Genomic DNA, 57,671 nt, shown 5'->3' on the forward strand with positions numbered 1-57,671 from the left:
TCACCTGTCTTGGAATCAAAAGTTAAATTTTTTACATATTTGGCAGCACCGACCGATGTTGCCCTATTATATTTCGTAGGTTCTTTAATGAGATCTTTCGCCTTTTCCAGTGCAGGTGCGCGGTCTGCTCTTGCTTTTGCAGCGTACTTCTCACTATAAAAGACGACTTGCTTTTCATCCACTCTTTTTTTAATCTTTTTGCCATTTTTAGCGGTAACGGTAATTTCTCTCGGATAAAGCCTCGACTTAATCTTGAAATCCTTGTTTATGGAAATGTAATCATCCTGGTCAAGTACATATTTTTTGAATTTATCAGTAGCCCCACGAATTGAATAACTAAGGACATATCCGTTTTTGGCGGAAAGGGTATACCAGATGTTGTCACCTGTGGTCATTCCTTTATCCGCAACGATTATAACTTTACCAAGTGAAAATTTTCGTTGCACCTTACTGAGCATTGGGATGAGGGTTTGCTTATCGGGCATATTTCCTGGATAAAGTCCGTAAGTAATTGGAATGCCATCCGTATCCATAAATAGTCCCATCTGTACGATTGGATCGGGTCTGTGTTCTTTGGAGACCCCTTTTCTTCTTAATTCATCCTGTTTATCAATTTCAAAATAATAATTCGTCACATCATAGTAGACTAGACTTGTATTCCGGCCATTCTGTTCCTTTATCCGCTCATGAATCCATAGTTGAAGGGCGTCCTTATGCTTATTAAGGAACGGAAGACAGCGATAGATATCGTCTAATGAGAAATCTGTTTTCTCAAAAAATATCTCCTTGTTATCATAGGCTTTCTTTTTAGATGACGGATAAAGCAAACGTGCAAACACAAGCAGTTTCATGATGCTGTTGGCATCGTATTCATTTTTTGAATGGCGCTGCCTGTTTATCAGGAAGGTATGTATGCCAAGTTCGTGATAGATCTTGCTCAGTGCTGCATAACCCAAATTTTTACGGTTGATCGAATCTGTCAGAATGCGTTCTCCTTTGGGAATGCTGAAAGTCATCGGAGTTTGGTCGGTCTCCTGTTGTTCGTTCATTCTTTGGATCTTTTCTGTAAAAAAGGCAATGGGATCGTCATATTGTTTTTCTAGTTCATCTAGGTAGCCAAGGGATTCGATGGTCCGTGATTTGGGATATTTGCTGTTTTTATCCCGATAGCTTTGTACGATGGACAAATAGATCCGGCCTGTCTTCTTGTTTTTAACTTTTCTGAGATACATGAAGCATCCCTCACATGATCAAAATTATATATACATCTTTATTTTACCATATAAAGCTACATAAATCTACCAATATATGACAATAAAATATTTTAAAAATTCCCGGAATCATTAATGTTATCAAGGACTCCGGGAATTGAGTTGTGTGGTTGTACTGCAAAAGTAGCGAGAGGAAATAGAAGAGTTGAAAAAGAAGCTATAATTATTATATGGATCCCTAGACAAATGGCTGTCTTGGGATCTTTTACCGTAAGCGATTTAATATATACGATAGAGAAATAGTTGATGAAAGGAATCAAATAATGAAAAAATGAGGCGGAAAAATGAATTGACCACACTCTTTTGCCTGCGATCCCTATTTCTCTACTGCGCCCTGATTCTCATTCACGGATTGCCGCTCCAATAAACGAACCGAAATAAGCTGGGGTTGCGTCTTATTTCCGTCCAATAATTGGAGTAATTGCTTTGCCGCAACAGAACCCCACTCTTGTTTAGAATAGTTAATCGTTGTTAAAGGGGGTTGAAGGTATTTAGAAACCTCAATATTATCAAAACCAATGATGTGAATGTCTTTCCCTATTTTATAAGGAGTTTTTTTGAATCCTTGGTATAGGCCTACTGCCATATCATCATTAAAAGAGAATATCGCTATTGGTGTAGATTTTTGCTTGAATTCCTTTGCAACCTCTTCACCGAATGATTGCCCGAAGTTTCCTGAGTATATGGTATAGTCGATATGAGGATGTTCTTTTAATATTTCTAAAGCTGTTTGTAATCTTTGCTTTGAGTCAAAATTATTTTCAGGACCTGTTAAAAAGACGATGTCTTGATGTTTTTTTTCAATTAAATAGTTCAGGGCTAACTGTGTGCCTGTTCGATTATCAAGTAGGACATGTTCGATATTGGGATGATAAAGCTTTCGATCAAGTACAACGATTTTACTGCCAAGATCTGCATACCGAAGAATTTCCTTATCCGGAAAATTCCAGTCTAAGATAATCGCTCCATCAATGATCCCTTCTGGCAGAAAACGGTGGGATTCCTTTCCCGTACAAGCAATCAGGTCATAGCCTTTTTGATTAAATGTTTTTCTCATACCACGTAATAGGTCGCCAAAAAAAGGACCGCCATAATCAGGCATAAATGCGCCAATGATTTTTGAGGCTCGCTTTTTTAAAGTACGGGCGGCAGCATTGGGAACATAATTTAAGTCTTTGGCAATCTCAAGTATTTTTTTACTCGTTTTTTCTGTCACCTTTGGACTGCCATTTAGGGCATAGGAGACAGTTGAAATGGATACGCCTGCTTTTTTGGCAATATCTTTGATGCTTACCATGCCAGATCCCTCCAAGTCAGATCAATTCCTTAATCATACTGTATAATTTGTTGAAACATTTTACAAGGTGAATTTTCGAAACGTTTCTATTCCGAAATGGAAATATGTGTGGTAAAATGAACATGAAAGAGAATGGCATGAATTGAAAAGACTCACTCTGTAAATGATAGGGTTTTCGCGAATTGGAGGTGAAGAGACAGAGTGTTAAGTGAGCATTTATTCCAAAAGAAGATTACGGTTACAAAAGAGGTAAACTTGGCGTATATCCTCTCCCTCCCAGCGAGTTATAACGAAGAGGATCAAAAGGAATTTCCACTTGTTTTATTTTTACATGGGATGGGTGAAAGAGGAAATGATTTAGAGTTGGTCAAACGACATGGCCCACTTAAGTCGACTGAAAAGCAATCATTCCCATTTATTCTTCTTGCCCCACAATGTCCATTAGAACTAAGGTATTCGACATGGGAATTGTATTTGGATGATTTGATCGCCTTAATCGATCATATTTCTACTGTTTACCGGGTAGATGCACAAAGAATCTATGTCACTGGTTTGAGTATGGGAGGATATGGAACATGGGAATTAGCCAAAAAATATCCTGATCGTTTTGCTGCCGCCGTGCCGATATGCGGAGGCGGTTCTGTAGAAGGGATTGAACGTTTGAAGGATGTCCCCGTTTGGGCTTTTCATGGTGCAAAAGATGACGTAGTCCCATTAGAAGAAAGTGAAAAGATGGTCCATGCTCTTCAGGATGTTGGGGGAAATGCAAAACTAACTGTTTATCCGGATGCGACACATGATTCTTGGACAGAGACATATAATCATCCACATTTATATTCTTGGCTGTTAAAACAGCATAAATGATGAGTTACATCAAATACATACATAGAAAAGGGGAGTAGCTATGACCAAATTAAAGGTTGGGGTCGTTGGTTGTGGAAGTATTGCGAGATTTAGGCATCTACCTGAATATGCGATGAATGAGCATGTAGAGATTGTGGCAGTTTGCGACATTGTGAAAGAAAGAGCTAATGAGATGGCGGATAAATTTGGTGGTCAAGCTTTCACAAGTTATGAAGAGATGCTTCGTGAAGCTGAGTTAGATATTGTGTCTGTTTGCACGCCTAATTATCTACATGCGCCCATTAGTATTGCTGCATTAAAAGCAGGGAACCATGTTTTATGTGAAAAGCCGATGGCAACATCTGAGAAAGAAGCATTGGCGATGATTCAAGCTGCCGAAGCAGGCGGTAAAAAATTGATGATTGCTCATAATCAGCGATTCGTCGCTTCTCATGAAAAAGCAAGAGAACTCATTGCGAATGGAGAAGTGGGAAGAATCCATAGCTTCCGTACAGCTTTTGGACATCCCGGACCAGAAGGTTGGAGCATTGACGGGAAAGATAGCTGGTTTTTTAGAAAAGAAGAGGCCTTTATTGGTGCAATGGGAGATCTCGGTGTTCACAAGACAGATCTTATGCGCTTTTTACTAGGTGAAGAGTTTGTAGAAGTAGGCTCCTTTGTGGAATCGGGTGCAAAAGAAAATAGCACAGTCGATGATAATGCCGTCTGTATTTTAAAATCAGAAAGCGGGATTATCGGGACACTTGCTGCAAGCTGGGCTTATGGTAAAGAAGATAATGCTACGATTATTTATGGAGAAAAAGCGGTATTACGATTAGAGGATGATCCCGATCATTCCCTTATTGTTCATCATCGTGATGGGAAAACGGAAAACTTTGACCTTGGAAAAATTCAATCAAATGAAGATGGTGGACAAACAAGTACAAAGGTCATTGACCATTTTGTCGACAGTATTGTCCAGGATACAGAACCGCCGGTTACTGGTGTGGAAGGGATGAGGTCTTTAAAAGTAGTGATTGCAGCATTGGAATCCAGTATTCATAAGAAAATTGTAAAAATTACACAATAAAGGTTAAAATAGAGCTGTGTATGCAGTATTTAAATATAAGAAGGGATAGGTGAAGCAGGTATGAAACTTGGAGTGTTTACAGTACTATTTGCGGAAAAATCTTTTGAGGAAATGCTAGATCATGTGAAAGCATCCGGTCTAGACGCGGTGGAAATTGGAACAGGTGGATATCCTGGTAATGCCCATTGTGATTTAGATGCCTTGCTTGAAAGTGAGGAAAAAAGAAAAGATTACTTACATCAAGTGGAATCACGCGGACTGACCATTAGTGCATTTAGTTGCCATGGAAATCCAATTTCACCTGATCAAGATTTTGCCAAGGAATGTCACGAAACATTGGTGAAAACGATTAAGCTTGCCTCTCTTTTGAATGTTCCTGTTGTGAACACATTCTCTGGAACACCAGGTGATCAAGAAGGAGCCAAATATCCAAACTGGCCTGTGACACCTTGGCCAAATGAATATGGGGATGTTCTTAAATGGCAGTGGGAAGAAAAACTTGTTCCTTATTGGAAAGAAGTGGGGAAACTAGCCCAAGATCATAATGTAAAAATCGGTCTGGAGCTACACGGTGGCTTTTTAGTTCATACCCCTCATACGATTCTAAAATTAAGAGAACTAACCTGTGATGCCATTGGTGCAAACCTTGATCCAAGTCATATGTGGTGGCAAGGGATTGATCCTGTGGCAGCCATTAAAAATCTTGGCAAAGAAAATGCCATCCATCATTTCCATGCAAAGGATACATACATTGATCCCGACAATGTGAATATGTATGGATTAACAGATATGCAACCATATGGAGAATTGAAAACGAGAGCTTGGATGTTCCGTTCTGTCGGCTGTGGTCATGATGTGAAAGAATGGTCCGATATGATGAGTGCCCTTCGTATTTATGGCTATGATTATGTTGTCAGCATTGAACATGAAGACCCAATCATGTCTGTAGAAGAAGGCTTCCAGCGCGCAGTAAGCAATTTGCAATCTGTCTTGATCAAAGAACAACCTGCTGAGATGTGGTGGGTGTAATAGAATAGATCTGAGAGGGGTATGCCTTTTGGCAGACATCCCTCATGAACAAAGGGCATCCTACAAAGCGAAAAACGGGCTTTCAGATGCCCTTTCTTTTTTGTAGTCTATAAGGAGTGTTTTTTCATGACAAAATATATCATCATTGGTGCCGGGATTCTTGGGGCCTCCACAGCTTATCACTTAGCGAAGTCAGGTGCCGACGTGACAGTGATTGACCGAAGAGATCAAGGACAGGCGACACAGGCAGCGGCAGGGATCGTTTGTCCATGGCTATCCCAGCGTCGTAATCAAGCCTGGTATAAACTGGCAAAAGCAGGTGCAGCTTACTATCCTCCATTAATTGCAGAACTTGAAAAAGAAGGTGAAACCAATACTGGTTACGCTCGTGTTGGAGCCATCAGTGTACATACAGATCAAAAGAAGTTACACGCGATGGAAAAAAGAGCGATCGAGCGGCGAGTAGATGCGCCAGAAATTGGTGATATTGAGCGATTAACACCAGAAGAGGCGAAAAACGCTTTTCCCCCACTGGCTGATGGATATGGTGCTGTGTATGTAAGCGGTGCGGCACGAGTGGACGGGGAAGCCATTCGGGATGCTTTATTACGAGCAGCCGTGCGAAATGGGGCTGTGATCGTACATGGGAATGCCCGGCTACAAATGAACGGTTCACAAGTAATAGGGGTCAGGACAGATGAAAATGAATATTCTGCTGATGTCGTTCTTATAACAAATGGAGCTTGGGCAAAAGGTTTATTTAAGCCACTTGGCATCGATCTGAACGTGGATTTTCAAAAGGGTCAAATTATCCATATGCAATTGAAAAATCACAATACGAATGATTGGCCTGTGATCATGCCGCCCGGAGTCCACTATATTGTTCCATTTGCCGATGGAAGAGTAGCTGTGGGTGTAACGCATGAAAATGACACAGGATTTGATGTAACTCCCACTGTATGGGGGATGCAGGAAATTTTCCAAAAGGCTTTAGACATTGCTCCAGGTCTTTCAGAAAGTTATTTTCTTGAGGTAAAGGTCGGATTTCGTCCCTTTACCCCGGGCTTTTTACCGATTATTGGACCGTTACCCGATTATAAAGGAATTTATCTGGCCAACGGGCTTGGCTCAAGCGGCTTGACAGTTGGTCCCTATCTTGGGGCTGAATTAGCGAAACTAGCTCAACATAAAAAAACAGATATTCCATTAGAACCATATTCTGTGTCAGGTGCTTTGGAATAAAGGCTTTAGGGGTTTACTCCTTTGGCCTTTTTTTCGTGAAAAAAAGGGCCGTGCCAAGAGATTCAAAGTAGTTTTCGTCTCTATATGATTTTTAGGAAAATTAGGCTTATTTTTTGTAGAAAAATTTTAAAAACAATAGGAAATTTTTACAAAAAATATGTTATAATAAAAATAGGAAGCGCTTACAAAAAAGGAGATAGGAGGAAAATCGTTGAGGATGACATCTAGAGCTTTAAAGGCATATTTGCTTGCGATAATAGGAATTGCAAGCCTCACCCTCCTAATCGGTTTTAAGGAGAAACCCACTCCCAGTTTTGAATTGCAAGGAACGATTAGTGTTGCCCATCGTGGTGCTTCAGGATATGCTCCTGAAAATACGATGGCTGCTTTTCAAAAGGCTGTTGACCATGGTATGGACTATATCGAATTAGATATACATTTATCAAAAGATAATCAACTTGTCATTATTCATGATGATAAAGTAAATCGGACAACAAATGGTTCAGGGTATGTTCGTGACCTTACCTTAGAGGAATTAAAGAAATTGGACGCAGGAAGTAAATTTAACCCTTCATTTAAAGGGGAGCAAATCATTACTTTAGAAGAATTATTAGACACCATGTTGCACCAAATTGGCATTATTATTGAAATTAAGGAGCCCGAGGCCAATACAGGGATAGAAGAGATTCTTGCCGACCTCATTAAACAATACAATAATACGAATAATGTAATCATTCAATCTGTAAATTTTGAGTCCATGAAAAAAATGCATGAACTGCTTCCGAAAATTCCAGTGGCAGTGCTGGTTTCAAGAGCAGAGCATCCCCTATCTAGTCACCAATTAAATGAAATTGCTACCTATGCGACTTATGTAAATTATAATATCCGCTATTTGCGCCCGAGGGATGTAGAGGAAATCCATAAAAGGGATAAGAAGGTAATGACTTGGACGATTCGTGAGCCGAGAAAAATGAGGAAGGCCCTTAACCTAGGAGTGGATGGCGTTATAACCGATTATACAAAATGGATTGTGGAAAATGATCATATGGGTAGGAAATAGAAGTTGTGCGATCATAGCTTCTTTCTAATTTCTGCAAAACCACTTGGATAATATTTTGCTAATGCATCTCAAATAAGGGATGCATTCTTCTTTTTGAATCACATTCATTTCTGCAACAAGCTAGGCATATACTCATGTTGAAGAATAAAATAAAGTAATTTAAAATAATTATAATGAAATATTGATTTTTAATTAAAATCTGTTACTCTATTTTATAGAGTATAAACAATAATAAAAAAGGCGGGATAAAAGTGAGTAACGAACGTAAAAAGCTAACAACTAGTTGGGGTACCCCAGTTGGAGATAATCAAAACTCAGTAACTGCCGGAGCTCGTGGTCCTGTATTAATTCAGGATGTTCATTTGCTTGAGAAACTAGCTCATTTTAATCGGGAAAGAATTCCGGAACGGGTCGTTCATGCAAAAGGAGCAGGAGCACATGGTTATTTTCAAGTAACCCATGATGTTTCTCAATACACAAAGGCTGATTTTCTTTCTGAGGTGGGAAAACGGACACCCATGTTTATCAGATTCTCAACGGTTGCTGGTGAATTAGGATCTGCTGATACCGTTCGTGACCCCCGTGGTTTCGCGGTTAAATTTTATACGGAAGAAGGCAATTATGATCTAGTTGGGAATAATACCCCTGTCTTTTTCATAAGGGATGCGATTAAATTCCCTGACTTTATTCATACACAAAAAAGAGATCCACAAACACACTTGAAAAATCCAACGGCGGTTTGGGATTTCTGGTCATTATCTCCGGAATCCTTGCATCAAGTGACGATTCTCATGTCTGACCGTGGGATCCCTGCAACATTCCGTCATATGAACGGATATGGCAGCCATACCTTTAAATGGGTGAATGCAGAAGGAGAAGCGGTTTGGGTGAAATATCACTTTAAGACAGAGCAAGGGATTCAAAACCTAGATGTGAAATTAGCTGAAAAACTAGCGGGGGAAAATCCAGATTATCATACTGAAGATTTATTCAATGCCATTGAAAAAGGGGATTTTCCAAAATGGAAGCTTTACGTACAAATTATGCCATTAGAGGATGCTGATACGTATCGCTTTGATCCATTTGATGTGACAAAGGTTTGGTCGCAAAAGGATTATCCTCTTATGGAAGTGGGCGAAATGGTATTAAATCGCAATCCAGATAATTATTTTGCGGAAGTGGAGCAAGCAACCTTCTCTCCAGGAACGCTTGTCCCAGGGATTGAACCATCACCAGATAAAATGTTGCAAGGACGCCTATTTGCTTATCATGATGCGCATCGTTATCGTGTTGGTACAAACCACCAAATGTTACCCATTAATAGAGCCAAGAATGAAGTGAATCATTATCAACGTGATGGTGCGATGAGGTTCGATGACAATGGTGGAAATTCCGTCTATTATGAGCCTAATAGTCTTTCAGGTCCTGCGGAAACAGCAGAAAATAAACAATCCGGATTTGCGGTTTCAGGTGTAGCGGAGAGCGTTTCCTATGATCATCATGACCATTATACCCAAGCTGGGGATTTATACCGTTTACTAAGCGAGGAAGAGCGTACTAGATTAGTGGAAAATATTGTAAATGCAATGAAACCAGTCGAAAGAGAAGACATCAAGCTCCGCCAGATCGGTCATTTTTATAAAGCTGACCCTGAATACGGCACACGCGTTGCAGCAGGACTCGGATTAGAGGTACCGAAAGAAGAGACACGTTCTTAAAACATTAAAAACAGAGGAATTTTCTTAAAAGAAAATTCCTCTTTAAAATGTAATTGCCCTATTGGATCTGATTTTAACATGCTTACTTTAATTAGGATAGCCGAATTATTTCGGGTTTTACCGGAATATATGATAAAATCATTTTAAAGACATGCACACTACATAGGACTTAGGAGGAAGAACATTGTCAAAACAGCAAATTGGCGTCATTGGTTTGGCCGTTATGGGCAAAAATTTAGCTCTCAATATTGAAAGCCGCGGTTATTCTGTGGCCGTTTTTAACCGTAGCCCTGAAAAAACAGAAGACTTTCTGAAGAAAGAAGCCGAAGGAAAAAATGTCGTTGGAGCTTTTTCAATCGAGGAGTTTGTAAACTCTTTAGAAAAGCCGCGAAAAATTTTATTAATGGTCAAAGCAGGACCTGCTACAGATGCAACAATTGAATCCCTAAAGCCTCATTTGGAAAAGGGCGATATTTTAATTGATGGCGGGAATACGTATTTCAAAGATACGATTCGCCGTAATAAAGAACTGAGCGAAGCGGGACTTCATTTCATTGGCACGGGTGTTTCAGGAGGAGAAGAAGGGGCATTGACGGGACCTTCGATTATGCCTGGCGGACAAAAAGAAGCCTATGAGCTTGTTGCACCGATCCTAAAAGCAATTGCCGCTAAAGTCGATGGAGACCCTTGTACAACGTATATTGGTGCTGACGGAGCCGGCCATTATGTGAAAATGGTTCATAATGGGATTGAATATGGCGATATGCAATTAATTTGTGAAGCTTATTTTATGATGAAACATGTCCTTGGTTTAACAGCGGAAGAGCTTCATGAAGTCTTCTCTGAATGGAATAAAGGTGAACTTGATAGTTATCTAATTGAGATCACAGCCGATATTTTCACGAAGAAAGATGAAGAAACAGGAAAACCACTTGTGGATGTGATCTTGGATACAGCAGGACAAAAAGGAACAGGGAAATGGACAAGCCAAGATGCGCTTGATTTAGGAGTTCCGCTCCCATTAATTACTGAATCTGTCTTTGCTCGTTGTATTTCTGCGATGAAAGAAGAGCGTGTGGCAGCAAGTAAGGTATTATCCGGGCCTGAGGCTGCTCGCTATGATGGCGATAAAGGTGAACTGATTGAAGCGATTCGTAAAGCTCTTTATATGAGTAAAATTTGCTCCTATGCTCAAGGATTTGCGCAAATGAGAGCAGCAGCGGAAGAATATGGCTGGGATTTGAAATATGGAGATATCGCAATGATCTTTAGAGGCGGCTGCATTATCCGGGCCCAATTCTTGCAAAAAATCAAAGATGCCTATGATCGTGACCCAGAGCTTGCGAACCTTATGTTGGATCCATATTTTAAAGAGATCGTGGAGAACTATCAAGGCGCATTAAGAAAAGTAATTGCCGTTGCGGTTGAACGAGGCATTGCCGTACCGACATTCTCAAGTGCGATTGCTTACTATGATAGCTATCGCACAGAGTCACTACCAGCCAATCTACTACAAGCCCAGCGTGACTATTTCGGTGCCCATACGTACCAACGTGTCGATAAAGAAGGAATTTTCCATACAGAATGGATGAGTGAAAAGGAATAGAAGACGAATAAATGAAACAAGAGCCTACCTATTTGGCTAGGCTCTCGTTTTCATAATTGTTGGTTTTGTCGAGTACTATACAGACAGTCGAATAAGTGTTTTTGCAAAAGAGGTTCGCAATTCCATCCCTCTATAAAAAACTAAGGAGACGAGACAACACGTTTCTTAGTGTTGTTTTTTTGATGGCAATATCCCGAATCTCTTTCGCTAAAAAAGGAAGGAGAATGAAAATGGATGATCGTAAAGCGGTTGTTGTATTCAGTGGTGGTCAGGATAGTACCACCTGTTTATTTTGGGCGTTAAAAAATTTTGAACATGTCGAGGCTGTTACCTTTCAATATGGACAGCGGCATATTGCTGAATTGGACTGCGCAAGGACCATTTGTGAGAAACTTGATGTGCGCCAACATGAACTGGATATGTCTTTATTAAACCAATTGGCCCCAAACGCCTTGACAAGAGATGATATAGAAATTGAGGAGGAAGAGGAAGGCCTTCCTTCAACCTTCGTGCCAGGCAGAAATTTGCTTTTTCTTTCGTTTGCAGCGGTTTTGGGAAAACAAATTGGTGCAAAGCATATTATTACAGGAGTAAGTGAGACCGACTTCAGCGGGTACCCAGATTGTCGCGATGGATTTATAAAATCATTAAACGTCACACTGAATTTGTCGATGGATGATCAGTTTGTCATTCATACACCACTCATGTGGCGAGACAAATCAGAAGTATGGGAGCTAAGTGATCAATTAGGAGCCTTTGATTTTGTAAAAGAGCATACGCTCACTTGTTACAATGGTATAAAGGCAAGTGGGTGTGGGGAATGCCCAGCATGTAAGCTGCGTAATCGAGGGCTGGAGCAATATGAAAAACGGCGGGAAGGGGGAGTGACCAAATGATGCAGCAAATTTATCCGGTTGTTCCCCATTCTTATGCCTATGAATTAAATAAAGATTTCCATTTCGCGGCAGCTCACTATATTCCCCATCAAGATGCGGGCAAATGCCAACAAGTACATGGACATACGTATTTTGCCAATATTACCATTGCAGGGGATGAATTGGATCATACAGGATTTTTAGTGAATTTTAAAAGGATCAAGGATCTTATCCATAAACGTTTTGATCATGAAACCTTGAATAATGATCGTGCCTTTTCTGATAAGGATGCTCTTCATTTCCCAACAACAGAAGTAGTGGCTCGCACGATCTATGAAATTGTGCAACAGTATTTAGATTCACTTCCTAATCGCCCTTCCTGTTTGCAGGTATTTTTGCGTGAGACTCCTACCAGCTACTGTATTTATCGTCCGAAAAGGGGCGAAAGGTCATGAAGATTCCTGTTTTGGAAATCTTTGGGCCCACCATTCAAGGGGAAGGGATGGTGATTGGACAAAAAACGATGTTTGTGCGTACGGCAGGATGCGATTATGCCTGTTCTTGGTGTGATTCTGCATTCACATGGGACGGTTCTGAAAAAGGGAACATTCAGATGATGGAACCAGAAGAGATTTGGCATGCTTTAAAGGAGCAGGGGGGCAATACATTTAGCCATGTCACCATTTCAGGTGGGAATCCTGCATTGCTTCGGCAAATAGATGAACTTGTCGACTTACTACATGTGCACCAAATCAAGATTGCGCTTGAAACACAAGGGAGTAGATGGCAGTCATGGTTTACAAAAATAGATGAGTTAACCCTGTCGCCAAAACCTCCAAGTTCAGGGATGCAAACCAATTTTACAGTCCTTGATCAAATCATCGAATCCCTTCAGAATGAGCAAAAGGGTGACTTTAGTTTAAAGATTGTTATCTTCGATGAACAAGATCTTCATTATGCCATCGATTTACATCAGCGTTATTCAGATGTAAACTTGTTTCTGCAGGTCGGGAATGACGATCTTGCCAATCTTGATGACAGACACTTGCTTTCCCATTTACTAGAACGATATGAATGGCTAATCGGAAAAGTAATGAAAAGCGAAGAATTAAAAGATGTCCACGTTCTACCCCAACTACACACATATTTATGGGGAAACAAACGCGGCGTTTAGGGTGCCTGTCAAGCCCCGAAATTTGTTACGCGGATAACAGTGAAATCTCTCGGATAACGTTGAAATACTCTCGTCTAGGAGAAAATACTCTCGGATAGCGCTGAAATACTCTCGGATTAAAAAAATACTTCCGCTTGGCACGGCGTTTTAGCATTTGGACTTTAAGTAGAATTTTCGCTATTGATAAATGTAAAACGCCCACCTGTCTGAGTACAGTTGGGCGCTTTACTCGGTATTAATCATTCGAGAGCTTTAGTATCTCCAATATTTTAAAGAAGAGGCTAAGGATGACGGCAACGATCGTGGCGAGGCCCATTCCCGCTAACTGAACGGTGCCGATTTTAATGGCCGCCCCGCTAATGCCAATCGCTAGCACAACACATGTTAAGATGAGGTTTTGTGAAATATTATAATCGACTTTTGATTCAACCAGCATTCTTAATCCGCTAACCGCAATGATTCCGAAAAGTAATAAAGAAATTCCACCCATAACTGGGGTCGGGATGGACATAATCAGGGCGGCTAATTTTCCACAAAAGGAAAGGATGACGGCCAATACCGCAGCCCCGCCGATAATCCAGGTTGAATAGACCTTCGTGATCGCTAAGACACCAATATTTTCCCCATAGGTTGTATTCGGTGTGGCACCAAAAAAGCTAGAGATGATCGTGGAAATTCCATTTCCGAGAAAAGAGCGGTCAAGCCCTGGATCCTTGATTAAATCTTTTTTGACAATATTTCCCGTTACTAGTAAATGGCCAATATGTTCCGGCAGTAATACCAAGGCAGCAGGGAGAATAATCAGCATATCGGCCCAATTGATTTTCATTGAATAGACAGTCGGTAACGCAAACCACTTGGCTTCCTTAACAAGGGAGAAATCAACAATTCCTGAGAAGGCTGCAATGATGTATCCTGATACAATCCCCAACAGGATCGGAATAATTTTCAAAAATCCTCTTAACGTCACCCAATAGATGATGGTTAATCCGAGTGTTAATAATGAAACAGTAATAATCTTTGGATCCGGAGCCCAAGCATCTCCAGCACCTGCCGGCTTCAAGAGCCCCGCCATATCCGCGGCTGTGGGCACAAGTTCTAATCCGATAACAGCGACGATCGCTCCCATCGCTGCGGGTGGGAAGATCACGTCAATCCATGATGTACCAATGAATTTCACAATGATACCCACAAGTACTAGCACAATTCCGACAAGGAGAAAGCCGCCAAGCGCATGGGCATAGCCATCAAGGCCACTATATTTTCCAAGCACAAACGTGACTGGTGAAATAAAGGCAAAGCTTGAGCCAAGATAAGCGGGAATTTTCCCTTTGGTGATAAAAATATAGAGTAGTGTTCCAATTCCGTTCATTAGTAAGATGATGGCAGGGTTCACTTCAAATAATAATGGAACAAGGACGGTTGAGCCAAACATGGCAAATAAGTGTTGGAAGCTTAAAGGTAAGCTTTGTAAAATCGGCAACCGTTCATCCACTTGTATTTCTCTTTGTTTCATCCGACATTCTCTCCTTTTGTTCGTCTAGCTTCAGCGCCAGCGACTAGCAAACTTAAAACGGGCGCTTCCGCTTTTGTTGAACGCAGACTAGATCATTGGGGGTTAGGAGTTTGCTGAAATATATAAATTTTATTCATACAGCAAAAAGCACCTTGTCCAATGACTGGCAAGGTGCATATAGTCGGATCGTTCATCCATGCAGATATGCAAAAATCTACACTTATAGCAAGTGCATTCTCCTTGTCAGCCTCACGGGACTGTTTTAAAGGCGTAGTCTGATTCATTTGTCATAAGTATTATTACAGGAGGTCTCCAAAAAGTCAATCTTTTTTTGAAACAAGCATTTTTCCTCACTGAATGATATTCCACTTATTTCGCTCTTTGCTCATAAAGCTTGGCCATTTCGATGATAACCTGAACAGCCTTTTCCATATTATCGACAGAAATAAATTCATACGGACCATGGAAGTTCTCGCCGCCGGTGAAAATATTGGGTGTCGGTAATCCCATATAGGATAATTGAGATCCGTCTGTCCCCCCGCGAATGGGTTCAATAATCGGCTTGATATTTAAATTTTCCATAGCGTCAGAGGCTATCTCGACAATCTCTTTAACTGGTTCAATTTTGTCTCTCATATTATAGTATTGATCTTTTATCTCATATTGAATTCGTTCTTTCCCATATTTTTCTGCCAGCATGTTCACAATCTTTTCTACTCTTGTTTTTTTTGCATCGAACTGTTTTTTATCAAAGTCACGAATAATATAATCCAAGTTCGCTGCTTCCACATCCCCATGGAAAGAAAGCAAGTGATAAAATCCTTCATATCCCTCTGTAAATTCAGGTGCCTGTCCAGCAGGCAAGGCTTGATGGAATTCCATAGCCAACTTCGCTGCATTGACCATTATCCCTTTTGCTGTCCCAGGATGAATATTGGTCCCTTTAAAAGTGATTTTCAAGGCTGCTGCATTAAAACTTTCAAATTGCAGTTCTCCAAGTGGACCCCCATCCATCGTATAGGCATAATCTGCACCAAATGCCTTCACATTAAATTTATGGGGTCCACGACCAATTTCTTCATCTGGTGTGAAGGCAACGCGAATTTTTCCGTGTTTGATCTCAGGATGTCGGAGTAAATAATCCATGGCGGTCATAATTTCGGCAATCCCAGCTTTATTATCTGCCCCTAACAACGTTGTTCCATCTGTTGTAACCAATGTATGACCTATGTAGTCTTTAAGGGATGGGAAGTCTTTCGGAGATAGCATCATGTTGTCATTTAACGAAATGTCTTTCCCATCATAATTCATAATAACTCGTGGATTCACCCCTGCTCCAGTAAAATCCGTAGCTGTATCGATATGCGCTAAGAATCCAATAACTGGAATTGACTTTTCTGAGTTAGCCGGGAGGGTGGCCATCACATAGCCATTCTCATCCATCGTTACTTCGTCCATACCAATACTTTTGAGTTCTTCTACTAATAGGTGAGCTAATTCTAATTGCCCAGGGGTGGATGGACAATGGCTGTTTTCCTCATTTGATTGTGTATCCACTTTCACATAAGTTGTAAATCGCTTGATGATTTCTTCCTTCATTATGTTCCCACTCTCCTTTTGCTAAATATTACCTCTAGTTTACCGCAAATCAAGTAAAAAAATAAAAGAAACCGCCTGTCTTGGTCAACAGTCGGCTTTTATAAGGATGTTTCCGTGTTTACTTCTAGCCATTCCTCTGCCCATCTCTGGATTTCCGTCATTAAAGGTTGGAGAGCCTTTCCTTTTTCTGTTAAAGAATATTCAATTCTAACCGGTGTTTCCGGATACACTTTTCTCCTAACAATTCCTTCTTGTTCTAAATCCTTTAATCTTTCCGATAAGACCCGGGCACTAATAGGCATAGAAGACTCAATCGTACAAAATCGTTGTGGACCATTTAAAAGCTGAAAAATAATCAGTCCGGTCCAGCGTTGCCCCAATAGTCCCATCGCTTTTTCGAATTTTGGACATAATTGTGTATTCATCAAGCTCACCCCAATCTTATTATATAACACCATATGTTTATATGATACGCTTTTCTAAAACGTGCAGCCTGACCAAAAAATGTTCAATCACCTCTATTGACATTATAACATATTTATTTTATAGTTACTTACATAAAATAAGTATGGAATGTCACCATTGCCTCAAGGAATGCTTCCATGCATAAATGGGGAAATAATAATGAAAGCTCCATAAGACATTTCTATAAATACATCACAACAAGAGGAGAGAGAAGAATGATCCATACGGAACAAAATTTTTCGAAAGCAATTGAAGCAAGACGCTCGACCTATGGAATTAGTAAAGAGTCAACCATTTCGGATGAGCGGATTGAAGAAATTGTGGCCTTTGCTATAAAACACACACCTTCTGCCTTTAATTCCCAAAGTGGGCGGGCGGTAGTGCTACTAGGTGAGAATCATGATAAATTGTGGAACTTAACGGAAGCAGCCCTAAAAGAAATTGTTCCTGCTGAAAAGTTTCAACCAACGGCTGATAAAATGGCGTCTTTCCGCAATGGCTATGGAACAGTGTTATTTTTCGAAGACCAAGCTGTTGTAAGAGACCTCCAGGAAAGGTTTCCGCTTTACCAAGAGAAAATGCCTGACTATTCTTTGCAATCATCCGGCATGTTGCAATATATCGTTTGGACAACTTTGCATGCAGAAGGTTTAGGGGCTTCTTTACAGCATTACAACCCGATCATTGATGACGCTGTTCAAAAAGTTTGGGATATCCCAAGCGATTGGCAGTTAGTTTCCCAAATGCCCTTTGGTAAGCCGACAGCAGCACCGAATGAAAAACAATTCAACAGTGTAGCAGAACGAATGAAGGTTTTTAAATAAGATCTTAAGAGGAGGAGCGTCTTAACGGACGTTCCTTTTTATTTGGAATAGTAACATAAAATTTCGCAATTTGATTTCGAAGCCTAAAGTTCGGTCATGCTAGGCCAAAGCCGGAAGTTCAGCGGAAATCGGTCGAAAGTGCAGCTGAATCGGTCCAAACTGCAGTGGAATCGGTCGAAAGTGCAGCTGAATCGGTCCAAACTGTAGTGAAATCGGTCCAAAGTCTCGCGAAATTGGTCGAAACTTCAGAGGAATCGGTCCGAAGTTCCGTGAAATTGGTCCAAAGCCGAAAGTACAGCAATCCCGGTCCGGAATTTAGGCAACCCTCCAAAGTCAAGTTCTCGTGATATGGAGCGAAATGACCAAAGTTCCACAATTCCGGTTCAAAGTTCAGCAATACTAGACCTGGAGCACAGCAATACTTATAAAAGTTCAGCCATTCTCTATTGAAGTTCAGCAAGCTCAGACCGAAGTTCGACCGATCCGCATAGACGTTACATGTTGTCCTTCTTCTCGTTTTAAGGGCAGTGTTCTATTTTGTTTTTTTCGTCCAATGGTATAATAGGAGTTAACCAATGATGATTTGGAGGGATGGAAAAGATGGGGACACAGTATATAGGATATGTTGGGACTTATACACGTCAAAGCAGTAAAGGGATCTATCGCTTTATCCTTGATGCGGATACCGGAAAGCTGACTATGCCTGAGGTGGCGGCTGAGGTGGGGAGTCCGACATATTTGGCAATCAGCGAGGATCGTAAGTTTCTTTATTCAGTTGCTCAACAAGAAAAATTAGGTGGAGTAGCAGCCTTTCAAATAGTGAATGCTGCAGGGGAATTAAAACTACTAAACATGGAAGTGGAGGAAGGAGTCCCACCTTGCCATTTAGATGTTTATGTTGATCATCTTGTCACGGGCAATTATCACGAAGGGAAAGTAGTGCTATACGATATTAACCATAAAGGGAAGATTGAGCCGTTTATTGACGTAGTGGAGCACCAAGGAGGAGGCCCACATGAGCGTCAGGAAAAACCGCATGTTCATTACACGGCGCTAACTCCTAACAAAGATTATGTCGTTGTTGTTGATCTTGGGACAGATGAGTTAGTTACCTATAAGATTGAGAATTTTGAGCTTGTAAAAGTACATACATTACATGTGAAACCAGGTAGTGGCCCTCGTCATTTAACCTTCCACCCGAATGGAAAGTGGGCCTATCTGTTGACAGAGCTTTCCTCTGAAGTCATGGTCTTGGATTATGATCAAGCATCAGGAAGCTTCTCGGAAAAACAAACGATTTTGGCAAAACCTGAGGATTTCGCCGGTCAAAATGATGCGAGCGCCATTCATATTTCGCCAGACGGTCGTTTTCTGTACACGGGAAATCGTGGCGATAATAGTTTGGCTGTTTTTCAAGTGGATGAAACAAATGGAATAGTGGAACTTGTGGAGTTCACCTCAACAGGCGGGGAATGGCCGCGTGATTTTTGTCTAGACCCAAGTGGCAACTATCTGGTAGTGGCTAACCAGCATACAGGGAATCTCGTTTTGTTTTCCAGAAATCAAGAGACTGGAAAATTAACTCAACTCGATTCTGAAGTAAAAGTACCTGAAGGCGTTTGTGTGAAGTTTTTATAAAATTAACTGGTCATTCAATCCCCACTGAATGAAGTTTCAATTTATCAAAAAGGAGTCATCTAGTCTATAGGTGACTCCTTTTGAACTTCATTGATTATATCCTTCAAGAGAAATGTTTTGACCCTACCTTCAATGATTAGCACATCAAGGGCAAATTCGTTTCAAAAATATATGTTAACTAAAATATAAAATAGGTTGACATATAATCATCTCTTCACTTATTCTCTTATTATAAGAAAAAAATGAGGTGAAAAAATGACGACAGTGAACACAAGGGCAAGCAGTAAATTAAACCCACTAGATATCGTTTATGCGGCTATGTTTTCAGCTCTTATGATGATTGGCACTAATATTACCTCGTTCATTCCTTTTATGGTCATAGGAGGCGTTCCGATTACATTGCAACCCTTTTTTGCTGTATTAGCCGGTGCTTTTTTAGGGAGTCGCCTTGGTGCCATTTCGATGGCTGTCTATGCATGTATCGGTCTAGCTGGTGCCCCGGTATTTGCGAAATTCCAAGGAGGATTTGCCCAGATTTTGAGCCCCACCTTTGGATTTATACTTGCCTTTATTTTAATGGCTTATGTAACAGGAAAAATCATTGAAAAAAAGAACGGTCTTCCGGCTTATATCACTGCAGCTTTGGTGGGAACACTGATCAGCTATATCATTGGTCCCAATTGGATGTATGCAGCTTATAAATTATGGGCCCAAGCACCAGAGGCTTTTTCTTACAAACTGGTTTGGATTTGGATGGCTTTTCCGCTGCCAAAAGATATTTTACTCGCTATTCTAGCCGGAATGTTTGCTCATCGAATGAGGAAAATTGTCAAACGAAAAAGATAGGGTGGTAGAATATGAATCGATTTGAACAAATCTCAAAAAATGTTTTAGCCTTAAAAGAATTATCCGATCATGAGGCAATGTCTGTGTTGCAGTGTCCTGATGAAGAATTGCTTCTCTATTGGATGCGGCCTATCAAGTTCGCAAACATTATTTTGGTAATAAAGTAAAGGTAAATATGATTATCAATACGAAATCCGGCCTTTGCCCAGAAAATTGTGGGTATTGTGCTCAATCAATTATTTCGAAGGCACCAGTTGAAAAATATTCGATGATGAAGAAGGAAGAAATTGTTTCGGGTGCAAAGAAAGCAGCCGAATTAAAGGCGGGGACGTATTGTATTGTGGCAAGTGGCAGGGGACCAGCCAATCGTGAATTAGATATTGTGGTTGAGGCCGTGAAGGAAATCAAGGAGGAATATCATAGTATAGCTGCATAAAAAAAACGATTCACATCATGTCGATGGAATCGTTTTTTACACTGTTTATTAGACTATCCCTTGCATAATCATTGCATCTGCCACTTTTACAAAGCCGGCAATATTCGAACCAACAACCAGATTACCAGGATGTCCGTATTCTTCTGCTGCTTGGATACTGTTTTGATATATATCAATCATAATTTGTTTTAATTTTGCATCCACTTTTTCAAATGACCATGGGGTCCGGGAGCTGTTTTGCGCCATTTCTAAAGCAGATACAGCGACACCCCCTGCGTTAGCCGCTTTTCCTGGGGCAAATAAAATTTTGTTTTCCAGGAATACGTCAATTGCCTCCAGATTTGACGGCATATTCGCTCCTTCTCCAACTGCTTTCACACCATTGGAGACAAGAATGTTCGCAGCTTGTTTATCAATTTCATTTTGGGTGGCACATGGGAGGGCAATATCACATGGAATGGTCCAAATCCCTGTGCTGCCTTCGTGATATTCGGCATGAGGATGTTCCTTGATATATTCGCAAATTCGGCATCTTTCTACTTCTTTTAATCTTTTTAAGGTATCCAAACAAATGCCCTTTTCATCATAAATATATCCATTGGAATCACTGCATGCGACGACCTTTGCACCGTATTCTTGCGCCTTTTCAATCGCATAGATCGAAACATTTCCAGAACCAGAAACAACGACTGTGCTGCCAGAAAAGCTAAGACCCTGATCACGGAGCATCTCTTCCACAAAATAAACCGTACCATAGCCGGTTGCTTCCGTTCTACCTAGGCTGCCACCGTAATTTACACTTTTTCCAGTCAGTACACCTGCATCAAAATGACCACGTAATCGCTTGTATTGGCCGAACATGTAGCCTATTTCACGAGCACCTACACCAATATCTCCAGCAGGAACATCGATATCAGAACCAATATATCTTGAAAGTTCCGTCATGAAGCTTTGGGTAAAGCGCATGATTTCCATATCTGATTTCCCTTTCGGATCAAAGTCAGAACCGCCCTTTCCACCACCGATTGCTTGGCCTGTTAAGGCGTTTTTGAAAATTTGTTCAAAACCTAAAAATTTGATAATACTTGCATTTACGGATGGATGGAAACGTAGGCCTCCTTTATATGGGCCAATGGCACTATTAAATTGAACTCGAAATCCGCGGTTTACTTGGACTTTTCCTTCGTCATCTACCCATGGGACACGAAATGTGATTAATCTTTCGGGTTCAACCACTCTTTCTAAAATATTATGTTCGATGTATTCAGGGTTTTTTGCAAATACGGGGGCAATTGACTGGAAGATTTCCTTTACGGCTTGGAGAAATTCCTCTTCATGTGGACCGCGTTTTACAACTGTTTCATACACTTCGTCAATATAATTTTTTGCTTTTTGAAGATTTTCATTTGTCATATTCATCACCATCGCCATTTTTTCCACTCCTTTACTACATTCTCTATAAGGGTTTCGATCCATTAAAACAATTCGGTCTAGAATTGTTGATAAGGTCTATTTTACCTTTTATAATTAATCTAAACAATATAGATATTAGATAAGATTAATATCAAATTAAGATGATTGACAGAGAGGAGTGAGATTTTGGAATTAAGACAGATTCAATATTTCATTGAAGTTGCTAAACGCGAGCATATGACAGATGCGGCTGATGCCTTACATGTTGCGCAATCTGCGGTTAGCCGTCAAATTGTAAATTTAGAGGCTGAGCTTGGTGTCAACCTTTTTATTAGAGAAGGTAGAAATATCCGCCTGACACATATTGGACAAATGTTTCTTGGAAAAATGGAACAGGCTATCGATGTTATTGAACAAGCTAAAAGGGAAATTGAAGAGAATCTCGATCCTAGAAAAGGGACGGTTCGAATCGGCTTCCCAAGTAGCCTTGCAGCCTATTTATTACCCTCTGTCGTTTCCGCCTTCAGAAAAGAATATCCTGATGTCAATTTTCAACTTCATCAAGGTTCTTATCACTATTTGATCGATCGTGTAATCAGAGGGGATATTGATATGGCACTACTAGGTCCTATTCCCAAAGAGGAGCCTCGTGTTAAAAGCGAAATCCTCTTTCTGGAAAATCTTGTTGCACTCCTGCCCGCTAATCATACTTTAGCAAAAAAACAATCGATTGCCTTAGCTGATCTACGTCATGATGCCTTTATCTTATCTCCACAAGGTTATATTTTACGTGATTTAGTGGTCAATGCCTGTAAACAACATGGTTTCGAGCCCCAAGTCGGGTTTGAAGGCATGGATATTGATGCCATTAAAGGACTTGTTTCGGCAGGTCTTGGTGTGACCTTATTACCCGAAATTACATTAATCGATAGTTTGCCTCGTTCAACGGTTAAAATCGTAGTGGATGAACCACGAGTCAATCGGACAGTAGGTATTATTATTCCCAAGGACCGCGTGCTCATGCCGACTGAATTACTTTTTTATGAATTTGTTCGGAACTTCTTTGATCGGCTAAGTGGTTATCAGCAGTGAAGAGAGAAACAGCCTGTTTACAAATTAGAAATTTTAAATAAAAATGTAATAATGGATTTATACCCTCTGAAAGTATAGATCAAACATAGGAACGGATTTTTTTCTGTTTAGAAAGACAAAGAAGATCAGCTTTTGCTATACTTAGGTCAAACTTAAATGAGGGAAGGAAAAAGTGAATGAAATTAAAATATCGTGGTAAAACAAAAGATGTATATGAATTAGAAGATGGGAATTATCTATTGAAATTTAAAGATGATGTAACGGGAGAAAACGGCGTGTTTGATCCAGGAGCAAACACGGTTGGGTTACAAATAGAAGGGGCCGGAAAGGCCGGATTAAGACTAACAAAACACTTCTTTGAAATTCTGCGAGAAAAAGGCATCCCAACCCACTATGTAGAGGCCGATTTGGATAAGGCAGAGATGATTGTGAAGTCTGCTACCATTTTTGGGGAAGGACTTGAAGTCATTTGCCGGTATAAAGCCACGGGGAGTTTTATAAGAAGATATGGAAAATATGCGACAGAAGGGCAAGATCTAAATGGTTTTGTGGAGATTACGTTAAAAGATGACGAACGGCAAGACCCACCGATTAGTGCCGATGCGCTTGATTTATTAGGAATTCTCTCATTGGAGGAATACAAGGAATTAAAAGCATTAACACGGCAAATTAGTGATGTAGTCAAAATAGAACTTCAGAAAAAGGGTATCGTCTTATATGATATCAAACTTGAATTTGGCAGAACCCAATCGGGAGAAATAATGTTAATTGATGAAATTTCAGGCGGAAATATGCGTGCCTATAAAGAAGGAAGCTATATAGAACCTTTGGAATTGGAAAAACAAATGATTGAAAGTTGAAGTGTATTCATGAAGCCACAAAAAGAAAGTAAGGGAAACGTATGAGCTCAGCTTTTTCAAAACAAAGAAAAAAGAGAATTTTGGCGACTGTTATTGTGTTGGTGATCATCTCCCTCTTTATCCCAACGCCATATTATCTTTATCAACCTGGATCAGTAGAAGAGCTGGGAACAAAAGTAACGGTAGAAGGTGGAGAAAAAGATCCTTCAGGAAATTTATATCTTACAACTGTATTATCAATGAGAGCGAGTAATATTTATTATTTAGCCTATGGATGGTTGGCTCCCCATACAGATATGCGGAAGGTAAAAGAAGTAAGAGGCGATTTGAGTGATGAGGAGTATAGTCGGCTGTTAAAACATATGATGGAAAGTTCCCAAAATCACGCTTTTGCTGCAGGACTTCGCGCGGCTGGGGAAAAGGTCGATATAAAACCAACCGGCGTGTTTGTCAGGGATGTCAGGGAAGATACAGATGCAAAAGGGAAACTGGAAGTGGGAGATGTGATTCATCAAGTTGATGATCAATCTGTTTCTGATTCAAATGCCTTTCTTGAATACTTGTCCCATAAAAAGTCAGGGGATATCGTTGAATTACAATTTGATCGAGAAGGTACGATTAAGAAAGAGAGTATTGAACTTGTCCCATTGACCAATAGCGTCAACAAGGCGGGGATCGGAATTGTCACAGAAAGCCAATTTAATATTGAACCATCAAGAGAGATCCGTATTGATGCGGGAGATATCGGCGGACCATCTGCAGGTTTAATGTTTTCCTTAGAAATCTACAATCAAATTACACCGGGTAATCTTACAAAGGGATATGAAATTGCTGGGACTGGTGAAATTGATATGGATGGAAATGTCGGGCAAATTGGTGGAATTCGAGAAAAAATCACGGCAGTTGAAAGAGCCGGTATCGACATTTTCTTTTGTCCAGCGGATATCGGGCCGTATGATTCAAATGAGAAAGACGTTTTGGATGAGGTAAAAACAGAGGGGTATAAAGTGAAAATTGTTCCCGTAAAAACCTTGCAAGAAGCGATTAATTATTTGGAAAAACTTCCACCGAAGGAATAAGGAAGGCGAGGAGAATCCAATGAAAATAATAAGTAAATGGCTTTTCACTTTATTGTTGGGGCTTGGGCTAATCATTCATGCAGCAGGTCCGGTGATGGCATCCAACGAAGAAGAAGACGTAGTGGATGAAAAGCTTGGTCTTCCCATTGTTGTTTATGGGGAAACCTTATCCGATGCACAAAAAGAGGAAGTTCGAAAGCTTTTACAAGTGAAAAATCCTGATAATGTCGAGGAAATCATTGTCACAGCGGATGATCTGGCACGTTTAATTGATGGAAATCCTAATTCAAGAATGTTTTCCTCTGCTAAAATTACTTTGCAAGATAAAGGAAAAGGGCTTGTCATTAAAAGAGTCACGCCTGAAAATATTACAGAAGTAACGGAAGAAATGTATGCCAATGCAATGTTGACTGCCGGGGTTGAAAATGCGATTGTCGAAGTAGCTTCCCCAGTGAAAGTAACGGGACACTCCGCTTTAGTTGGTATTTATAAGGCCTATGAAGCGCGTGGAGAGAAATTGGACAAGGGAAGAATGGAAGTAGCTAATGAAGAGCTTGACATCGCCACAGAGCTTGCGGACAAAGAAGGCCTTAATGATGAGAAGGTTAGCGAGCTTTTAACAGAAATTAAAAAACAAATTGCTGAGCAAAACCCAGTCACAAGAGAAGAAGTCGAACAAATTGTAGAAGAACAATTAAGTAAAATGGAAATCCAGCTAAGTCCTGAAGATCGGCAATTACTGATTGATCTATTTGAAAAAATGCGTTCATTGGATATTGACTTTGGGAATGTCAAAAAGCAATTGGAAGATATCTCTAAAGATATAAAGAACAAGCTGGAAGATGTGGTTGGGGATGAAGGATTTTGGGATCGTGTAAGCAACTTTTTTAAAAACCTTTTTGAATCAATTGCGAATATTTTTAGAGGGTAAATAGGAAGAGGTGGTCTCTACTTGGAATCACCTCTTCATCTTTAACCAAAAATTAAAATGACAATAAAATAGACGCACATGGAGGCAAGGCCGACGGGAACCCCAAAACGTGCCCATTCGCGACTGGTGATATTAAGCTTTCCGGCAGAAATGATGTTTGGTATATTTCCAGGAATCAGCATGCCGCCACTGATCAGAAGGCCAAGCAAAATAGCTTTAATAGTAGGTGAATCCATAAGCGGGCTGATTTCTGCAGCAGCTAATGTTGCATTATCTAAGACAGCCGAGATCATATTAATCCAATAGAGAAGTAAAGGACTAAGACCGAGTAAATATTTCTCAATGAAAGGTTCGAAGCCAGCGCCAAGTAGAGTAAGCCCCATGACAAAAAGATAAATTTTAACGGCACGAATAATAATTTCCCCATAGCTTTCCGCCTTTAGTGAAGAAATAAGCCCATACTTGTCCTTTTTCGGCTTAACCAAAATAGCAGCAAGGACACCAAATATCATTACTGCCGGGATCACCTCTGTTCCAATCAAACGCAGCAAATAAAAGAAATCTTCATTAAGCTTACTCGTTGCGATGGTGGATAAAGGTTCTCCTAGTGGCGTTAAAGCGGCCCCCAGTCCGATAGAAAAGCAGGCAAGTACAACAAGACGGATTTCCGATTGACGGTCAAGCTGAAGCACACTGACAATCACGACAAGGACAATTGCGGCAATAATGGCTGTGATGATACTTGATACCAATCCCAGAATAATCACAATTAATGCTAAAAATAGTCGACTTGGGATCGCATTATTTAAGCCCATAATCCCTTTTTCTATAGGCGTTTGCAGCCAACGGAACAATAAACCAGCAATTAAAACAGCAAGTGAAATATGGATCGGATCTTGAAGAGCTTTGAAAAATAGAGGTCCGTCTAAAACTTTACTGATTATAGCGGCAGCTAGTCCCATTAAAAATAAAAAGGACTCCAAATTCTCTTCAACAGCTTTGATTGTAAACGGTAAAAACAAAACGAGTAATAAGACAATCGTTAAACCAATGATCATGTTTCGAAACCTTCTTTCGACAAAATTCGGGTAGTGCTAGGCACCGTTTTATTCACTATTAAACAAATGATGTAAAAGTCTCTCTTTATCCTCAAAAAATTGCTTGAAAAGCAGATAGTGATTTGTTTCTTCTAAGGCCTTTTCTTTTATACCATCCTCAGAAAATTCATAGATGATGGAATGAGGATAAGCCATAAGTAAGGGGGAATGGGTAGCAATAATCAATTGGGAATCCTGCATCACAAGCTCATGGATTCGGGATAACATGGATAATTGCCTTAGAGGGGACAGGGGTGCCTCAGGTTCATCTAATAGATATAGTCCCATTCCTTTAAAGCGATTAAGGAATGTAGCAAAAAAGGATTCGCCATGTGATTGTTCGTGCAGGGAAACTCCGCCAAATTGATCAATGATCTTCCCCCCCTCCAAGTGGTTCGCTATCCAACTCTTCAATATTGGAGGCTACATTATAATAGGTTTCGGCCCTTAGGAAAAATCCATCCCTTGGTTTCTGGACCCCCTTGATTAAACGTAAATACTGTTCTAATGGGGAATGTGAATCATAGGTAGAAAAGTTAAAGTTGAAGCTCCCCCCTTCAGGATTAAAGCCGTACGCAATGGCGATGGCCTCCAATAAAGTTGATTTACCCATCCCATTTTCACCGATCAAATAGGTGACTTGCGGATGTAAAGAAAGCTCATCAAGTGCTTGAACAACAGGCAAATAAAATGGATATTCAGAATGGGATGGAATATATTCTTTGAGAATTTTGATCCTTTTCATATACTGTGTGGATTCATCTAATGGCATCCCTACACTCCCCCAGATTAAAAAAGTCCTTCCTTAGTCCTGCAGGATGCAGGTCACAAAGGCGTGGCGATTGTTCTCGCGAATTTAGCCTTTGATCCTTACTCTATTTTAACGAAAGTGAAGGGGAATTGTCATCATTCCTATCTGATATTATCGAAAAACAACTTTTGATTCATAGAAAGGAGAGCATCGATCAATTAACTGCGGGATCGGACCAATTAGTTTGAGGTTTCGCCCGATTAACTGCAGGCTCCGCCCAATTAGTCTGAGGTTTCGCCCGATTAACTGCAGGCTCCGACCAATTAGTCTGAGGTTTCGCCCGATTAACTGCAGGCTCCGCCCAATTAACCCCAAGTTTCGCCCGATTAACAGCGGGCTCCGCCCAATTAACCTCAAGTTTCGCCCAATTAACATCGAGATTCGACCAATAAGCACCGAGTTACGCCCAATAAGTCTCATCGTCCGCCTATTGACATCTCAATGGGCAATTTTTATGTGATATAGGTTCTAGGAGCGATTTGCGGGCAGATTGTACCCGTATTTAAAGCAACCGCAACAGAATGGGAGGTTGCTGCTCCTTCTCCATAATTTTGGAAGCTATTCATTAAAAATTTAAAGGATTTCTTCACTTTTTGACGAAGTTAATTATGTGGCCTACAGGATGTAGGTCACGAAGGCGTTGCCATAGGACATGGCGCTTTTAGCTTTCGATTATTATATAAAGAAGGTGATGATTTGAGTAAAATCAAAAAGAGAAGAGAAAATTCAATTGAACAGGAGAAACTTGAGGCCTTGTTGAGACGAATACCAAAAAGTCATCCGAGTTGGTATAAAGTGGAATCCCGATTGGCCCGATGTATTTCTGGTTTATATGGAGAGAAATCACTTGATTATTACATCTCACATATTCCTCATGAAGAGCTTTTTATTTTTCAAAGTCTACGTTTACCCCTTCCAGACGATTCCTTTTTTCAAATGGACTTTCTGCTTTTAGCTCCTGAAACCATCATTATTTTAGATTCTAAAAATCATAAAGGTCGTATTTTTATCGAAGAAAATCAGATGACAAGAGAGTTGAATGACGAGATAGAATCGTTTTCCAATCCAATTCAGCAGGTCGAAAATCAGCTTTTTCATTTAATTGGATTACTTCGTCGCTCTTCGTTTCCGATCCCACCAACCGCTGCGTTTGTAGTATTTACCCATCAATCATCGATTATTTTATCTAATTCTGCCTATCCCGCTGTCGCAAAGCAAGTTATCCGACCGGATGCTATCAGGCAAAGAGTCGGAAATTTTCATCGGCAGCATTCGAGAAAAATCTTCACTAGGAAAGAAATGCTCCAATTATCACGTTTGTTTGTAAAGCTTCATACACCAGAAAATCCCGACGTCTTGAAAAAATATAAGGTAGATCAAAATGAGCTTTTAACGGGGATCTATTGTGAGACCTGCAAAAGTTTTACTGTTGTGAAGGAAAGAGTATGGATATGCCAGAGGTGCAAAAAAATTGATAACACCGCCCCGATTCGTGCATTACTTGATTATTTTTATTTGATAGGAGAAGAGATCACGAATGCGAAGTGCCGTCAATTTTTGCGGATACCGTCTCAATCTGTCACTAAAGCGTTGCTCTGCTCACTGAATCTCGAAGTCATCGGGAAAGGGAGAGCAACCACGCACAAACTTTCCATCAAAGCCCTAAAAAGCAAATTATAATTTTAGAGAAAATTAGTGCAAAAAGGCAACGAAAAAGGCAACAAATTAGGAACTCCGAAATGTTATTTTTAAATACTCTGACCAATTCACTACGAGTTCGGACCAATTAACCTCAAGTTTCGCCCGATTAATCTCATCATTGAACCAATTAGTGCTGAGTTTCGCCCAATTAGTGCTGAACTTCGCCCAAATAGCAACCATGATGCATAATCAGGGATTAACCCAAGATCACTGAAATGAGAATAAAATGTGGTAGAAGGATTATGAGACTGTTTGGCGAAGTCTAATTTCAGGGGGAGATGGCGATGAACATAAGACAAGGAAATTTACTGAGAAAAGGAGACAGGATTGGGATCACAGCGCCGGCTGGTCCAGCCAGCGAGGAAAAGCTGCATCAGGGGACTTCCGCTATAAAAAAGCTCGGTTTTCAATTGAAAGTAGGCAGGACTTGTTATCAAAATGAAGGAGGCTATTTAGCAGGCCCGCCTGAAATGCGTGCGAATGAACTGAATCAGATGTTTGCCGATCCGACGATAGCGGCTATATTTTGCTTGCGTGGCGGCTATGGGTCCATGCAAATTCTTCCTTTTCTGGATTTCGATCTGATCAAACACAATCCGAAGATGTTGATTGGCTATAGTGATATCACAGCCTTGCATATTGCCTTGCAGCAAAAAAGCCGTTTAGCGACGATTCACGGTCCTATGCCCGCATCGGATTTGCCTGCCGCGTCTGAGTTCACAATTCAATCTTTACTAAAAGTTTTAACGAACTCGGATCCTATCGGGCAGATTGAAAACCCGCCTGGAGAAAAGATAGAATGTCTTGTACCTGGGAAGGCGGAGGGGATTTTAACTGGAGGGAATTTGGCGCTGATCACCAGTTTACTGGGTACACCTTTTGAAATAGACACAAAAGGGAAGATCTTATTTCTGGAAGAGGTTGGAGAAGAGCCTTATCGAATTGATCGCATGCTGACTCAACTGGCGCTAGCTGGAAAGTTTCATGATGCAGAGGGGATTGTGTTGGGAAGCTGGACACATTGCCAATCTAAACATAATCCTCATAGTTTTCAAGTACAAGATCTATTTCATAGAATTATTGCACCGTTTGGAAAACCGACTATTTTTAATGTGAAAGCAGGTCATTGTGAACCGACACTAACTTTACCAATGGGAGTACCCGCCATATTGCACGCATCTGAAGGAAATCTTACTTATTTTAATCAACAATCTCGGTTATGAATCCAATAATGTGGGAATATACTAGGGAGGATTCATAATAGATTAAGGAAGGAGTCGCTTTCATGGATACCTTGTGGATAATTGTCAATATCATACTGTTCCTTTTGTTCATAGGTCTTTTATTTTATATGCAGAAAAAGCATCTCTCTTTTTCAAAGCGTGTCTTTGCTGCGCTCGGCTTAGGGATTGTTCTTGGACTTTATATACACCTTATTTATGGGACAGAATCAAACGTGACAACGCATTCGATTGAGTGGTTTAATATTGTGGGCAGTGGTTATATATCTTTTCTAAAAATGATTGTCATGCCTCTTGTGTTTATTTCGATTGTATCCGCCTTTACGAAGTTAAAATTAACAAGTAATCTGGGAAAAATTAGTGCATTAGTGATCGGAATCTTAATAGGGACAACTGCGATAGCGGCAGCGGTTGGGATCGCAACAGCATTAGGTTTTGATTTGGAGGGAATCGAGCTTGAAGCTGGGGAAGCGGAGTCAGCTAGAAATACGGAGTTAGAGCAAACCGTCGGGGATGTGGAAAACATGACAATTCCCCAACAAATTATTAGCTTATTCCCTCAAAATCCCTTTATGGAGCTAACAGGAGCGCGACCAACCTCTACGATCGCGGTGGTCATTTTTGCTGCTATCATTGGAATCGCTTATTTAGGTGTAAAAAGAAAAGAACCAGAACATGCTGATTTTTTCGCGAAGATTATTGAAACCATTTATACGATCGTGATGAGGGTTGTTACTTTAATCCTCCGTTTAACCCCCTATGGTGTTTTAGCTTTAATGGCAAAAGTGACCGCAACAAGTGATTATTCGGCGATTATCAAGCTAGGAAAGTTTGTGATTGCCTCTTATGTAGCACTGATTATTATGTTTGTCATACATTTACTTTTACTCTTATTAGCCGGAAGAAATCCACTAACTTATATTAAAAAAACAATGCCTGCCCTGACATTTGCGTTTACTTCACGTTCCAGTGCTGGCACATTGCCGCTTAATATTAAAACACAGCATCAGGAGCTAGGTGTGTCTGAAGGGATTGCCAATTTTGCTGGATCATTCGGACTGTCCATCGGGCAAAATGGCTGTGCAGGTATTTATCCAGCTATGTTAGCGATCATGGTTGCCCCAACCGCAGGGGTGAATCCGCTTGATCCTGTCTTTCTTGGTACCTTAATTTTAATTGTGGCGATTAGTTCATTTGGGGTGGCAGGTGTCGGAGGAGGGGCTACTTTTGCGGCTTTACTTGTCCTATCTGCGCTAGACTTACCAATAGGAATCGTCGGTCTATTAATTTCTGTTGAACCATTAATTGATATGGGAAGAACAGCCTTAAACGTTAGTGGAAGTATGACAGCAGGGGTGCTAACCAGTAAAGTGACGGGAGAACTTGATGAGAATGTCTATAATCAACCGAAACAAAGCTTAGAAATATAATAAAATCCCGGATATCTCAAAGTCGAGACATCCGGGATTTTTTTTCAGCAGTAGGCATATTTTAAAAGTTCTTCATTCCTTTTTATCAATCCAAGAAGCGTTCAATAATCCTCCAATCAGTAGTACAGCGGCGGTAAAATAAAACCAAATCATGAGTACAATGATATTGGCCATGTACCCATAAAGCCGTGTGTAACTAGCAAAATAAGTGACATAAGACGAAAAACCAATGGTGACAGTTTGCCAGCCAATCGTAGAAAATACGGCTCCTGGTAAGGCATGACGAAACGTCACTTTAGAGCTAGGTACGATCTTGTATAAGAGGAGAAAAAAGAAAAATAAATAGATGGAACCCGTTCCCCATTTTATCACAGCCCACCAATGATAAAATGATGGAGGGAAATGAACATGTGCAATAAGGAAAACTCGACTAATTTCCTCCCCAATGGGGATCAACAGCGAAAAAGTTAAGGTAATCATTAAACCAGCTGTTAAAATGAGATCTTTTCCTAAAGCAAGGAAAAAAGTTTCTTGACGAACGACACGATAGGCATCATTCATGGATCTGACAAGCGCCTGGACAGCCATGGAGGCAATCCAAAAAGCTGCGAGCAGGCTAAATGAGGCAAGTTTTGTCTGCCTCCTCCCAATAATCCCCATAATATTATCCTTTATAAGGGTGAAGCTTCCTTTCGGAATATAAGGCTCCAACACGGTTAGCACATCCTCCGAATGGACGGGGAAAAAGCTGATAATCGCAAAGGAAAAAACTAAGAATGGGAAAATAGCCAACATAAAATAATACGCCATTAACGCAGATTGATCATGAAATCGCTCGAGAAAAAAACGCTTTAGTAAAGACAAAACTATATTCATCACAAAATCATCCTCTAGTTCACAGCTCTTATTATCTTTAGCTGTTGGACGTCATTTGAAACATGGGATTAAGATTTGTTTGAGAATAAGAAAAGCGCAAGCGCCTTGGTCAGCCCCGACAAGCAAATGTTCTGAGACAAGAAAAGTCCGGTTTTGACTTTTATTGTCTCAGGTTATTTAGTGGAACATCGGCTAAGGTCGCCACGTCCTGTGGCAACGCCGATGGACTCGCATCCTGCGAGCCTCTCGGGGCTAGGCGCTGGAGCTAGATCCAAACATTAGCCAATTTTTATGCTTTCTTACCTTTGGGCCGGAAAACTTTAAGGGAACTGTTTACTCCTTTGATTATGGAGATGCCCATTTTGCCGTATTAAATACAGAAACAACCAAAGCTGGATTAATGGAACAAGCAGAATGGTTGAAAACCGATGTGGCGAAAGTGAAAAAGAAATGGATGATTGTCATTTACCATCGCTCACCCTATCATTCTAATCCCACTTCTGGCAGTGAAAGGGTGAAAGAGGTATGGACACCAGTATTTGATGATTTAGGAATAGATTTAGCGATTTCCGGTCATGATCATTCTTATGTACGAACGTTTCCGTTGAAGAATGGGGTAGTCGATCAAACAGGAACAACTTATATGATCGCTGGTTCCACAGGGCAAAAGTTTTATGGGGCAACCCTGCAGCCTTATATGGATGCATTCTTTGATGAAAAAACACAGGTTTACACGAGAGTATTGATAAATAAGGAAGGTATTCACATACTGGCAAAAGCACGGGATGGTAGGATTGTCGATCAATTTCTTATAGAAAAATAATCCCTTGGATAAAAGGGACTGTCCAATAAGTCATTTTTTGGCTATTGGATGCCCCTTTTCAAGCTCAAGAATATGGATATATTCACATTTTTGAAATCCAAATTTCAATAATATGCCCCTTTTCGGACAGCCCCTTCATTAAGGATTAACTCGTAAGACAATCTTTCCGGCATTTTGGTTTTGTTCCATATATTCATGCGCCTTATTGGCGTCTTTCCAATCCCATATGGAATCAAGGATTGGTTTTAATTGGCCAGAGGCAAATTTTTCTAGTGCAAAATCGGAAAAGTCTTTTGTTAATTGGCTTTTCTTTTCTGATGTCTGAGAACGTAGGGCTGTACCAATCACTTGAATTCTTTTGAAGAGCAGTTTACTAAGATCTACTTCTTTTACTTTCGCACCACCCATTGTTCCAATTAAGATTAATTTTCCATCTGTCGTTAAGGAACGGATATTTTCTTCCCAATAGCTAGCACCAATGAAATCGAGGATGAGATCGACTCCTTGATTAGAGGTGACTGCTTTTACCTCAGAAGAAAACGGCCCTTGCTTGTAATCAATCGCATGATCGGCGCCTAAGGAAAGGCAAAGCTCTCTCTTTTCAAGTGTTCCAGCGGTTACAAGTATTTTGGCGCCTATTTCCCTGGCGAGTTGGATTGCGGCTGTTCCCACACCACTTGCCCCTGCATGGATAAGAATGGTTTGTCCCTTTTTTAATCCTCCAAGCCAAAACATATTTAAATAGGCAGTCAAAAACACTTCAGGAATGGCGGCTGCTTGTTCAAAAGAGAGCGATTCTGGAATACGAATACCCATACTTGCGGGGATGGAAACATATTCTGCATACCCTCCCCCCGGAAGAAGGGCACAAACGCGGTCACCCTTTTTCCAGCCGGATACTTCATCCCCAACCTTCTCAATGACCCCGCTCATTTCTAAACCTAAAATAGGAGAAGCTCCTGCTGGCGGGGGATACAGTCCGCGTTTTTGCATTAAGTCCGCCCTGTTCAAGGCGGTCGCTTTCACTTTCACAAGTAACTCATTTGTCTTAATTGTTGGTTTTTCAGCCTCGCCAATCGATAATGTTTCGGTAGCTTTGTCGATAAGAATCGCTTTCAAATGTTTCCACCTCATTCACATTTTTATTAAAAATCCAGCTGCTTTATGTTATCGTATAAGAATGGGTTTTTTCTTACAAGGAAAGGGTTTTATATATGAATGATAAACACTTAAGCCGGGCATCCTCCTTTCAAAGTTTACTTCTGATTCTTGGTATTATTTTTATTGCTTTTAATTTACGCCCTGCCATTACGTCTGTGGGCCCATTGATTGGCACCATTCGCGCAGATTTTGGCATTTCCAATGGTGTAGCGGGGATGATTACGACTTTACCATTGCTGGCTTTTGCTCTTTTTTCTATCATCGCTCCAATCATAGGCAAAAAATGGGGAAATGAAGTCACTATTTTTATTAGTCTACTTGTTTTATTAGCGGGGACCCTGATTCGCTCATCTGGTCATTTAAGCCTTCTGTTCATAGGAACAGCCTTGATTGGAATCGGAATAGCCATTTGTAATGTCCTGCTGCCAGCGATTGTTAAACAACGGTATCCTTTTAAGGTGGGAATTATGACGAGTATTTATTCCACTTCGATGGGATTATGTGCGGCCACGGCATCTGGACTAAGTATCCCATTAGCTAAAGGTCTTGGGCTTGGTTGGCATAAGACACTACTCGTATGGGGGACAATTGCCCTCGTCGGAGCGATTCTTTGGTTTCCACAAGTATTAAAAAGCAGCAAAAATCCTGAATTGCAACCGGCAGGTCTATCGATTACTAGGATGTTTCGCTCTCCAGTGGCCTGGCAAGTCACCTTTTTTCTAGGCCTACAATCCATTCTTTTTTATGGACCAATTACTTGGCTTCCGGAAATTGTTATTGATAAGGGATTCAGTATAGCGGCTTCCGGTTGGATGTTAAGCTTTATGCAGTTTTCTAGTTTACCAGCCAATTTCCTCACTCCCGTATTAGCTGGAAAAATGAAAAATCAGCGACCGATTGTCATGGTTGTGGGAATTTTTTATATTGCCAGCTTAGTCGGGCTATTAATTGGCGGAAACACTTTTTTTCTTTCCGTTTGTGTCTTACTCTTAGGGGTGGCGCAAGGCGCTTGCATCAGTCTAGCCCTCACTTTATTTAGCCTGCGCTCTGCGGATTCTACACAGGCGGCTCAATTGTCAGGGATGGCCCAATCGGTCGGATATTTATTGGCTGCGATTAGTCCTATTTTAATTGGTGTATTATTTGATTATACCCAATCATGGACCTTGCCATTATTCTTCCTTTTAATCGTTGCCGTTGGAACCATTTTGTCAGGACTTGGAGCAGGGCGGGATGTGTATGTGGGAGAAGCTTCTCCTGTACGAAACTAATACGTAATTGGATAGATTTTAAGTGAAAAATAAAGAAGGATGATAACATGAATAAAAAAGACATTCAATATAAAATTGAAGATTTAAAAGCAGATTATGTTCGTTTGCAGCATGACTTGGAAAAACTTGAATATGTCAAAGGAAATTTGCATCCATTAGAGAAACAACTCGCTGGAATAGAACAAGAATTAAGGGAATGGAATAAGAAATTGGATGAGGTGGAAGAGGAATCATAAGGAGCCGACCTAAAGGAGGCTCCTTTTTTGCGCAAACGAATATTATTGGACATTTTTTTAGATACCTTTTTTCTTGTGAAGAAATACTATTGGTTATTGAATTGCGTATCAATAGGGTTGATATAAAAAGATAATCATATTAAAATGGAAATGGAATATTGTTTTAATTTGGTTGATGAATTGGTGAAATTCTAATTTGATTTTTGAAGGGGAATGTTTATGGCTTATATCATTGGCATTGATGCGGGTGGGACGAAAACAAGCGCGATGATTTTGGATAAGCAAAAAAACATTATTTTTACCGTGGAAACAGGTTTTGGTAACCCACAGGTTGATTATGATCAAGCCTCCAATCATGTATGGGAAGCAGTGTCGTCCTGTCTGCAAAGTGAATTTGGGCCAAAATGTAAGCAGATTGTGGCAGGTATTGCGGGAATTGAAGCGAAACATCATCGAGCTAATCTTGAAACATTTTTTAAACAAAGAACTTCATTACCGGTGATTCTCGTCAACGATGCTGTTTTGGCCTATCATGCCATGTTAGGGGAGGAGGATGGCATCTTAACGATTGCAGGTACAGGATCGATCTCTTATGGGCGGAATGGAGAGAAGGAAGGGTATTCCGGTGGCTGGGGACATCTTCTCGGTGATGCTGGGAGCGCTTATGATGTTGTGATTCAGGCCTTACGCAAGATAACGCTAGAGGCAGATCAAGGATTATCGCATTCACCATTATCACAGGCGTTATTGCAAAAGCTGGGTGTGCAAAAGGCAGAAGGAATGAAAGCGTTTATTTATCAGGCTGCAAAAGGAGAAATCGCCGCTTTGTCCTTGGCGATTTTTAATGAAGCGATGAACGGAGACAAGGAGGCTAAACAATATTTTTATCAAGCCGGCCGGCAATTGGCAGAGCAAACAGCCTATTTGCATCAACGATTGGCGTTAGGCCGCCCATTAAAAATAGCTTGTAAAGGTTCATTATTGGAAAAAAATCCCTATGTACAAACCGAATTTAAGGCAGCACTTTCATCATTGGTAGGGGATATAGAGTGGATAAGGAATGAGGAACCCGCTGCTATGGGGGCTTTGTCAGTGGCTTCTAGGTATGGATTTGAGAGGAGATGAGGGGATGACTCGTTTAGGCGTAGGTTTAATGTCAGGCACTTCGGTTGATGGAATCGATGCAGCACTTGTCCAAATCAAGGGATGTGGAATCGATTCAAAAGTTGAATTGCTCGGATTTTTAACCATGCCTTTTGCAGAGGAAGTAAGGCAGGAAATTTTCCAATGCCTGGATCCTGAACGTTCTAATGTGGCACTCGTTTGTCATTTGAATTTTAAGCTAGGCTATGTAATGGCTGAAGCGGTAAAGGAAGTATGTAAACAGGCGGATGTTCCATTAACAGAAATAGACTTTGTTGCTTCCCATGGTCAGACTGTCTATCATCTTCCTCACAAAGATGGGGCTTATGAGCGATCTACATTGCAGATTGGAGAGCCTGCCATTATTGCTTATGAAACAGGTACGACAGTTATTTCTAATTTCCGATCTATGGATATGGCTGCTGGTGGAGAAGGAGCTCCGCTCGTTCCCTATGCAGATTATGTCCTTTATCGGAATGATCATAAGGGAGTGGCCCTACAAAATATTGGCGGAATTGGCAATCTAACAGCGATTCCAAAACAGGCGACTTTGGATGATGTCATCGCCTTTGACACGGGTCCCGGTAATATGGTGATCGATGAACTATGCCGTTTGTTAAAAGGAAAACCATTCGATGACGGGGGCAAATGGGCAGCATCCGGCCAAGTAGACTATTCCCTGATTGAGTCTTGGATGAAAATGGATTATTTTCGCAAGGAACCACCTAAATCAACGGGACGGGAACAATTTGGCCGTCAATTTGCGATGAAAGTTATGCAAGATGCACATCATTTGCCGGCAGAGGATATGATTGTCACCGCGACTTATTTTACTGCGGCTTCCATTGCAGATGCTTACCATCATTTTATTTTCCCAAGATTTGCCATTGAGGAAATGATCATCGCAGGCGGGGGAAGTATGAATAAGACTCTGCTTCAGTATATTCAAAGCTTATTACCGACTATCGCTGTTAAGACTCAAGAGGATCTCGGTTTTTCATCAGAAGCCAAGGAGGCAGTGTCCTTTGCCATTTTAGGGAATGAGACATTAAACCATCGGCCTGCCAATGTTCCAAAAGCGACCGGTGCCTCGGAGCCGGTCATTCTTGGATCGATTACATGGGGACAGAATCGCTTTTAATCGTACCGGGAATAGAGGGGAAAGTCCGAAATCGTCACTACGAGCCGTTGATCATGATTTTAAACGCGGAAAAACTCCTGTGCGGTCATAGCGAATCGGTTGGCCGTGCCCGAAATGGCGCTAAAAGTCTAAAGAGGTAACAGCGAATCGCTTGGTTGTGCCCGAAATGTCGTCAAAAGTCCAAAGAGGTAACAGCGAATCAGTTGGCTGTGCCCGGAATGTCGCCAAAAGTCTAAAGAGGTAACAGCGAATCGCTTGGCCGTGCCTGAAATGGCGTCGAAGGTCTAAAGAGGTAACAGCGAATCGCTTGGCCGTGCCTGAAATGTCGCCAAAAGTCCAAAGAGGTAACAGCGGACGGTTGGCCGTGCCCGAAATGTCGTCAAAAGTCCAAAGAGGTAACAGCGAATCGCTTGGCCGTGCCTGAAATGTCGTCAAAAGTCCAAAGAGGTAACAGCGAATCGGTTGGCCGTGCCCGGAATGTCGCTAAAAGTCTAAAGAGGTAACACGAATCGGTTGGCCGTGCCCGGAATGTCGCCAAAAGTCCAAAGAGGTAACAGCGCATCAGTTGGCTGTGCCCGGAATGTCGCCAAAAGTCCAAAGAGGTAACAGCGAATCAGTTGGCTGTGCCCGGAATGTCGCCAAAAGTCCAAAGAGGTAACAGCGGAACGGTTGGCCGTGCCCGGAATGTCGCTAAAAGTCTAAAGAGGTAACAGCGAATCGCTTGGTTGTGCCCGAAATGTCGTCAAAAGTCCAAAGAGGTAACAGCGAATCAGTTGGCTGTGCCCGGAATGTCGTCAAAGGTCCAAAGAGGTAACAGCGAATCAGTTGGCTGTGCCCGGAATGTCGCCAAAAGTCTAAAGAGGTAACAGCGAATCGCTTGGCCGTGCCTGAAATGGCGTCGAAGGTCTAAAGAGGTAACAGCGAATCGCAATGTTTAGGAATATAAATAGTAACGAGAGCTTATTTTCTGGAAAGATTCTGCCTCTGCTACACACTTTTGCCAAAACGTATCCACTGTACCAGTTAATACATGGTTGCGTACTTCATTTGTTCTAGCTAAATGATCGATCGAATATGTTCCGACGCCGTTTTTTAAAAAATGTACATCATCTAGTGCTGTCTCCATAATTGCTTCCATCAATACGAGACCAGCATGGAGGGCTTCAAATGTGTGCCGATCTATTACATGCAATTGCACTCCAGAACATAATTTCCCTGCGTGTTTTTGCTGGGAAGGTATGAAGGAGGCGGGACGAGCGATCACTCCAGGTAATTTACGCGAATTAAAGGCTTGGGCCAACCGATAACCATCTAAAAATGGTGCGCCAACATACTCGAATGGAAAAGCGGTTCCTCTTCCTTCTGAAACGTTCAATCCTTCGATCAGGCATGTACCTGGATATAATAGGCACATATGCAAACCTGTTGTATTTGGAGAGGGCGGAACCCAAATGCGGCCGGTATCGTCAAAATACATGTGCCGCTTCCACCCATCCATAGGGATCACGTCAGTATCGCATTTTAGTCCATATTTATGTACGAAGAGTAAGGCGAGTTCTCCAATCGTCATTCCGTGCCGATTAGGAATGGGGAATTGATTCAAAAAGGAAGATGCGGTTTTTGTCTCGAGATAGTTCCCCTCAACCTGTTGTCCGCCAATCGGATTGGGCCGATCAAGAATAAGCATCGGCACTCCTTGTTCACCACATGCTTGCATAACATGGGCCATCGTATAAATATACGTATAATAACGTGAGCCCACATCTTGTAGATCTAGAAGCATTACATCGATTTCCTTAAGCACTTCAGGCGCAGGTTTTTTCGACTTTCCATACAAGCTATATACAGGGAGACTCGTTCGCTCATCTGTAAATGTATCAATATGTTTTCCTGCCTCTTCATCACCTCGTATGCCGTGCTCTGGTGCAAACAAGGCCGATAATTCCAGTTCCTCATCTTCGTAAAGCAAATCAATAGTTGAGACAAGCTTATGATCTACACCGGTCATATTTGTAACCAAGCCAATCCTTTTTCCTTGTAATCGCCTTCGTTCATCTGTTAGAAGCACTTCAACACCAATTTTCAATTCTTCTCCCCCTCGTCATTTGGTTGTTAAATAGACTTCATCATTTCAATGAAACACCCCCCGATAGGCATCCAACCCCATATCGGGAGAATTTTTACTTGATACTTATAGATGGGTTCTCAAATAGTTCCGATTGTTGTGGTTTTTCAAATAATATCAGTTCATCTACTACTCAGCTTCCATCGCCTTGCGGATATTCTCAGTTGTCTCGTCATACATTCGGCGCAAAAATGTATTCACATCTGTTTCCAGTGAGGCAAATTCTTGCACCCCACGATATAATGCATTATAGTCTAAATTTGCATACGGACTTATTTTCTCTGCTGGAAGACCCGGATTCCGCTCCATGATAAAGATTGATTCCAAGTTTTTATCTTCCAACCCTTCTATCTCGGAAGCGAGCGTTTCTTGTATCTTAGGATCGTTCAACACTGTGGTTCGCCCTAAATTCCGGGATGACCATTCTTGATAATCATCAGATAAAAAATACTCTAGCACTTGATAGATTTCATCTAGATGCTCACTTGTTCGAGAAGGGAAAACGAAATAGCCATCAGGAGGTGTAATCGTGTTTGGCTGATCGTCCCAGACTGGCATGGTGACCATATCCCAACGCAGGCCTTGTTCTTCATATGTTTGAGCGTTTGGAAAACGGTCCCAGGCAATTGTCATGGCCACATCTTGATCGCTGAAAAAATTCGCTCCCCATTTGTACAAGTAATCCCCTGGATCCTCATCAGGTAATATTCCCGGAATGGACCATAAACGTTCTAGGTAATTCAAATACTCACTATATATTGGTTCTTCCAAATATAATACTTCATGTGTTTTGGGATCAACATGTGTCACTTGACGTTGATCCAACATCATTTGAGGTGAGTTAATATCAAAACCGCGGTACATCGTGCCATTCTTTTCCCCGGTAACCTTGGCAGCAAGTTCCCTTACATCGTCCCAAGTCATATGATCCGTAGGATAATCTACTCCAAACAAATCAAAGATATCTTTGTTATAATATAAACTGTCCGCCCCTTGATAGAGTGGGATCATATACATCTGTTTGTCCTGTACGGTATTTCGGATAAATTGTTCGATATTTGGATTCAATCGCCCCCAATCGTAATGATTTTTCTCAAAAAGTTCATCTAGAGCGTAATCCAATTCGTACTTTTGCAAAATCCTCAACTGTGCTGCACCAGAACCAACCCATAGATCAGGTATATGGTCTTTGACTATGAACTCCTCTACGTCATCCGCAAGACCCACATTCACATCGACCCATTCTAACTTAATATTCGGCAAGGCTTCCTCCACCGGCTCTTTATAGTGTAGGTTAAAGGCATCTTCCCCCCAGCCATAAGCAAACTTTAGCGTCACTTTTTCTGGATCTTTAGACTTCTCCCCGCCATCTACTTGTTCTCCTGTCTTTCCGCCATCCTTACTACACGCTACAAGAAATCCAAGAAGTATACATACCATCCCACCCATTAACCACTTTCGAATAGTCACTTGCACTCCCCACCCTTGAGTGATATTTAATTTCACAATAATATTGCTTTATTTAAAATATATGGTTGATACTTGAATAAATGATATGAAATCAAAAAAAGTGACTAATCTTTAATTTCCTTCGACTAAAGGATGAAACGGAATGGAAGCGGAAGAGTTGTACATAAAGTTAGTGAACTAGGGGTGTCATTCTAAATTCAAAATACAGTTGGAGCAGGAAGCCAGTCCTTAGACTAAGATCATGAATAATCAATGGGGAATGAACAAATTCCCCATTGATTGAAGTTGCACTTTATTGCCATTTCGCAACTAAAGAATCCGCTCCGGCTTTAAGTCTGTTATAGGCTTTTTCAGAAATCAATTTGTTTTCCTTCTGATGATCAAGCAACAGTTTAAAGCTTTCCATGTGTTTGACCACCTTTTGAGCTTCTTCCTTCTTTTCAAAAACTTCCACTGCAATCAAATGGATCATCAAAGAGTGGGAGGTATCTTCTCTTGTAAATTCTCCTTCTTTCTCGAACTGCTTAACAAGTTCCATTAAATCAGCAACGGTCTTGTCCGGTATTGGATCTTTTAATACATTATAAATGGATGCCAATAGATCGTTTCCATGATCTTGACTTAGCTCCCAGATCATGGCTCCGCCTAATCCACGATCCCTAATGTATTCCGCCTTTAATCCAATTGATTGTTCATCCTCATGACTGATGAAGATTAATTCTTCCCTGTTAAATAAAAAAGGTACTTTTGCTCCTTCATCCCAAAAACGTTTATAACCATTGTTTAGTAGGTCATCTTTAACGATTCGATTATACGTGATTGAACCACTTCCCTTAACAGGTTGACGTAGTCCATTATTTTCCGCTGATGTCACATTGTACGTATACCCGTAAAACGGAGTACCCATCACAAGCTTGTCCGCAGGGACTCCAGCATCCAGATAGGCCTGAATGGCTTTGTCAACACTATATGTTTTTCCTCCATCGTCAAATAGGGGTGCCGTAAAATCAGCAATTGTCTCCCATGTTCCATGAATATCATATGTCATAATTTGCACATAATCTAAATATTTTTGTGATACTCCAAGTTGAGTATTGTTGGCAAAGGATGCAGTGGCACCTCCTGCGATTGTTAGAGAATAGTGTTTTCCGTCCTTTTCACCTTGCTTATCCAATTTTTTACGTAACTTCTCTAATAATAGTGGAAAGTTATCGCGATCGGAAGGATTTGGTGACGTTCCCGGACCGCCGCCTGTAACAGGGTATTCCCAATCAAGATCAATCCCGTCAAAACCATTTTCAATCATAAAGTCAATAGCACTTTCTGCAAAAATCGTTCTCGACTCCTTACTCGCTGCTGCTTCTGAGAAATTTGCTGAACCACCCCAGCCACCAACCGAAATCATTGTTTTTAAATGTGGATACTTTTTCTTTAATTCAGCAAGATCTTTAAAGTTTTTTTCGTCTTGAATGGGATTTTCCACTTTCAGCTTAAGATCGGTACCGATCATGGCAAACGCATAATTGAGATGGGTTAATCGGCTCGCATCTAAATCTCGCAAAATATTAAAAGATCCAGAGGTAGACCAGCCAGCCAAATAGCCAACCACCCGATTTGCAGGTGGACTATCTGCTGGTTCCCAATTTGGATCCGTATCGAAATCGGATACATTATCTACAAGGAAAACATTCGTAACAGTCTTCACTTGTCCAACAGGGTCCGTGGCAACCGCTTTAATCATCGCGTTTCCTTCAGGATAGGATGTTGTATCCCAAGGAACAGAAAATATATTTCCCTCTCTATTCGCCTCTGGAAATTTTTGATAAGCTGAATTCGGGTCATTAAGCATTTTTCCAAAAAACTCTACACTTCGCACATTTTCAGCGGCTGTTACACCTAACTGGACAGTTCCGGAATAGCCGTCACTTCCCGGTGTTTTTCCTTTTGGCCCGGATGCATCCACTTTACTAATATCAGGTAAAGGAGCAACATTTTCGTTATCTGACGGAATGATAATGGTGACAGAGCTTTCATCCATGGAGATGTTATCATAAATATCCTTTATCTTGATTTGAAAGTTATACTTTTCACCCGCTATTAATCCATTAACGGTATATGAAGTCGCTGTTGTTTCAGCCACAAGATTACCATCTTGGTAGATCATGTATTGATAAACAGGAACTGTTGTAGATGCTGCCCATGACAAGGTTGCACTAGATGTCGTTCTTGATGGAACATTCAGCTCACTTGGAGCGGCTGGTGCGTTTGGCGCACTGTAATTTTGAACGATAATTTCCCGCGTAATGGATTCTACCTCCTCTGACGAGTAATGTATGACCATTTTTAAATGATATTTTCCATCTGGAACCCAAGGGTTTCCCGTCGGCCAACTCCACGTAAAATGGGAGTATTGTGTAATATATGGATAATAATGCTCCTCGGACTCGTTTTTTGCTTTTGCATAAAATGTGACACTTTCAACAGGCCCCTTTTTAGGATCTGGAACGGCTGTAATCATTGGAGAACCCTTTACGGTATTGCCATCTTCTGTTATGGTCGTTACGTCAATATAGGATGCCGATCCTTCATCCGCTTCCGTTGCGGATGATTCCTTAGCAAAAGATCCTATAAAAAAGCTACATAGGAAAACTACAAATAGGGTAAAGATCGAAAAGCTTTTTTTCATTCTTCTTCTCTCCTTTTAATCTAGGTTTTTGTGTTCATGAGGGATAGGAATGAATATCCCTCATTATGTATCCGCTTTCACCTACCTTTTTGATTTTTTATTTCTACTAAATTATAATACAAGCAAAATATTAATCCATTAATTTATTAAAAATTCACTCGAATCACTACTTTCTTACTAGGAAACAGTATTTTAGACTAGGTTTGATATAAAAAGACATAAAAGTATGTAAAAATACAAAATTACATTTCATTTCCTATCTAATTATGTTATTCTTTAATCAGAGATTTGATGGACTAGCTTAGTTAGTATTCTTTTATGTTTTCATGTAAGCGTATAATAATAGTTTTTTGCTTGAAATAACAAGGAGATGATTTCGGATATAAAGTATATCTTGGACGAATTGGGTATGTGGTAAAACCACTCGAGTTGGAAATGGGTGTCAATTAGCTTGTTAATTTAAACATGAAATCAATTTTTTCACTGATATGGGGAGGTGCTTATGAAAATCTAAAAGATATTATTACTTGGATTGGTTGTTCTATGAATGGGGGGACGATCCCCAGTTTAAATCTAAGAAAGGTTATTCAAAGAAGCGAAACACTCTCAAATAAAGCATGAAAGGAGTTGTCAAAAACAGATGGCTCAACAACACAGTTTGAATGGGAATGAAATGACGGCCATAGGTAAGTCAAATCAAAGAAAAAGCGGGCTTAAACGAAGGAAAATAAAGAGAAATTGGCAATTGTACGTGTTATTGGCTCCGGCTTTAATCTATTTTCTTGTCTTTAAGTATTATCCCATGTATGGAGTGCAAATCGCTTTTAAAAAATTTGTCGCAACGAAAGGAATATTTGGTAGTGAATGGGTCGGATTAGAGCATTTTATGAGATTTTTCCATTCGCATTATTTTTGGGATCTTATTAAGAACACATTAGGTATTAGTTTATACCAATTATTGTTATTTCCCATTTCGATCATTGTCGCCTTATCTTTAAATGAACTGCGGGATGGCAGGTTTAAAAAAATAGCCCAAACGATCACATATGCACCGCATTTTATATCAGTCGTCGTTTTTGTTGGCATGATTATTGCCTTTCTTAACCCGATCACGGGAATTGTGAACAACATTATCCAATTTTTGGGATTTGAACCGATTAGTTTTATGACAGAACCATCGTGGTTTAAAACGATCTTTGTCTTCTCAAATGAATGGCAAAATCTTGGGTGGGGAGCCATCATTTATTTAGCAGCGCTCGCAGGGGTAGATACAGAACTGCATGAAGCAGCAAAGGTAGATGGTGCCTCAAGACTTCAGCGGATAAGACATATTAATATTCCATGGATTTTACCAACAATTATCATCCTATTGATTTTAAATATGGGCAACTTCATGTCTGTTGGTTTTGAAAAAATTCTCTTGATGCAAAATCCACTGAATCTGGAATCTTCCCAAGTAATTCAAACTTATGTGTATGAAGCGGGATTGTTGAATGGGCAGTATAGTTATTCCACAGCAGTTGGTTTATTTAATTCAGTTATTAATTTTGCTATTCTTATAACCTTTAACAGGCTGGCTAGAAAAACGGGGACAAGCCTATGGTAAAGGAGCATCGATATGGAAATTAAACAAACAAAGACAGATCGCATCTTTGATATTTGTAATAAGATCCTAGTTTGGTTTTTTATAATCATTATTCTGTATCCACTGATTTACATTATTAGTGCATCGATCAGTGATCCTTCTTTTGTAAACTCTGGACAAATGTGGTTATTACCAAAAGGGATTACTTTTGAAGGATTTCAGCGTGTATTTCAAAATAAAGAAATTTGGATCGGGTATCGGAATACCATTTTTTATACATTGCTAGGCACCTTTATTAATCTAGCAGTAACATTACCAGCTGCATATGCGCTTTCCAGGCAAGAGTTAATTGGGAAAAAGGTCATCATGGCATTATTTGTATTTACGATGTTTTTTGAAGGCGGATTAATTCCTACTTACTTGCTTGTCAGGGATTTAGGCATGGTCAACACCATCTGGTCGTTGGTGATTCCAAGTGCTGCAGCAATGTGGAATATTATCGTGACTATGACTTTCTTTAAGGTGACGATCCCGAAAGGATTGGAAGAAGCGGCTGAAATGGATGGGGCTTCTCAATTCAGAACGTTTTTCCAAATCGTCTTACCATTGTCTGCGCCGATTATTGCTGTAATGGCATTATTTTATGGGGTTGGTCATTGGAATCAATATTTTGGTGCAATGATCTACCTTTCCGATGAAAAATTATTTCCATTGCAGTTATTTTTAAGAAAAATCCTAATTCAACAACAAATGACGGCGGATATGATGATGCAAAGCGGTAATGCCCAGGCCTTAAGTGAACATGCAAGGATTGCAGATATTATCAAATACGCTGTCATGATTGTATCAGCCGCCCCATTATTAATTGTTTATCCTTTCCTACAACGCTTTTTCTTAAAAGGTGTTTTAATCGGGTCTATAAAGGGGTAAAGGCTGAGATTTGATGAAGGGGGTGAGGATGTAATCGAGAATGGATTATTATCAATACATTATGGGGGTAAATGAAATGAAAAAACTGAAAAAAGGATTATTTAGTTTGACGGTACTTTTAACCAGTATGGTCCTAGTAGTAGGCTGTGCTAAAAACGACAATAAAAAAAATGCGGACAAAGGACCAGATGAAAATTTTAATGAATCAGGTTACCCCATTGTGAAGGAACCCATTACATTAACAATGATGGGGCAAAGTTCGCCTGTTCAGCCTGATTGGAAAGATATGGGTTTTTTCAAAGAAATGGAAAAGATGACAAATATTCAATTTAACTTTAAAACGTCTCCATCTGACGACTATAAACAAAAGAAACAGCTGGCCTTTAATAGTTTGGAATTACCAGATGTTTTGTACGGGGCCGAGTTGACTTCGGAGGAGGAATTGAATTTTGGAAGCCAAGGATTGTTAATTCCGTTGGAGGACTTGATTGATAAATACGCACCAAACTTTAAAAAAGTAATGGAGGAGCATCCAGATATTAAACCTTCCATTACGGCACCCGATGGGCATATTTATGCGCTTCCTGGATTGGATACAACAACACAATCGAAGACGCCGATTATGTGGATGAATAAACCATGGATGGACAAAATTGGCGCAAAAACACCAGAGACAGTTGATGATCTATATCAACTACTAAAAGATTTTAAAGAAAAAGATCCTGATAATGTCGGGGATGTCATTCCGTTGACAGCCAACTCTCCAGCAGATCTGCGGGTTGGGATTCTTCCTGACTTTGGTATTATCCAAACAGATGGAATTTTCCAAAAAGGTGGTAAGGTCGATTATGCATACACACAAGAGGGATTCAAAGAATATCTCACCTTTATGAATAAACTGTATAACGAAAAATTATTAGATAATGAGATGTTTTCCCATACTTGGGAGCAATTTGTCGCAAAAGGTCCTAAGGTTGGAATCTATTCAACATGGCCGATTGTCATGCTTGGATTTGAAGATCCATCAGAAGCCTTAAAGTATCCACCATTACCACCTTTGACAAGTGCTGTCAATGATCAAAAACTGACGATCGAAATGCCTGAGGTGCGCAGGGGAAGAGCAGCCATTACAAGCGAAAATAAATATCCTGAGGCCACAATGCGCTGGTTGGATTATGCTTACTCAGAGGAAGGTTCCATTCTTTCAAGACTAGGAATTGAGGGAGAATCTTATGAATGGAATGAGGATAAAACGAAGTGGAAATTATTATCGAAGGACGGTTTAAGTACAACGGAAACGAATTCTCAATATGCACCAGGAGTAGGAACGAATGTCCCAATGGTCTTAAGCGAAGAAATCTTTGGGAAAGAAGATAATCCAACGATACACGAAATTAATAAAAACCTAGCGAATGAACTTTTGCCTTATGCTGAACTGCCATTCCCACTTGTCTACTTTACAGATGACGAGCAGGATAGGATCAATGCATTAAAACCAGATATCGACACGTATTTTGAACAGATGGAAGCTAAATTTATCACAGGGGCAGAATCGATTGAAACGGGTTGGGATAATTATCTAGAAACACTTGAGGGATTAGGAATCGATGAATATATTAAAATCCATCAGGATGCATACGATCGTTGGGCAGATGAGAAATAAGTTAAAGAATGTATAGAATCAGCCTGGTTTTCAGGCTGTCTCTATCGTAAGGCCTTTAGCCAATTCAAATCATTAAATTTGTAGACATTTGCAACGGATTGTAAAAGGAGGAAATCCATGATGTTCATATTTCGTCATTACGAATCAGGTGATGAAAAGCAAATCGTAAAATTATGGAATCAAAGTTTATGGAAGGATCCGATCACGCCCAAACGTTTTCGCAATCTCGTCCTGCTGGATGCGAATTTTGATCCAAAGGGGATGCGATTAGCGTTTGAAAATGATAAATTAATTGGATGCGTCTATGCGGTAAGAAGATTACTGCCAATGTTTGGTACTGATTTAGAGCCAGATAACGGCTGGATCCCATTCTTCTTTGTTGATGAAGACTACCGTAAGTCCGGCGTAGGGGCAAAACTGATGAAAGAGGCTTCTGACTTTTTGAAAGAAAATGGACGGAAGCAGATATTTTTCGCTTCTTACGCACCGAACTATATTATGCCCGGTATTGACGAAGAGGCCTATCCTGAGGCGTATCAGTTTTTGCAAGCAGAAGGATTTTCAAAACTGTATTCCCCGGTTGCGATGGATCGCAATATCGTTGATTTTAAAATATCAAAAAGTATCAAAGACCTCATGAAACAAAGAGAGAACGAAGGCTATTCTTTTTCACTTGCTGAAGATAAAGATCTGTATGAAGTCATTCAGTTTGCAAATCTGAAGTTCAATCCGGATTGGGGCCGTGCAATCAGAGAAGGGGTTCTGCAAGGCCTGCCAATGGAACATATCCTTGTGGCTAGAAATGGTGAAAAGGTAGTGGGCTTTTGCATTTTCGGTGGATATGAAGGTGTTCCGGATCGATTTGGCCCATTTGGCGTAGATCCAGATGAACAAGGAAAAGGATTGGGAAAAATTCTCTTGAATCTCTGCTTAGAGCAAATGAAAGCACAAAGTTTGCATGGTGCTTGGTTCCTTTGGACTGGGGAAAAAAGTGCTGCCGGTTATCTGTATAAAAAGACAGGATTTGAAATCACTCGTACCTTCCATGTCATGAAAAAGGATATACACTAAATAAAGGAATATTGGTAGCGGCATCTTCTTTAAATGCCAGGCGCTTTTGCGGCAGTGCCTGGCTCTTCCCCGTATAATAACTGTAATGATCTAGCTTACTTTTGATTATAAATAGATATGGAAGAGAGCAGAAGATTATTTCTATAAGAGTCGGGTTTGATAAAAGGTTATGAAATAATGATACAATATTTTACCATATACGTTGAATTAATGTTTTAAATATGTTATTTTAATACTAACCTAACATCTTAAGCTAATGGTTTGGCCGTTGTTCAGGCTGGTTGCTATTATTTGCGAAAAAGAAAGATTGATAGAATTGTCATTGATTGGACTGGGTTTGTGGACCTTTATAGAAAGTTGGGTTATGAGGTTTGGAAAGAGCATAAAAGCTATCAGAAGTGATTAGTGAATCATCCATTCCCATAATATTGGAAAGGCGTGTTGAAATGGAACTGGATCTTTCGAAATTAATAACAGAACAAATAAATGAAAATTCAAAAGGAATTGACCAAATGTCCACTCAGCAAATCGTTCAGCTTATGAACAATGAGGATCAAAAGGTCATTGAAGCCATCCAAGCAGTTATACCTTCTATAGTAAAAGCAACGGATGAAATTTATTATGCTCTACAAAAGGGAGGGCGCCTTTTCTATATTGGTGCGGGAACTAGTGGACGGCTTGGTATTTTAGATGCTGCCGAGTGTCCGCCCACCTTCTATACGACTCCGGAGATGGTGCAGGGCATTATTGCAGGAGGAAATCAGGCCGTATTTGTTGCTGTGGAAGGAGCGGAGGACAATCCAGAAGCAGGAAAGAAAGATTTAGAGGAAAAGGAGTTAACTCCTACGGATATCGTTGTAGGGATCGCAGCAAGTGGGCGCACGCCCTATGTGATCGGTGCACTTGAATATGCCCGTTCTATTGGAACGGCAACCATTGGCCTTACTTGTAACAAGGATACTCCTATCAGTAAGGTGGTTGACCATTCCATAGAAGTGATTGTTGGACCTGAAGTATTAACTGGTTCCACAAGGTTAAAAGCAGCTACTGCCCATAAAATGGTCCTAAATATGTTTACGACCATCTCCATGATCAAAATGGGCAAAGTATATGAAAACTTAATGATTGATCTTCAGCCAACAAACAGTAAGTTAGTAGAAAGAGCACGAACAATGCTCATGGCCATTACGGGGAAGACATTTGAAGAAGCGAAAAAAGCTCTGGAAGAAACGAATTTAAAAGTCAAGCCTGCGATAGTGATGCTTGAGGCAGAGGTTTCTTGTGAAGAAGCATTTGTTTATATTGATAGAGCAAACGGCTTTGTAAGGGAGGCGATTCAACTTGCACGACAAGAAAAAAGATGAGTCCCTAAAGGAAAAAGTATTGCGGTTTCTAGCTCAGGAAATATCCGCCGAACACATCCCCGGAGCCGCCATTTATGTGGCAAAGAATGGGCAAACAATTTTGCAGGAAACGATTGGGGCCAGAACTTTGCACCCCTCCCCACAACCCGTTGAAGAAGCTACGGTCTATGATCTTGCTTCTTTAACGAAGGTAGTCGCAACGCTCCCATCTATGTTGAAACTGATGGAAGAGGGGGCGTTTCATTTAAAGGATCGCGTATCCCGGTTTATTCCCGGATTCGAAAAAAACGGGAAGGAGGATGTGACAATTCAGCATTTATTAACTCACACCTCAGGCTTAGCTGCTCACCGCCCATTTTACAACGAGAAACTTACAAAGGGAGAAGTGGTCCAAAGAATCTGTACGGAAAAGTTGATGGAAAAGCTGGGGAAAAAAGTCATTTATAGTGATTTAGGCTTTATATTACTATCAACGATCATAGAAAATATTGCACAGCAATCCTTTGAAAGCTTTGTAGAAAGGTATATTTTTAGTCCTCTAGAGATGAAGGACACAGGTTTTAATCTTCCTTTTAAAAAGGATAGGTTTGCAGCGACAGAATTTTCTGATGAGTTGAAAGACTATAAGTATGGTGTTGTACATGATGAAAATGCAGAAGCGATGGGAGGAGTTAGCGGACATGCCGGCTTATTTTCGTCTCTACCTGATTTAGTGAAATTCTCTACTATGATTGAAAATGAAGGGGTTTACAATCATAAAAGAATATTGACGAGCTCAGTCTTACGTTTAGCTCGAAAAAATTTCACCCCATATGATCAGGAAGGCCGTGGATTAGGATGGCAATTACAAAGTGAAGGAACCTTGGCTAGCGGTGATTTATTATCTGATGATGCTTATGGTCATACAGGGTACACCGGAACGAGTATCTGGTTTGATCCGCAAGCGAAGCTCACGGTTATATTATTGACGAATCGTGTTCATGCCCAAAATAAAAATGGGATTCTGCGCCTAAGACCAAGGTTGCATAATGTAATCCAGGCCCATTTACAATCGTAAATGATGACCAATGAAGAGAGTGTTATCTTGAACAAGATTTTGTCGTTTTTCACAAACTTTCAAATCTATCATTGTTTACCCGTGGAGGCTGTTCCTTTCATAGCATAGGACATGAATTGACATTAACTTTTAAATGAACCAGTAAATTTCAACAAGGAGGAATTATGATGAAACTAGCGTTAGTAGGAGCCCATTGTGGAGATGTAGAACTTCAAGCAGGTGCGATTGCCCATAAATATGCAAAGGCGGGACATGAAGTCACTTTTGTTCATTTAACAGCGGGGGAGAAAGGAAATCCGCCTCATATCTCGGTTGAAGAATATCGTGAGCAAAAAATAAAAGAGTCTGAGAAGGTTGCGGAAATACTTGGCGTAAAGACGATTACGTTGGATTATAAGGATGCAGAGTTAACCTTTAATGACGAGATTGTAACACGAGTGGCAACCTTATTAAGAAGGATTAAACCGAATGTGGTGATTACCCATTGGGAAAATAGCATCCATTCCGATCATGCCCTTTGTTACAAAATTGTGCAAGCGGCGCAATTAAAAGCAGGACTTCCTGGTTTTGACCTCGAAGGACTAGCCCCCCATTATTACGGGATTTATCATAGTGAGAATTGGGAGGATATGGAAGGCTATGTTCCCGATATTTTTGTCGATGTTTCGGAGGAATTTGACATATATTTAGAAGCGTTGTCCCAGTATTGGTTTATTATGAATTCCTCCTCTTTCCGTTATTATGATTATTACAAAGCATTAGGAACAGTCCGAGGATGTTTAAACCGGACTCAATATGCGCAAACGTTAAAATTTCCTACTGGGGCTAATGTTCGAAAAGGCGGCTCTATCCCAGGCTATGAATTATAAGAAAGTGGTGAGAGGATGAGAATCGGCCTAGACCTATTTTTGGAAAAACACTATCAAGCTTTTAAAGGAAAGCGGATCGGCCTATTAACCAATTTAACTGGTGTGAATAAAAAGCTTGTTCCAGCAATTGATTTGTTTTTTGAACATGAGGATATTGATTTAACGGCTCTATATGGACCAGAGCATGGCATTCGCGGAGATGCAAAAGAGGGAGAGCAAGTGGAATCATCGGTAGATCCGTACACAGGCCTCCCTGTGTATAGCTTGTACGGGGCATCGAAAAAGCCTAGTAAAGATATGCTCGATCCTGTTGATGTTGTTGTTTTCGATTTACAAGATATTGGCTCAAGATATTACACGTATATTTATTCTATGGCTTATGTAATGGAGGCCTGTGCTGAATATGGAAAGGAATTTGTTGTTCTCGACCGTCCCAATCCGATTTCAGGAGTTCCAATGGAAGGAAATTTGGTAGAAAAGGATGTTCGTTCCTTTGTCGGTCTTTATCCAATTCCTAACCGGCATGGAATGACAGTTGGAGAGATCGCTCAATTTTACAAACATGAAATGGGCATAGACTGTGAATTGATCGTTATTCAAATGGAGGGATGGGAAAGGCAGCTTTATTATGATGAAACTGATTTATTTTGGGTGCCGCCTTCCCCGAATACAACCGGACTGGATATGGCGATTTTGTACCCCGGTACTTGTTTGATCGAGGGAACCAATTTATCAGAAGGAAGAGGAACAACGAAGCCGTTCGAGTATATTGGTGCGCCTTTTATTGATGGTTACCGGCTCGCAAAAGCCTTCAACCAGAAACAATTGTCGGGGGTTTTGGCTCGTCCGATTTCTTATGTACCGAATGCACAAAAATATCAAGGTGAAGTATGTCAAGGGGTCCAATTGCATATCGTTGGTCGAAAATCCCTTCACTCTTTGCAAGCAGGGTTAACGATGATAGAACTTATTGCTAATATGTATCCAAACGATTTTCAATTTACTCAACACCAAAATGGAAAATACTTTTTCGATCTATTAGCGGGCACCAAGAAATTGCGTGACATCATTTTACGGGGACAAACAGAAGCGTTTTTGGAAGGCTGTCAAGTCCAATTGGAACAATTCCGAAAGCAAAGACAACCCTATCTTTTATACAAATAGGGACGAAGACGATGACTCAGCGCCTTTTGAATGTTTTACGATTGTCAGGGAGCCTAGAGAATGGTAGGATTTTGTTTATACGGTGGTTATCAGGGAATCATTTTCTCCTTTTTGGTTAAAAAAGGGTTCTCTATAATTATGTAATGAAAAAAACATTGAGTTAGGATGGAGTCGTATGTCATATGCAACGGGTGGTTTGGTCATGCTTTCCGAGATGCTTTCAAAGCTGCCTCCATCGGAAAGAAAAATTGCAACCTATATGTTGGAAAATCCAAGGGAATCGATTTCGTTAACAGCCAGTGAGTTGGGAAAAAGAAGCTCTACCAGTAGCGCGGCAGTGATTCGATTGTGTAAATCTCTTGATTTAAAGGGATTACAAGAATTAAAGCTTCGAATCGCAGGAGATTTACAAAAAGCGCCTACTCAAGAAATTCGGGATATCGAACCGAATGAATCTAAGTATTCGATTATTGAGAAAATGACATCAAACAGTATCCAAACATTAAAAGAAACAGCCGAACTGTTAAGTGCAGAAGAGTTATCTAAAGCGATCGAAGCCATCGAGAACGCGTCGACTATTCATCTCTTTGGTGTAGGGGCTTCCTTTATAAGTGCAGAGGATGCCCAACAAAAGTTTTTAAGAATCAATAAAAATGCGCTCGCTTTTAATGATCTGCATATGGCCGCCACAGTTGTAGCGAATGCAAGAAAAAATGATGTTGTGATGGGTATTTCTTTTTCAGGTGGTACGTTCGAAGTGGCGAAAATTTTGGAATTGGCAAATAAACAAGGGGCAACAACGATTAGTTTGACAAAATATGGTTCATCCATTGTCTCGGAACAGGCAGATATTCGCCTATACATTTCAGCGACAAAGGAGCCTACTTTCCGAAGTGGGGCCACCTCTTCTCGAATAGCCCAGCTCCATGCTATCGATATCTTATTTATGTGTGTAGCTTCACAACAATATGAAGCAGCCATTCATTCCATTGATGAAACAAGGGAAGCCATTCATTTTATTAAAAAGAGTCAATCGGGGCGCACGCGAAAGCAGAGTTCAGCGAATGAATAAAGCATCCATCCGCATGACAATGAAGGATAGAAAAGACGACATGATGGAGAATTCATGCCGTCTTTTTGCCGTCTCAAAAAATGATGAATCACATAGTGAAAAAGCGCGTATGAATGACAGAAACAAGATTTTTAGCATAGGCTAAAGTGGAGGCACTTCTTCAGAGAGGAGATGATGGAATGAGCGGAAGGATTTTACGCTATTTTGCTGGGGGAAATACAGCTAAAGGCTTTTATAGTTTATATGATTCTAATTTGGCTCACTTGGAAAGAGTATTGCTATTGACCGGTAGATCTCAGACAGAAAAAACAGAATTGATCGAGAGGCTGCTGGAAAAATGGGAGGACGATACCGTATCTGTAGAAATAATACACAGGGCAAGCCACCCGGATCAGATCGAAGGCTTTATTATTCGTGAGAAGGGATTTGCGATTGTGGATGCTGATCCTCCTCGTAGGATTGGGAAGGAGTATGTGGGGCCACAATGGGAAACGATCGATCTTGAGCAAGCAGACCGAGCGAGCCAATGGGTAGACATTCAAAAGGAAATAGACTTATTACAAGGAAAAATCAAGGAACAATATGAAAAAGCGTATAAGGCATACGCAAGAGCTCTCCGCATCCATGATGATTGGGAAGGTATCTACATTGGGAAAATGGATTTTGCCAAAGCAGATCGGGTGACAGAAGAACTTTTATCCAACTTGTTTCAAGAGACGGAAAATCAGACCAGGAAGGGGACGATTTTGCGACGCTTCTTAGGAGCGGCTACCCCTGTTGGAGCTGTTGATTTTGTTGATAATATTACGGAAGACTTGCAAGCTAGATTCTTTTTAAAAGGGCGGGCAGGTACAGGGAAATCAACCTTACTAAAAAAGATCGTCACTGAGGCCGAAAGACGCGGGTATGATCTTGAAGTTTATCATTGCGGTTTTGATCCCGGAAGTCTTGATATGGTCGTTGTTCGTGAATTGGGTTGGACCGTATTCGACAGCACCGCCCCTCATGAATATTTTCCGGATCGACCAGGTGATAGCGTAATTGATATGTACGAACTTGCTGTTGCGCCTGGGACAGACGAAGCATTCGCAGAGGAAATTGCCCATATTGAAGCAAAATACCGCGAACAAATGAAGTTAGGGAAAATTCATTTGGCTGAGGCGCAGAAATTTCAGGATCAGTTAGAAACCCTATACATGGATAACAGCAAACATAATCCATCTAATCCGATTTACCATGAACTCGAAAAGTTGATTGATGAGTACATGAAATGACTAGCCAATCCCCCACTTGAAACATAGAGGGGGGATGGATTTATCCAGATTGCTTAGCGATGCTCAAAGCGCTATGCCGCCGCGACCTTCTCTGTTCTTTTTTCTATGAAATTCATCCAACATCTTTCATTCTCGTTCATAAGATGGTAAAATGGACATACTGGTCATAACAACATACTTTAAGGATGTGTTTGCCTACTTGGCTAGATGAAGGAGAAGAAGAATGATGCAGAAAGATAGTCGCTTGCCCCTTTATTATCAATTAATGGACAGCATTGTAGAGAAAATTGATTCAGGGGAGCTAAAGGAACATGATAAACTTCCATCAGAGCGCGAATTATGTGAGATGTACAATGTCAGTCGCACAACGGTAAGGCAAGCGATGCAAGAATTGGAAAAAGAACATTATATTTATAAACAGCACGGAAAAGGCACGTTTGTCTCAGCGAAAACGATTGATCAAAGTCTTGTAAAGTTTTATAGTTTCACAGAGGAAATGAAAAAAA

At 40.6% G+C, this 57,671-nt stretch carries 48 protein-coding genes, 2 pseudogenes and 1 riboswitch (1 of these 51 running past the window's edge); of the genes and pseudogenes, 37 read left to right on the forward strand and 13 right to left on the reverse strand.

Annotation, left to right across the window (positions count from 1 at the left end):
- Positions 1-1,232, reverse strand: a 1,232-nt coding sequence (locus MUB24_RS11430) for an IS1634 family transposase (RefSeq protein WP_483869168.1), incomplete at its 3' end; no start/stop codon positions are given.
- A gap of 355 nt (positions 1,233-1,587) precedes the next feature.
- A complete protein-coding gene (locus MUB24_RS11435) occupies positions 1,588-2,568 on the reverse strand; it encodes a LacI family DNA-binding transcriptional regulator (protein WP_244704122.1) in 981 nt (326 codons plus the stop codon).
- A gap of 201 nt (positions 2,569-2,769) precedes the next feature.
- On the opposite strand from MUB24_RS11435, the gene MUB24_RS11440 reads away from it, so the two are divergent.
- The 10 genes from MUB24_RS11440 to queE all read left to right on the forward strand — a co-directional run bounded on the left by MUB24_RS11440 (position 2,770) and on the right by queE (position 13,205).
- Complete coding sequence (locus MUB24_RS11440) at positions 2,770-3,432, forward strand: carboxylesterase family protein (protein ID WP_244704124.1); 663 nt, start codon at positions 2,770-2,772, stop codon at positions 3,430-3,432.
- A 40-nt stretch (positions 3,433-3,472) separates the two neighbouring features.
- On the forward strand, positions 3,473-4,501 hold the full coding sequence (locus MUB24_RS11445; protein ID WP_244704126.1) for a Gfo/Idh/MocA family protein: 1,029 nt from the start codon (positions 3,473-3,475) through the stop codon (positions 4,499-4,501).
- A 60-nt stretch (positions 4,502-4,561) separates the two neighbouring features.
- Positions 4,562-5,530 carry a sugar phosphate isomerase/epimerase family protein gene (locus tag MUB24_RS11450; protein ID WP_244704128.1) on the forward strand — a complete coding sequence of 323 codons (969 nt, stop codon included), beginning with the start codon at positions 4,562-4,564 and terminating at the stop codon, positions 5,528-5,530.
- A gap of 126 nt (positions 5,531-5,656) precedes the next feature.
- Positions 5,657-6,772, forward strand: coding sequence for an NAD(P)/FAD-dependent oxidoreductase (locus tag MUB24_RS11455; RefSeq protein WP_244704129.1), 1,116 nt, complete (start codon positions 5,657-5,659; stop codon positions 6,770-6,772).
- 217 nt (positions 6,773-6,989) lie between these two features.
- A complete protein-coding gene (locus MUB24_RS11460) occupies positions 6,990-7,832 on the forward strand; it encodes a glycerophosphodiester phosphodiesterase (RefSeq protein WP_244704293.1) in 843 nt (280 codons plus the stop codon).
- Between the two features lie 251 nt (positions 7,833-8,083).
- On the forward strand, positions 8,084-9,550 hold the full coding sequence (katA, locus tag MUB24_RS11465) for a catalase KatA (protein WP_244704131.1): 1,467 nt from the start codon (positions 8,084-8,086) through the stop codon (positions 9,548-9,550).
- 184 nt (positions 9,551-9,734) lie between these two features.
- Entirely contained in the window at positions 9,735-11,156 is a 1,422-nt protein-coding gene (gene gndA / locus MUB24_RS11470) for an NADP-dependent phosphogluconate dehydrogenase (protein ID WP_244704132.1), read from the forward strand.
- Positions 11,157-11,259: 103 nt separating this feature from the next.
- Positions 11,260-11,306: riboswitch (PreQ1 riboswitch) on the forward strand.
- An 80-nt stretch (positions 11,307-11,386) separates the two neighbouring features.
- Entirely contained in the window at positions 11,387-12,052 is a 666-nt protein-coding gene (gene queC, locus MUB24_RS11475; RefSeq protein WP_244704134.1) for a 7-cyano-7-deazaguanine synthase QueC, read from the forward strand.
- Complete coding sequence (queD, locus tag MUB24_RS11480) at positions 12,049-12,486, forward strand: 6-carboxytetrahydropterin synthase QueD (RefSeq protein ID WP_244704136.1); 438 nt, start codon at positions 12,049-12,051, stop codon at positions 12,484-12,486. The genes queC and queD overlap by 4 nt, the downstream gene beginning before the upstream one ends.
- Positions 12,483-13,205 carry a 7-carboxy-7-deazaguanine synthase QueE gene (queE, locus tag MUB24_RS11485; RefSeq protein ID WP_244704137.1) on the forward strand — a complete coding sequence of 241 codons (723 nt, stop codon included), beginning with the start codon at positions 12,483-12,485 and terminating at the stop codon, positions 13,203-13,205. Before queD ends, queE begins: the two co-directional genes overlap by 4 nt.
- 235 nt (positions 13,206-13,440) lie before the next feature.
- On the opposite strand, the gene uraA is transcribed toward queE, so the two are convergent.
- From uraA to MUB24_RS11500, 3 genes are all read right to left on the reverse strand, one after another.
- On the reverse strand, positions 13,441-14,721 hold the full coding sequence (gene uraA, locus MUB24_RS11490) for a uracil permease (protein WP_244704139.1): 1,281 nt from the start codon (positions 14,719-14,721) through the stop codon (positions 13,441-13,443).
- 369 nt (positions 14,722-15,090) lie between these two features.
- Entirely contained in the window at positions 15,091-16,320 is a 1,230-nt protein-coding gene (pepT, locus tag MUB24_RS11495; protein WP_244704141.1) for a peptidase T, read from the reverse strand.
- 98 nt (positions 16,321-16,418) lie between these two features.
- A complete protein-coding gene (locus MUB24_RS11500; RefSeq protein ID WP_244704143.1) occupies positions 16,419-16,745 on the reverse strand; it encodes a winged helix-turn-helix transcriptional regulator in 327 nt (108 codons plus the stop codon).
- Positions 16,746-17,000: 255 nt separating this feature from the next.
- Here MUB24_RS11500 and MUB24_RS11505 point away from each other — a divergent pair, with 255 nt between their 5' ends.
- From MUB24_RS11505 to MUB24_RS11520, 4 genes and pseudogenes are all read left to right on the forward strand, one after another.
- Entirely contained in the window at positions 17,001-17,609 is a 609-nt protein-coding gene (locus tag MUB24_RS11505; RefSeq protein WP_244704145.1) for a nitroreductase family protein, read from the forward strand.
- A 591-nt stretch (positions 17,610-18,200) separates the two neighbouring features.
- Positions 18,201-19,247 (forward strand): lactonase family protein, encoded by a 1,047-nt coding sequence (locus tag MUB24_RS11510; protein WP_244704147.1) that lies wholly within the window; start codon positions 18,201-18,203, stop codon positions 19,245-19,247.
- Between the two features lie 255 nt (positions 19,248-19,502).
- Positions 19,503-20,093 carry a biotin transporter BioY gene (locus MUB24_RS11515; protein WP_244704149.1) on the forward strand — a complete coding sequence of 197 codons (591 nt, stop codon included), beginning with the start codon at positions 19,503-19,505 and terminating at the stop codon, positions 20,091-20,093.
- 11 nt (positions 20,094-20,104) lie between these two features.
- Positions 20,105-20,511, forward strand: a pseudogene (locus tag MUB24_RS11520) (biotin synthase BioB); the annotation flags it as partial.
- Positions 20,512-20,577: 66 nt separating this feature from the next.
- On the opposite strand, the gene gdhA reads toward MUB24_RS11520, so the two are convergent.
- Positions 20,578-21,942 (reverse strand): NADP-specific glutamate dehydrogenase, encoded by a 1,365-nt coding sequence (gene gdhA / locus MUB24_RS11525; protein ID WP_396426743.1) that lies wholly within the window; start codon positions 21,940-21,942, stop codon positions 20,578-20,580.
- Positions 21,943-22,128: 186 nt separating this feature from the next.
- On the opposite strand from gdhA, the gene gltC reads away from it, so the two are divergent.
- The 4 genes from gltC (at position 22,129) to MUB24_RS11545 (ending at position 25,904) form a co-directional block, all read left to right on the forward strand.
- A complete protein-coding gene (gltC, locus tag MUB24_RS11530; RefSeq protein WP_244704151.1) occupies positions 22,129-23,034 on the forward strand; it encodes a glutamate biosynthesis transcriptional regulator GltC in 906 nt (301 codons plus the stop codon).
- A gap of 176 nt (positions 23,035-23,210) precedes the next feature.
- Positions 23,211-23,894, forward strand: coding sequence for a phosphoribosylaminoimidazolesuccinocarboxamide synthase (locus tag MUB24_RS11535; protein ID WP_244704152.1), 684 nt, complete (start codon positions 23,211-23,213; stop codon positions 23,892-23,894).
- A 41-nt stretch (positions 23,895-23,935) separates the two neighbouring features.
- Positions 23,936-24,973 carry a SepM family pheromone-processing serine protease gene (locus tag MUB24_RS11540; protein WP_244704154.1) on the forward strand — a complete coding sequence of 346 codons (1,038 nt, stop codon included), beginning with the start codon at positions 23,936-23,938 and terminating at the stop codon, positions 24,971-24,973.
- 19 nt (positions 24,974-24,992) lie between these two features.
- Positions 24,993-25,904 (forward strand): DUF1002 domain-containing protein, encoded by a 912-nt coding sequence (locus tag MUB24_RS11545; protein WP_244704156.1) that lies wholly within the window; start codon positions 24,993-24,995, stop codon positions 25,902-25,904.
- 41 nt (positions 25,905-25,945) lie between these two features.
- Here MUB24_RS11545 and MUB24_RS11550 read toward each other — a convergent pair whose 3' ends face one another.
- Positions 25,946-26,962 (reverse strand): DUF1646 family protein, encoded by a 1,017-nt coding sequence (locus tag MUB24_RS11550; protein WP_244704158.1) that lies wholly within the window; start codon positions 26,960-26,962, stop codon positions 25,946-25,948.
- A 48-nt stretch (positions 26,963-27,010) separates the two neighbouring features.
- Positions 27,011-27,773 (reverse strand): annotated as a pseudogene (locus MUB24_RS11555) (AAA family ATPase).
- 735 nt (positions 27,774-28,508) lie between these two features.
- Between MUB24_RS11555 and MUB24_RS11560 the strand changes: the two are divergent.
- The 3 genes from MUB24_RS11560 to MUB24_RS11570 all read left to right on the forward strand — a co-directional run bounded on the left by MUB24_RS11560 (position 28,509) and on the right by MUB24_RS11570 (position 32,184).
- A complete protein-coding gene (locus MUB24_RS11560) occupies positions 28,509-29,492 on the forward strand; it encodes an NERD domain-containing protein (protein ID WP_244704160.1) in 984 nt (327 codons plus the stop codon).
- A gap of 311 nt (positions 29,493-29,803) precedes the next feature.
- Positions 29,804-30,736, forward strand: coding sequence for a S66 peptidase family protein (locus MUB24_RS11565; protein WP_396426744.1), 933 nt, complete (start codon positions 29,804-29,806; stop codon positions 30,734-30,736).
- Positions 30,737-30,798: 62 nt separating this feature from the next.
- A complete protein-coding gene (locus tag MUB24_RS11570) occupies positions 30,799-32,184 on the forward strand; it encodes an L-cystine transporter (protein WP_244704164.1) in 1,386 nt (461 codons plus the stop codon).
- 72 nt (positions 32,185-32,256) lie between these two features.
- Here MUB24_RS11570 and MUB24_RS11575 read toward each other — a convergent pair whose 3' ends face one another.
- Positions 32,257-33,060 (reverse strand): YihY/virulence factor BrkB family protein, encoded by an 804-nt coding sequence (locus MUB24_RS11575; protein WP_244704166.1) that lies wholly within the window; start codon positions 33,058-33,060, stop codon positions 32,257-32,259.
- 277 nt (positions 33,061-33,337) lie between these two features.
- On the opposite strand from MUB24_RS11575, the gene MUB24_RS11580 reads away from it, so the two are divergent.
- A complete protein-coding gene (locus MUB24_RS11580; protein ID WP_244704297.1) occupies positions 33,338-33,883 on the forward strand; it encodes a metallophosphoesterase in 546 nt (181 codons plus the stop codon).
- 138 nt (positions 33,884-34,021) lie between these two features.
- Here MUB24_RS11580 and MUB24_RS11585 read toward each other — a convergent pair whose 3' ends face one another.
- Positions 34,022-35,002 carry an NAD(P)H-quinone oxidoreductase gene (locus MUB24_RS11585; protein ID WP_244704168.1) on the reverse strand — a complete coding sequence of 327 codons (981 nt, stop codon included), beginning with the start codon at positions 35,000-35,002 and terminating at the stop codon, positions 34,022-34,024.
- A gap of 95 nt (positions 35,003-35,097) precedes the next feature.
- Here MUB24_RS11585 and MUB24_RS11590 point away from each other — a divergent pair, with 95 nt between their 5' ends.
- The 4 genes from MUB24_RS11590 to anmK all read left to right on the forward strand — a co-directional run bounded on the left by MUB24_RS11590 (position 35,098) and on the right by anmK (position 38,835).
- Positions 35,098-36,315 (forward strand): CynX/NimT family MFS transporter, encoded by a 1,218-nt coding sequence (locus MUB24_RS11590; protein WP_244704170.1) that lies wholly within the window; start codon positions 35,098-35,100, stop codon positions 36,313-36,315.
- A gap of 47 nt (positions 36,316-36,362) precedes the next feature.
- Positions 36,363-36,551 carry an SE1832 family protein gene (locus MUB24_RS11595; RefSeq protein ID WP_244704172.1) on the forward strand — a complete coding sequence of 63 codons (189 nt, stop codon included), beginning with the start codon at positions 36,363-36,365 and terminating at the stop codon, positions 36,549-36,551.
- A 219-nt stretch (positions 36,552-36,770) separates the two neighbouring features.
- Positions 36,771-37,676 (forward strand): BadF/BadG/BcrA/BcrD ATPase family protein, encoded by a 906-nt coding sequence (locus MUB24_RS11600; RefSeq protein WP_244704174.1) that lies wholly within the window; start codon positions 36,771-36,773, stop codon positions 37,674-37,676.
- Positions 37,677-37,680: 4 nt separating this feature from the next.
- Entirely contained in the window at positions 37,681-38,835 is a 1,155-nt protein-coding gene (anmK, locus tag MUB24_RS11605) for an anhydro-N-acetylmuramic acid kinase AnmK (RefSeq protein WP_244704176.1), read from the forward strand.
- A 934-nt stretch (positions 38,836-39,769) separates the two neighbouring features.
- Here anmK and MUB24_RS11610 read toward each other — a convergent pair.
- The 3 genes from MUB24_RS11610 to MUB24_RS11620 form a co-directional block, all read right to left on the reverse strand.
- A complete protein-coding gene (locus tag MUB24_RS11610; RefSeq protein ID WP_244704178.1) occupies positions 39,770-40,921 on the reverse strand; it encodes an exo-beta-N-acetylmuramidase NamZ family protein in 1,152 nt (383 codons plus the stop codon).
- Between the two features lie 168 nt (positions 40,922-41,089).
- The gene (locus tag MUB24_RS11615; RefSeq protein ID WP_244704180.1) at positions 41,090-42,430 is read right to left on the reverse strand and encodes an ABC transporter substrate-binding protein; all 1,341 of its coding nucleotides are present in this window, start codon (positions 42,428-42,430) and stop codon (positions 41,090-41,092) included.
- Positions 42,431-42,722: 292 nt separating this feature from the next.
- On the reverse strand, positions 42,723-45,116 hold the full coding sequence (locus MUB24_RS11620) for a glycosyl hydrolase family 18 protein (protein ID WP_244704182.1): 2,394 nt from the start codon (positions 45,114-45,116) through the stop codon (positions 42,723-42,725).
- Between the two features lie 673 nt (positions 45,117-45,789).
- Here MUB24_RS11620 and MUB24_RS11625 point away from each other — a divergent pair.
- From MUB24_RS11625 to MUB24_RS11675, 11 genes are all read left to right on the forward strand, one after another.
- Complete coding sequence (locus MUB24_RS11625) at positions 45,790-46,722, forward strand: ABC transporter permease (protein ID WP_244704299.1); 933 nt, start codon at positions 45,790-45,792, stop codon at positions 46,720-46,722.
- Positions 46,723-46,734: 12 nt separating this feature from the next.
- Positions 46,735-47,631 carry a carbohydrate ABC transporter permease gene (locus tag MUB24_RS11630; protein WP_280516964.1) on the forward strand — a complete coding sequence of 299 codons (897 nt, stop codon included), beginning with the start codon at positions 46,735-46,737 and terminating at the stop codon, positions 47,629-47,631.
- A 76-nt stretch (positions 47,632-47,707) separates the two neighbouring features.
- Complete coding sequence (locus MUB24_RS11635) at positions 47,708-49,294, forward strand: extracellular solute-binding protein (RefSeq protein ID WP_244704185.1); 1,587 nt, start codon at positions 47,708-47,710, stop codon at positions 49,292-49,294.
- A 120-nt stretch (positions 49,295-49,414) separates the two neighbouring features.
- The gene (locus MUB24_RS11640; RefSeq protein WP_244704303.1) at positions 49,415-50,365 is read left to right on the forward strand and encodes a GNAT family N-acetyltransferase; all 951 of its coding nucleotides are present in this window, start codon (positions 49,415-49,417) and stop codon (positions 50,363-50,365) included.
- Between the two features lie 446 nt (positions 50,366-50,811).
- On the forward strand, positions 50,812-51,729 hold the full coding sequence (murQ, locus tag MUB24_RS11645; protein WP_244704187.1) for an N-acetylmuramic acid 6-phosphate etherase: 918 nt from the start codon (positions 50,812-50,814) through the stop codon (positions 51,727-51,729).
- A complete protein-coding gene (locus tag MUB24_RS11650; protein WP_244704189.1) occupies positions 51,707-52,786 on the forward strand; it encodes a serine hydrolase domain-containing protein in 1,080 nt (359 codons plus the stop codon). Before murQ ends, MUB24_RS11650 begins: the two co-directional genes overlap by 23 nt.
- Before the next feature lie 167 nt (positions 52,787-52,953).
- Positions 52,954-53,655: a PIG-L deacetylase family protein gene (locus tag MUB24_RS11655; RefSeq protein WP_244704191.1), complete on the forward strand. Its 702-nt coding sequence runs from the start codon at positions 52,954-52,956 to the stop codon at positions 53,653-53,655.
- Positions 53,656-53,670: 15 nt separating this feature from the next.
- Positions 53,671-54,819: an exo-beta-N-acetylmuramidase NamZ family protein gene (locus tag MUB24_RS11660; RefSeq protein ID WP_244704193.1), complete on the forward strand. Its 1,149-nt coding sequence runs from the start codon at positions 53,671-53,673 to the stop codon at positions 54,817-54,819.
- Between the two features lie 175 nt (positions 54,820-54,994).
- Complete coding sequence (locus MUB24_RS11665; RefSeq protein ID WP_244704195.1) at positions 54,995-55,891, forward strand: MurR/RpiR family transcriptional regulator; 897 nt, start codon at positions 54,995-54,997, stop codon at positions 55,889-55,891.
- Between the two features lie 179 nt (positions 55,892-56,070).
- Positions 56,071-57,165 carry a hypothetical protein gene (locus MUB24_RS11670; RefSeq protein ID WP_244704197.1) on the forward strand — a complete coding sequence of 365 codons (1,095 nt, stop codon included), beginning with the start codon at positions 56,071-56,073 and terminating at the stop codon, positions 57,163-57,165.
- Positions 57,166-57,388: 223 nt separating this feature from the next.
- A protein-coding gene (locus MUB24_RS11675; RefSeq protein ID WP_244704199.1) for a GntR family transcriptional regulator crosses the window boundary here: on the forward strand, positions 57,389-57,671 show its start. The gene runs 437 nt beyond the window's last position; 283 of the gene's 720 nt are visible here — the first part of the coding sequence; its start codon is at positions 57,389-57,391; the stop codon falls past the right edge of the window.

Origin of the sequence: Lederbergia sp. NSJ-179, from assembly GCF_022867885.1 — a bacterium.
In the GTDB taxonomy this organism is placed as follows: Bacteria; Bacillota; Bacilli; order Bacillales; family Bacillaceae_C; genus Lederbergia.

Coding starts and splice junctions, on each gene's coding strand:
- MUB24_RS11640 (WP_244704303.1), top strand. CDS start 49,415: ATGTTCATATTTCGTCATTACGAATCAGGTGATGAAAAGCAAATCGTA.
- anmK (WP_244704176.1), top strand. CDS start 37,681: ATGACTCGTTTAGGCGTAGGTTTAATGTCAGGCACTTCGGTTGATGGA.
- MUB24_RS11535 (WP_244704152.1), top strand. CDS start 23,211: ATGAAATTAAAATATCGTGGTAAAACAAAAGATGTATATGAATTAGAA.
- MUB24_RS11575 (WP_244704166.1), bottom strand. CDS start 33,060: ATGAATATAGTTTTGTCTTTACTAAAGCGTTTTTTTCTCGAGCGATTT.
- queE (WP_244704137.1), top strand. CDS start 12,483: ATGAAGATTCCTGTTTTGGAAATCTTTGGGCCCACCATTCAAGGGGAA.
- uraA (WP_244704139.1), bottom strand. CDS start 14,721: ATGAAACAAAGAGAAATACAAGTGGATGAACGGTTGCCGATTTTACAA.
- MUB24_RS11455 (WP_244704129.1), top strand. CDS start 5,657: ATGACAAAATATATCATCATTGGTGCCGGGATTCTTGGGGCCTCCACA.
- MUB24_RS11450 (WP_244704128.1), top strand. CDS start 4,562: ATGAAACTTGGAGTGTTTACAGTACTATTTGCGGAAAAATCTTTTGAG.
- MUB24_RS11670 (WP_244704197.1), top strand. CDS start 56,071: ATGAGCGGAAGGATTTTACGCTATTTTGCTGGGGGAAATACAGCTAAA.
- queD (WP_244704136.1), top strand. CDS start 12,049: ATGATGCAGCAAATTTATCCGGTTGTTCCCCATTCTTATGCCTATGAA.
- MUB24_RS11600 (WP_244704174.1), top strand. CDS start 36,771: ATGGCTTATATCATTGGCATTGATGCGGGTGGGACGAAAACAAGCGCG.
- MUB24_RS11510 (WP_244704147.1), top strand. CDS start 18,201: ATGGAAAAGATGGGGACACAGTATATAGGATATGTTGGGACTTATACA.
- MUB24_RS11655 (WP_244704191.1), top strand. CDS start 52,954: ATGAAACTAGCGTTAGTAGGAGCCCATTGTGGAGATGTAGAACTTCAA.
- MUB24_RS11630 (WP_280516964.1), top strand. CDS start 46,735: ATGGAAATTAAACAAACAAAGACAGATCGCATCTTTGATATTTGTAAT.
- queC (WP_244704134.1), top strand. CDS start 11,387: ATGGATGATCGTAAAGCGGTTGTTGTATTCAGTGGTGGTCAGGATAGT.
- MUB24_RS11505 (WP_244704145.1), top strand. CDS start 17,001: ATGATCCATACGGAACAAAATTTTTCGAAAGCAATTGAAGCAAGACGC.
- MUB24_RS11665 (WP_244704195.1), top strand. CDS start 54,995: ATGTCATATGCAACGGGTGGTTTGGTCATGCTTTCCGAGATGCTTTCA.
- gdhA (WP_396426743.1), bottom strand. CDS start 21,942: ATGACAAATGAAAATCTTCAAAAAGCAAAAAATTATATTGACGAAGTG.
- MUB24_RS11550 (WP_244704158.1), bottom strand. CDS start 26,962: ATGATCATTGGTTTAACGATTGTCTTATTACTCGTTTTGTTTTTACCG.
- MUB24_RS11515 (WP_244704149.1), top strand. CDS start 19,503: ATGACGACAGTGAACACAAGGGCAAGCAGTAAATTAAACCCACTAGAT.
- MUB24_RS11445 (WP_244704126.1), top strand. CDS start 3,473: ATGACCAAATTAAAGGTTGGGGTCGTTGGTTGTGGAAGTATTGCGAGA.
- MUB24_RS11595 (WP_244704172.1), top strand. CDS start 36,363: ATGAATAAAAAAGACATTCAATATAAAATTGAAGATTTAAAAGCAGAT.
- MUB24_RS11435 (WP_244704122.1), bottom strand. CDS start 2,568: ATGGTAAGCATCAAAGATATTGCCAAAAAAGCAGGCGTATCCATTTCA.
- murQ (WP_244704187.1), top strand. CDS start 50,812: ATGGAACTGGATCTTTCGAAATTAATAACAGAACAAATAAATGAAAAT.
- MUB24_RS11635 (WP_244704185.1), top strand. CDS start 47,708: ATGAAAAAACTGAAAAAAGGATTATTTAGTTTGACGGTACTTTTAACC.
- MUB24_RS11545 (WP_244704156.1), top strand. CDS start 24,993: ATGAAAATAATAAGTAAATGGCTTTTCACTTTATTGTTGGGGCTTGGG.
- MUB24_RS11625 (WP_244704299.1), top strand. CDS start 45,790: ATGACGGCCATAGGTAAGTCAAATCAAAGAAAAAGCGGGCTTAAACGA.
- MUB24_RS11460 (WP_244704293.1), top strand. CDS start 6,990: ATGACATCTAGAGCTTTAAAGGCATATTTGCTTGCGATAATAGGAATT.
- MUB24_RS11590 (WP_244704170.1), top strand. CDS start 35,098: ATGAATGATAAACACTTAAGCCGGGCATCCTCCTTTCAAAGTTTACTT.
- MUB24_RS11570 (WP_244704164.1), top strand. CDS start 30,799: ATGGATACCTTGTGGATAATTGTCAATATCATACTGTTCCTTTTGTTC.
- pepT (WP_244704141.1), bottom strand. CDS start 16,320: ATGAAGGAAGAAATCATCAAGCGATTTACAACTTATGTGAAAGTGGAT.
- MUB24_RS11540 (WP_244704154.1), top strand. CDS start 23,936: ATGAGCTCAGCTTTTTCAAAACAAAGAAAAAAGAGAATTTTGGCGACT.
- MUB24_RS11620 (WP_244704182.1), bottom strand. CDS start 45,116: ATGAAAAAAAGCTTTTCGATCTTTACCCTATTTGTAGTTTTCCTATGT.
- MUB24_RS11500 (WP_244704143.1), bottom strand. CDS start 16,745: ATGAATACACAATTATGTCCAAAATTCGAAAAAGCGATGGGACTATTG.
- MUB24_RS11660 (WP_244704193.1), top strand. CDS start 53,671: ATGAGAATCGGCCTAGACCTATTTTTGGAAAAACACTATCAAGCTTTT.